Raw genomic sequence first — 52,721 nt, forward strand, 5'->3', positions numbered from 1 at the left:
CTTCAGGTGTTAGTGTTCTTACGGACGTGAGGGTTCAAGTCCCTCCCTTCGCACCACAATGATTTCAATCTTCTTCCGCTTCATATCTCCTCCAATCGCTATCTGCTTCTCTTATTATTTTTCTTTTATTCAAAAAAACAGCTCGCTGATGCCACCATGCATCAATACTGCGGCAATCCCCCCTAGCAATGCCAAACAAGATGGCAGTAACAGAAAATGCCGCAGCCGAGTGTGATACAGCATACTAATGGTTGCCAGCATCGCGAGTACTATCACTATTCGCAACTGACCGATGGTGATATCAGCCCACTCCAGCAGCGGTAGCAACACAAAAGGGAGCAATATTCCCCAACCACTGGACATTCCACGGCTCAATAACCCACGGATCCCCCACGAACGGTAAGCGGCTAATCTGGCTGAAATCATAATAACGGCCCACTCAAGTGATAATGATAACCAATATCATATATCACTCTTTGCCCGTCTGCATCATGAAGTTGTCATGGGCTAGCACGATGCTGGCATCAGCGAAGAAACATCATGATGACAGGTGGAAACAAAAATGGTAATTTTACTTAAGAAAATTCCCAAAACGATATTAAACGCTTCAAACAAAAATAATTACTTAGAAAAACTATTTATCGTGATGCCTGAATAATATGGCTTCATGAGGATATTGTTTATTTGTCTACTGACAGCACGACATTATGCAGAGTGAATTGAATATGAATAGCCACTCCTACGATCAGCTTCTGAAAAGTAAGCATCGGCTCTCTTTACTGCTTTTTCTATTTCTTAATGCGTCGTCAGCTATTTTTAGTATGATATTACCGTCACCAAAAACACCTGCGGTGACATTGCCGATTGTTATGATCACGGCTATCAGCCTAAGTTCCGCCGCTTATTTAATTTTTATTTCGAGGAAATATGCGGATAAACTGAATTTATTTTCAATCATCATGGGCGTGTTATGGGCCTGGCAAATCATCCTAAAATACGAATATCTAGGCACTAATGAAAATAACTACTTATTGCTTAGCCTGTTTACCATATTCTTTATCAGTACCATTGCGCTGTCTGATAACTTTATCGCTTTTTGCCTGCACACTGCACCGGCGGCGTTAACCGTTATTTTCCTGGATGATTTTCAAAATATCTTCCGCATAACATTCACTCTTATGCTGCCGTTGATTGGCTTCTCTTTGCATCATTTAATGTCGCGTCGCAGCGATGACTTTACCCGAAAACTGGTCGCACATCTTTATAATGAAAGAGAAAAATTCAGTGATTTAAGCATGATAGATCCCTTAACCAGTTTATATAATCGTCGTGGTCTGGAGAACAAACTCGAGACACTACTGGCACAGTCTCCAGGCAATCATTATGTATTACTGCTCGATATCGACCATTTTAAGGCCTATAACGACAACTATGGACACACTATGGGTGATCAAGCTCTGGTGCGGGTTGCTGCGGCGATCCGTGATGCCGTACGTTCACGGGATATCGTGGTGCGCTATGGTGGCGAAGAGTTTTTGGTATTACTGACACATGTGAGTGAAGAGTATGCCAGCCAATTGGCTGAGCGGGTGCGCCAGAGAGTATTAGGCCTTGATATTCCACATGTTTTCAATCATAAAGTATCAACAACCGTGACACTGAGCGCGGGTATATCCCCCCTGCAAGCCTACGATTTGGCATCTTCACTCAAAGCAGCAGATGAGGCGCTCTATCGGGCTAAAAAAGATGGTCGCAATAAGGTCGCTTTTGCTGGAGAGAAATTGTCAAATGTGGAGTCTTCACCCTGATAAAATGGTTGAACCAGCACTCGACTATTATTTTCTCAGCCAGTGGTTGAGCTTAATACTGCGGTATTATTTTTCACTCTCTTTATGTAATTAAGCCGTGCCATCACATATACAAAAATAAATTATTGGCTCATCCTTTAGTAGAAAACATCTATTTAAGCGAATCATTCCAATCCCCCAATGCACATAATGAGTTTTTGAATGATGGTAAATCTATTAATCTCATATCAATACCACCCTATCATCCAGATAATTCCCCCTACGCCCTCAGAGTCAGGGCTTGAATAAAATTCATCTTCGGAAATACAGTGCAATAATGATTATCATTTAAATGAAAGCGCGATAATTCAGGAAAAAGAGCATAGCGGGCAGGAAAAGCATAAGCCCGACAAATGGTTAACATGCCGGACTTAGCCAGACGGCTAAACTAACAGCCGGTTACTGTGCGGTCATTAGAAGGCGACAGATCCCTGTACAAAGAAGGTGCGTGGCTCGCCGACATACTTACCGGAGTTGTTATCATTGGAGCGTGTGAAATAGCGCTGATCAAACAGGTTTTTTACCCCAGCCCCCAGAGTCAGATTTGACCATGCTGGCCCAAAGTTATATTCAGCCCGCGTATTCCATACCATATAACCTGGGATATTCCCGAACTGACCATCGGCACTTTCCTGCGTAATATATCGCGGGCCAGCCCCTGGAGAGCGCTGCTGGGACTGAGCATAGCTGTCCAGATTCCAGACCCAGTTACCGGTTTCGTAGCGCGTCCCGACGGTATAAACCTGACGAGAGTAGAAAGGCAGATCCTTACCGGCAAAAGCACCACTTTTAGTGCTGGCTTTGGTGTAAGTATAACTGGAGTAAACACTTACCCCATTCAGCGCACGATTAAGTTCACTCAAGTCATAACTTAATGCCAGCTCTACCCCTTCGTGAGTGGTCGCACCCATATTGGTCCAGCCGATATCATTGCTGATATATTGCAGCTGGTTATCAAAATCGATGTAGAACATCGTCAGTTCGCCCGTCATGACGGTGTCATCAAAACGAGTGCCGACCTCATAGCTATGGGCTTTCTCTGCCGTCAGACCCGGTGCGGGCGCATTACCACTCCCGCCCTTGCTCAGCTGGAAATACTGCATACTGCCAAAAGAGGTGTTGGCATTGGCAAATAACTTCCACTCGTCAGATAGATGATACATCACGTTCAGTGATGGTAATGGCTCGCTGTAGTGCTTCTCGCGCTGAGTATTGGCAAAAGAGTCATCCACATTGGTACGAATATTCTCATAGCGAATACCGGGGGTGATGGTCCAGTCAGAAATATTAATGGCGTCATCGATATACACTGCATGAGCTTCAGTGCCACCCGAGGTGTGCTGATAGTATTGCGGTGTGGAGGGTGTTGAAGAGAGAGTCGCCGGATTATACCAAGCAGAGCGGTATGCCTTTTCATCCATGGTTTCATTCAGATAGCGGTAACCCAAAGTGACCTCATGGGCACTGCTACCCACTCTAAATAACTGTGAATAACTTGGCTCGATAGCATAAGTGGTGTAATTGCGTGGGTAAGCCACCATGCGCTTTTGGCCCAGACTCGCCCCGGTTCCTTCAGATTCGATATTGCTGCCACGGAAGCTTTTGGTGAAATAGGTCAGTAATTCAAACTGCTTATCATCTTCCTGATGGATATATTTGAATGACATATCACGGCGGCGGCCATCAAACTGATCGAAAGGTCGGGTTGATTGGAAGGGGTTGGCAGCATACTGCGCGCTGGTTAAGCCACCGGGCATACCGGCGTGCGCTTCGTAATAGTGGAAATTAGCCTGCAACTCATCATGTTCGGTCAGTTGATAGCGGGTTTTAAGCATAAAATCATCTATATCAGTATTGTCATTGCTATCGCGGTATCCCTGTCCATGCAAGCCGGAATAGAGCAATGCCGCGCCAAAACCATTATCTGCCGTACCACCCAAAGAGGCGCTACTCAGGGTTTTTAAGCCGCCATGGCTGGCGCCCTGAGTTTGTGCGCTGACTGCACCCCTGAAATCTTGCGGGATAGCTTTGCTATTAAAGTTGATAATCCCGCCCACGTTTTGCGGCCCGTACCGCACTGCGCCGCCGCCGCGGATCACATCAATCGATTGCAGGTTACCGATGGAGAGCGGAGCCATGGAGAGCTGCGGCTGACCATAAGGTGCAACGGCCAGCGGGATGCCATCCATCAAAATGGTTGAGCGTGGCGATAAGCGAGAGGTCAATCCGCGTACCCCCACATTCAGCGAGATGTCGCTACCGCCAGTACCATTACTCTCACGTACCTGTACGCCGGGGATACCGCGCAGTGAATCCCCCACTGTTTGAGCACCCTTCTCGTGAATACGTTGCTGGGTAACAATGGTGCGAGCGCCGGGATGATTTAGGACGACAGTGCTGTTATCGGTATTATCAAGCCAATTCCCCACTACCGAAAGCTGGTCATTTTTGTTGGTTTGGGTTTCAACTGACGATTCAGTCACTGACGGGGAGGATTTCTCTGCGGCAAAAGCAGGTAGCGCCACCGCGACAGAGGCGGCCAGCAGGGACAGTCTGGAAAACGTTAACATTTTGGGCCTATTGCGAAAGGAGTTGTGTCTGATGGTATTTTTGGAAACGCTAATCTTAATGATTACATTTCCCATGTAAATAAATATTGTCGCAAGTAGGTGGAAAACGAGCCAATAAAAACCATGTAAAATAAAAGGCTTAGGTGTTATATGAACATGGCAATAGGTTGCGCTGAGTCAAGATGCAAGCAGCGGCCCATAAATGGGCCGAGTAACGAGTGCCGCTAACAACGCTGCGGCGTCAAGGACGAAGGGGAGTCGCCCAAAACACCCCACTATAATCAATAGCAGTAAACCTCTGATGAATCATTTCCAAATCAGCTTGTGGGTCCAGATCTGCGAACAATTCTGGGTGGAGGAATTTGGCGATGGCTTCTACCGCGACCACATTCAGTGGGCTGTCATAGAACTGGTGATAAACCGCCATCACTTTTTTGTCCTGCACCGATTTCAGCACACTGACACCGGTTCGTGTCATCAGGTGCGCTAATCTTGCCTGCGTAGTGGCAGTATCTGCGCTGTAGCCCAAGGGCACGGCGACGGAACCTTTGTGGCCACGGCTCCAGTCAGCACCTGTCATCAGATAAAAATCAGGGTTGCTGGCAATCAACTGTTCGACGTTAATTTCGCCGCCCATTTCGGGGAACAGTTGGCTACCGATATTACTCCCGCCCGCTTCGGCAATAAATTGCCCGAAGCTGCCTTTGCCGAACGTAGAACAGCAATCCTCGCCAGTCATGCCGGCATGGCGCTCAATGAAAACCGTCGGGCGCTGCTCTGGTTTTAGTGTTGCGACTCGCTGGCGGATAAGATCCAGCCGCTGCTGATAGAACTGAACAAAATCTTCGGCATTTTTCTCTTCACCGAACACCTTACCCAGCAGCTGCATACTAGGCGCTGTATTGGTCAATGGTTGCTGGCGAAAATCAACAAATAGCACTGGAATAGCTGATTTATCTAACTGCGCTAATACACCGCTGGCTTTCAGTTTTGCCAGTAGCCCGGTATCAAAAATGATTAAATTTGGTTGCAGAGAGACTGCCCGTTCAACACTGAAATCAGTGACATAGGGGTTATCGAACAGAGGGATATTATTCACTTCAGGGAATTTTTTGGCATAGCTATCCACCAGATCGGCGGCCTTGACCTTAAGTGAGTTATCCCAGGCAATAATCCCTTTTAGCGGGGTTTGCGGATGGAGAATATTCAATGCTATCAATGCCCTGGCATCAGCCAATATCACTCGTGAAGCGGGCTGAGCTAATGTCACCTGCCGGCCGGCAATATCTGTCACCACTATCGGTGCGGCCAAAATAGAGCATGATGCCGTTAGCGTTAAAAATAGGACGACGGATGATAGGAACCTGCTGATAGTACGACCGAGCATGAAATGTCCTTGGGTAAAGTTGAACGCTAATGATAATCCATATCTTTTCATAAATTGAATCATTGTCTTCAGTGTCGCAATTAAATATTTTTTAATGCCGCTATCTGCTGTTTCCTGCCCTAAATGATTATTTAGTTGCTTTGCTAAACCGATTCTTCTACTTTTAGCAGCAAATAGGATTGAAGAGAATAGGGGTTTAGCATGGAAAACACCATTTGGGTTTTGGGTGATGCGGTAATTGATTTAGTCCCAGAAAATTCAAATAGTTATCTTAAGTGCCCTGGTGGTGCACCCGCCAATGTGGCCGTCGGCATTGCCAGATTAGGCGGCAAAAGCGCTTTTATTGGGCGAGTGGGGCAAGACAGTTTTGGTCGCTTTATGCAGCAAGTATTGCAGCAAGAGAGTGTCGATACCCATGCCATGATCCTGGACCCAGCGCACCATACTTCAACAGTGGTAGTGGATTTGGATCAACACGGCGAGCGCACCTTTACATTTATGGTGACGCCGAGTGCGGATTTATTTCTCCAAGTTGATGATTTACCTGAATTCAAGCCGAATCAGTGGCTACATCTTTGCTCTATTGCCTTGAGCCAGGAACCCAGTCGTAGCACAGCATTTGAAGCAATGCGGCGCATGAAAACTGATGGTGGATGGGTCAGTTTTGATCCCAATATTCGTGCCGATATTTGGCGCGCACCACAAGAACTACTCCCCTGCCTGCAACAGGCATTGCAGCTGGCCGATGTGGTCAAATTATCGTTGGAAGAGCTGAACTTTATCTGCCCACAGCCAGATATCGCCACAGCCATGGCGCAGGTGATGGCTGACTACGCCTGCAAATTGCTGCTGGTGACTCTGGGGGCTGAGGGCGTTTGGGTACATAACCGCCGTGGCCTGAAAAAATATCCAAGCCACAAAATTACCCCAATAGATACCACCGGCGCGGGGGATGCTTTTGTGGCCGGGCTGCTCGCCGCTTTGGCCCAATGTCCAGATTGGCACTTGAGCCAAGATCTCACGGCGGCGATAGAGAGGGCGCAGGCCTGTGGTGCGTTAGCCACCAGCGCCAAAGGGGCCATGACCGCCCTGCCTAATGCGCAACAACTGGCGCAATTTCTACAACGGAATAACTAACCACTTCGCGACATCCGGATACCCTCTTAGCTCCGGCATCCGGTCTTCTTACTCACGCGAGATGTCTTTTTGCTAAACACCCAGCACAGAAATCTCGCCAGACGCCTCTTTTTTGCTATCTCGATCCCCTCCCCCTTCGCCATATCACTCAATTTGTAGCGCAGATCACAATAGCTGAACCGGGTTAGCAAAATGTTTTGCTAATCCCGGAGGATCACCCTTATGTTAGCCATGAAAAACCGGTTTAGCTGTTTAGCATAAATACAATCAATCACATATCGAGTGATATAAAAATGATGATAAAACCAAGCTATCTTGCTGTATCAATAGGACTTATCCTTTCCTGTGCAGCCACCACCACCTCAGCCGCCCCAAAGAGTGATATCGAAGCCCGCCTCAATGCATTAGAGCAGCGATTACAGCAAGCAGAGCAACGCGCGAAAAATGCAGAAACTCGCGCCGTACTGGCAGAAAAACAAGCACAAAAGTTGGAAGTTCGCACGCTTCAGGCAGAAGAGAAAACCGTTCAGGTCGCGAAACGTACCGAAAAATTAGAAAACAAAACATCCAGTGACAATGGTTTTGAGTTCCACGGCTATGCCCGTTCCGGGCTGCTGATGAACTCATCCGGCACTGGCACCCAGGGTGGCCCTTATGTTTCACCGGCCGGTAGCACTGGCGGCGCGATTGGCCGCTTAGGCAATGAGCCAGATACCTATGTTGAGGTGAATCTGGAGAAAAAACAGAAACTTGATAACGGGGCGACCACCCGCTACAAAGTGATGCTGGCCGATGGTCAACGCAGCTATAACGACTGGACCGCCGACAGCAGTGACCTCAATGTGCGTCAGGCGTTTGTTGAGCTGGGCACCCTGCCGACCTTCAATGGTATTTTCAAAGAGAGTACCTTGTGGGCCGGTAAACGTTTCGACCGCGATAATTTCGATATCCACTGGCTGGATTCCGACGTGGTGTTCCTCGCCGGTACAGGTGGCGGTATTTATGACATCAAGTGGAGCGATAATCTGAAGAGTAATTTCTCGTTATATGGCCGCAATTATGGCGAGATTGAGAATGTTAACAGCGATATTCAGAGCTACATCTTCACCGCTAATAACTATTTTTCTATCAATGATGACAGCAACCGCTTCCAGTGGATGGTGAGCGGCTTGCGGGCCAAAGATAACGAGGCGCGCGAAAACCGTGGTGAAATCGTCAATACTCATGCGGCGGATAAAGGTATCCACAACATGTTGGCTTACCATGGCGACAGTTTCTATGGGCTGCGTGCTGGGACATCAAAAACCGCACTGTTATATGGGCATGGCTTAGGGGCTGAAGTTAAATCCATTGGTGCCGATGGTAATTTGACCCCTGGTGCAGAGACCTGGCGTTTAGCCACCTATGGGACTACCGCACTGAGCAAGAGTTGGAGTCTGGCGCCCGTCCTCATGGCGCAACAGAGTCAAGATCGTTATGTTGATGGTGATAAATATCAGTGGGTTACCTTTAACGCCCGCCTGATTCAGGAGATCACTGAGAACTTTGCGCTGGCCTATGAGGGCAGCTATCAGTACATGAATCTGGACCCGCAAGGCTACAAGAATTACCACAAAGTGAGCGGGGGCTTCTATAAGCTGACCTTTGCACCAACCTTTAAAGCGGGTGATATCAGTAACTTCTTCAGCCGCCCGGAAATACGCCTCTTCGCCACCTACATGGATTGGAGCCAAGATCTGGATAATTACGCCAAGGATGATGCTTTCGGTAAAAATGATTTTGCTGCCGGCGGTCAATGGAACTTTGGTATCCAAATGGAAACCTGGTTCTGATCATCCCCCGCTGTGACAGGAGATAGGCCGCCACAGCGGGAAACTTATTTGACAACAATCCGCCTACGACAGGTAGAAAGCGGAATGAATATGCGAGGGATATAATGAATATTAATGAGACCGTAGAGGCTCTGCTCCCGTTGCTTGGCGGTAAAGAGAATATTGTCAGTGCAGCGCACTGTGCTACTCGCCTGCGTTTGGTGCTGGCGGATGACTCGCTGGTGCAGAAATCGGCAGTGGAAAAGCTCGATGGGGTTAAAGGCTGCTTCAGTAACGCCGGGCAATTGCAGGTTATTTTCGGCACCGGGCTGGTCAATAAAGTCTATGCCGAGTTTATCCAGGTAGCGGGGATCAACGAATCCAGTAAATCAGAGGCCGCCGATGCAGCGGCCCGTAAACTGAATCCATTCCAGCGCATTGCTCGCCTGTTATCCAACATTTTTGTCCCGATCATCCCCGCGATTGTGGCTTCTGGTCTGCTGATGGGCCTACTCGGCATGGTGAAAACCTATGGCTGGGCTGATGCCAATAGCGCACTATTTATCATGCTGGATATGTTCAGCTCCGCCGCGTTTATTATTTTGCCGATTTTGATTGGTTTCACGGCGGCCAAAGAGTTTGGCGGTAATCCCTATTTGGGGGCGACGTTAGGCGGCATTCTGACACATCCGGCGCTGACCAATGCCTGGGGCGTTGCGGGCGGTTTCCATACCATGAATTTCTTTGGTATGGAGGTGGCAATGATTGGCTATCAGGGCACGGTGTTCCCGGTGCTGCTGGCCGTGTGGTTTATGAGCCTACTGGAAAAACGCCTGCGCAAAGTGATCCCAGATGCGCTGGACTTGATCCTCACGCCATTCCTGACGGTCATTATTACCGGTTTTGTCGCATTGCTATTTATCGGCCCTGCTGGACGCGTACTGGGTGATGGGATCTCGCTGGTGCTCAGCACCCTGATTACCCATGCTGGCTGGCTGGCCGGATTACTGTTTGGCGGGCTCTATTCAGTGATCGTGATAACCGGTATCCACCATAGTTTCCATGCTATCGAAGCGGGCTTGTTGGGTAATCCCAATATCGGCGTTAACTTCCTGCTGCCGATTTGGTCAATGGCGAACGTCGCACAAGGGGGAGCCTGCTTGGCGGTTTACTTTAAAACCCGTGATGCCAAAATTAAGGCCATTGCTATTCCATCCGCTTTTTCTGCCATGTTGGGGATTACCGAAGCGGCAATTTTCGGAATTAACCTGCGCTTTATCAAACCCTTCCTGGCGGCACTGGCAGGCGGTGCTTTAGGTGGTGCATGGGTGGTGGCCAACCATGTCAATATGAGTGCGGTGGGCTTAACCGGTATTCCCGGCCTCGCCATCGTGCAGGGCAACTCAATCATTAACTATCTGATTGGATTGGTGATTGCCTTTGGTGCGGCATTTATTATTTCTCTGCTACTTAAATACAAAACGGACAGCGAATAATGCAAGAAGCCAGTTTACTCAAACAGCTTACGCTGGCAGTGATGCGCGGTCAGTGTCGCGCATCGCAAGACCCGCACCGCCCCGGCTGGCATCTGGCCCCCAGTGTCGGATTGCTGAATGATCCCAATGGATTCATTTATCACGCTGGTTATTATCATCTGTTCTATCAGTGGAATCCATTAGATTGCCGCCACGGCAACAAGTTTTGGGGCCACTGGCGCAGCCCTGATCTGGTTCATTGGGAGCATCAACCGGTGGCGTTAGTTCCTAGTGAGGAGTACGAAAGTCACGGCTGCTACTCTGGCTCGGCAGTGATCGTTGATGACCTTATCACCCTAATTTACACCGGTAATGTGAAGTATCCCGATGGCTCCCGCACCGCTTTCCAATGTCTGGCGCAGGAGAATGCACAGGGCGAATTCGACAAACTGGGGCCAGTGCTCCCGCTACCTGCGGGCTATACCGGCCATGTGCGCGATCCAAAAGTGTGGCAGCACAACGGCCAGTGGTACATGGTTCTGGGCGCGCAGGATAAGCAACTGCAAGGTAAAGTCCTGCTGTGGTGCTCCGCTGATCTGCATGAATGGCAAAATTTGGGTGAGATCGCCGGTTCCGGGCTGGGTGGTTTGGGGCCATTCGGCTATATGTGGGAGTGCCCAGACCTGTTCACCTTGGGGGCGCAGGATGTATTGATGTTCTGCCCGCAAGGGATACCCGCCGAAGCTGAACGTTATCGTAATACCTTCCAGGCGGGCTATTTGCTAGGCAAATTGGATTATGCCAATGCTGTGCTCGGCCATCAGGATTTCCGTGAAATGGATGCTGGTTTTGAATTCTACGCGCCACAGACCACACTGGCCGCAGATGGTCGCCGCCTGCTTTTCGGCTGGATGGGGATGCCTGATGAAGATGAGCTGTTCCAGCCGACTACCGCTTATGGCTGGATTCATACCATGACCTGCCCGCGCGAGTTGAGTTTGAACGGCGATAAATTGATTCAGCAGCCCGCGCGCGAATTAACGGCCCTACGCGGCGAGCATCACCAGTGGCAAGGCCGCGCGCAGGATGCACCGGCACTGCCTATCAGTAGCGCTGAGATCATCGTCGACATCAGTGCGCCATTTGTCCTCGAATTGGGCAATGCCCTGATGCTGACCTGGGATGGCGAACGTATCACCCTGAGCCGCCATAATCTGCGCAGCGGATTGCCAGAGTTCCGCTACTGGCGCGGTCAGTTGCAGCAGTTACAGCTGCTTTGCGATCGTTGCAGCATCGAGATCTTTATCAATCGAGGGGAGGCGGTCATGACCTCGTGCTACTTCCCGACAGCAGAACCGATGGCTATCTTCAACGGAAATGCCGAACTGTGTCTGCGGCACTGGTTGTTGTCTTCGCCCATGTTAGAATGAGTCATCTTTCAAGGCGACAGATCCACCCAGTGAAAAACGATAACCTGTTAAAAAGTAAGAAACGCATCACCATCAATGATATTGCCAAGCTGGCGGGTGTGTCGAAATCGACCACCAGTCTGGTGCTCAATGGGCGCAGCAAGGAGTATCGTGTTTCGGATGAAACGCGGGATCGTATTATTGCCCTCGCCAGTGAGCATCACTACCAGCCGAGCTTCCATGCCCGTTCGCTGCGGTCAACCCGCAGCCACACCATCGGGCTGGTGGTGCCGGAGATGACCAACCACGGCTTTGCTCTGATCTCCCGGGAACTGGAGATGCTCTGTCGCGAGGCCGGTTTACAGCTGCTGATCGCCTGTACCGATGAAAATCCCGCTCAGGAGATGATGGCGGTGAACAGTCTGGTACAACGTCAAGTGGATGGCCTGATTGTCGCCTCCAGCCAGCTTAATGATAGCGAATACCAAAAGATCAATGCCCGCCTGCCAGTGGTGCAGATGGACCGATTGATTGGTGAGTCGGATTTGCCGCTGGTCATCACCGACTCAGTGGCCTCCACCACCGCATTGGTTGAAAATGTGGCTCGCCAACATCCTGATGAATTTTACTTTCTTGGCGGCCAGCCACGTATCTCGCCGACCCGCGATCGTTTAGCCGGTTTTCAGCAAGGGCTGCAACACGCTGGGGTCGAATGCCGAGCGGAATGGATACTCAGCGGCCATTATCTGCCCAGTTCTGGCTATGAGATGATAGCCCAGCTCTGCGCGCAATTAGGTCGCCCACCCAAAGCGGTATTTACTGCGGCTTGTGGCCTGTTGGAAGGGGTGCTGCGCTATCTCAATCAGCATCAACTCATGGATAGCGATATTCATCTTTGTAGCTTTGACGATCACTATCTGTTCGACTGCTTACCCTTGAAAATCGACACTATCGCGCAGGACTGCCAAGGGCTGGCGCGCCATAGCTTTGAAATGATCACCGCCTTAATTGCCGAAACACCACTGGTGCAAAATCAGCTGATTCTGCCGGGCCAGATCCATTGGCGGCATCCCGGTTCTAAGGCGCTGAATGAGCCACACTGAGCCGGTTGATACACCCGCACTGATTGGCTCCTGGCAGCGCTGCCAAAAACTGATGCAAGCCCAGCAATGGCGGGTGCCTCACCGTGCGGCGGGGGCTACGTTTCAGTCAATTTGTCAGCGCAAAAATGACTTATTAGTGTTAGGCCAGGCCGCACTGGAAGATGCTTATGAGTACATGGAATCACGCCACTGCGTACTATTAATTCTTGATGAAAGTGGCTGCACCCTGTGGCAATGCGGCCATCCGCAGACCCTCAGTCAGTTGCGGGCGCTGGGCATTGATTGTGGCAGCTATTGGGCCGAAGGATTAATCGGCACCAATGCCCCCGCACTGGCAATAGCTGAAGGGTATCCGATTCAAGTCAGTGGGCAGCAACATTTTAAGCAAGCACTGCACCCGTGGCGTTTTTGTGCCACTCCGGTGTATGACAACAGTGGCCGCCAACGCGCGGTCATTGTTTTGGGGAGCTTACTGGCCGATAACGCCGCCAGTGATTTGCCGCTTACATTGGCGATCGCCCGCGAAATTGGTAATTACCTCCATGCCGATACCTTACTGGCAGAAACCAACCGCCATCTAAATGAACTAAATGCCCTGCTGGATGGGGTTGAAGATGGGGTCATGGCATGGGATCAGCGCGGTTACCTGCTGTATCTCAACCACCGTGCTGCCGCGATTTTGCAGCTTGATGAAACCAGCAGTCTCGGCAAGCCGGTCACGGATCTGCTGACCCTCCCTGCTCTGCTGACCCAGGCTATTTTGCATCGTAACCCCCTCAGCCATGTGGAAGTCACCTTTGAAAATCAGCAGCAGTTTATTCCGGCGCTGTTGACCCTCAAACCCATTCCTGATGGTGATCGCTGCGGTTATATTGCCTTATTGCACCCACAAGAATTGCTGCGGCGTATGGTTTCCAGCCAATTAGGGCGGGCCAGCTATACATTTGACGACATGCCCATCGCATCGCTGGAAATGCGCCGTTTAGTGCGTTATGGCAAGCAGGCCGCCAAAGGACATCACCCGATTTTACTGCACGGAGAAGAGGGGGTCGGCAAGCAGCAGTTAGGACAGGCGATTCATAATGCCAGCAATCAAGCCGAAGGCCCTTATATCGTGCTGAATTGTCAGGCATTACCGCAAAACTTGATGGCGCGAGAGTTTCTCGGCAGTGACGCCAGCGAAGGTGAATCTGGCCAGCCCAGCAAGTTTGAACTGGCGAATGGCGGCACTCTGTATCTGGAGCAAGTCGAGTATCTGTCGCCCGAAATGCAGTCTGCACTGCTGCAAATCGTCAAAACCGGCATGGTGATGCGGATCAACTCCAATCGCGTTATCCCGGTTGATGTTCGAATAATTACCGCCACTGGCGCTGACCTGCCACTGCTGGTAAAGCAAGGCCGCTTTCGTCGCCAGCTATTTTATACACTGCAAGCTTTCGAGTTACATATTCCTCCCCTGCGCCAGCGCCAACAGGATATTCCACTGCTAGTCCAGCATACGTTGGCGAGCCTTGGGCAACATTTCCACTGCCAATATCAGCCTGACGACAGTGTTATCCGCCAGCTCTGCCAATACCCATGGCCGGGCAATGATCAAGAACTGAAAAGTGTGGTTGAGCGGGCAGCCATGGCCTGCCACAACAACCGAATTAATCTCAATGACTTACCGGAGCATTTACTGGGGGAAAAGTTGGTATTGGAACCCGATATGCCGCAACCTCAGCCAGTCTTATCACTGCAAGAATTAGAAAGGCAGGCCATTATTCGTGCCGCGCTGGTGTGCCAGGGTCAACTCAATGAAATGGCGAGCTTATTAGGTATAAGTCGCACCACATTATGGCGAAAAATCAAACTCCATCAGATAGATATCCAGCAATTTAAGGGGAGTGAGTCGCCCTCAGCTAAATAACCCCTCCTCCTCTGTCTGAGAAAAACATCGGCAAAATAGAGAGAGAACCTCACTTTCTCATCTTGCTTATTCTGATCATACACTTAATCTTAGTTATAAATAGAACCATTCATCATCAAATAAAATATCATCTGCTAAGCATAATTAGCTTAATATCATAAAAAAACATACAATTATAAATGCTTGCTGAAAAGAGATCTTTGAGATATAAAAATACAGAAATAAAAAAACAACCAAAACATACAACAAAATATATATTAATTAATGCATTCAATTCTCGTCGAAATATTTATTAATATAAATTATAAATAGCACCCTATTTAACTAGGATATGTACGCATGAGCTTAAAATATAAAATAATTAAATTTAATACAAATGAGTTTGGAATAGATATAGAATTAATTAAACGGGAAATATCATTCGAATTATTAATCTGGGATGTGAATGACATAAAAATATCTCAATTAAAACTCTTAATAGATATACACCCTGATGATAAGGGGACTATTTTACAGGAAGCACAACACTACCTAGATCATGAATTAGCACCAAAAAAAATTAAAAACTTGATATCAATGCTATCAGATGAAGCGAAAAAGGTTTTTTACACCTACAAGCCCTTTAGGAAAAGGAGTATAAGCCGATTCATTGTTGAATATATTAATAATCGATGGGTAGTGAATAATATTGAGTTACCCGAATTAATCGGCTTTACTCAGCGGGCCGATCATCCATTAGATTTAAGGAAATTAATCCGTAGATTTCCACCCATGGCGCTGGCAACCCGTCGCTCCCCCATATTGAAAACACTCATTAAAAATTTCGTGGAGATTTTGTGTGAATGTGAACCTCATAAAAAACCAACAAAAATTGAAGTTACATGTCATCAAATATCTTTACTGATTGATGACTTAACACCTTCAGTCTGCAACTCACCTGAAGGTTTACATCAGGATGGGAGCGACTATATCGTATCAGCATTAGTGATTGATAAATACAATATTGAGGGCGGCACGAGTCAACTCTACTGTGCTGAAAAAAAGGAATTTATTAAGTCACATACATTAGAACCGGGTGAAGGATTATTCCATATTGATAATAACTCAACGATTTGGCACAAAGTTACTCCAATAACACTAAAAGATCCATCAATGAAAATCGGTTACCGAAACATACTCGGTTTTGATTTCAACTATATATCTTGAATATAACATCATCCGAAATTAAATGAATGAATATTGAAAGTCAGAAAAAAAAGGAAAGTATAATATTATCACTCCTATTCTTTATTCATGGGGTGGTATACGCGAGTTTAGTACCTTGGATCCCTGAAATAAAGGAGCGTTTTGAGCTAAGTAACTCTATGGTTGGAATCATGATTTCAGCAATTCCAGCGGGTTCGATTATTTTTGGTTTGCTCTCTAACAGGTTTATAAGCCTCACTGGTTTATATTGGGCGACAAATATAACTTTTATATTTCTAATTATTTGCATATCAATAGTCCCATTTTCATCATCATGGTATGGAATAACGTTAACGCTTTTTTTGTTTGGTATTTTTGACTCTTGGGGAGATACCTGCATCAATGTGCAGGCCATTAATGTTCAAAAATCATCGGGTCAAAGTCTCATTAATCGGTTCCATGGTGCAGGCAGTGTTGGCACCATTTGGGGAGGAGTCATCGCTGTAGCCGCTATTGGTGTTGGTCTTTCAATGGCACAATTTAGCCTGACCGTATTTTGTATAAATTCAATCATACTAATGGCTTACATTATATTTTTTCGAGGCGAAAACACGCAAGGTGAAAATACTCCCCGAGGAAGTAATAAGCAAAAAATAAGTTATTCAGAGAACCAACTGTATGTTATTGCATTAGTCTTACTTGTATTCACATGTGGTATAGAGGAAACAGCCAGTATCTGGGGCGCAATCTACATGAAGGACTATTATGATGTCTCTTTGACTATTTCCGGCTTACCCTATTTAGGTTGTCAAATATGCATGGTTATTGGTCGTGTTTTTGGTGACTATTTCACGAATAAGTTTGGTAAGATGATTACATTAAAGTGCGGCGTTATCATCGCTGCATTAGGTGTAATAACCGTAGTAAGTATTTGTTCATCCACTTTCACAGTATTAGGCTTTTCATTAATAGGGTTGGGAATATCAGTTGTATTCCCATTAATTATTTCATTTATTGGTCAACTGCCTAATATCAATGCCACTAACGGGATCACCTTTGCCACCTGGACATCAAGGATTGGCCTACTAATCACCCCGCCACTACTTGGTAAGTTGGCGGACATAACATCATTAAGATTCGCACTGATTGCTATATTTATAGTCTGCTTATTTATTCTATTATTAATTAACATCCTATCAAGGAAGTTGATTAAGTTAGACAGTTAATCTCAGGAGGTAGATAATGAAGAAAATGAAGTGGGCGATTATATCAGGAGATGGACTTCCGACCAGTGGGTTGCTAACAATATTTAGAAATGTAGCAGAAATTGCAATAAGAAATAATATTATCATTAATGAAATACCCGCGGATTTGGGGTTTTCCTGGCGACCAGACAAAAAATGTTTTTTCCCTGCTGGCAGTGAAAAGTCGCATTATCCAACATGGATGAAAGTGAGTTCTATCCATCAACATTCAAGCTGCAATAATACTTATGGCGATAATTTCTCTCGTATCAGAAGTAAAATTGCAAAATATGAGTCATTAACAAACACAGAGATTAATGATGTTAAGGAGGAGATGGCTTCAATTTCTGAAGTCTATGAAGATTACTTTATTAATTGGTTTGAAAATAATACGGTTGATTGGGTATTTTGCTTAAATATAACGCTTTCTGATGCGGTCCCTGTTAGCCTTGCGCTCCATAACGCCGCGAAAAAATATTGGGATAAAAAAGATAACGGCGGCATTATTTTCTGGGATCATGACCTCTTTGGCAGTTATGCCATTTATGAAAATGAAGAGAGATTATATCCGAAAGAGCCAAATCCATTGACACCAATACCACAAGGTAATGCTTATACAAAATGGATAGTTGCTTCTGAAGCACTGGCAAATGAGAGTAGTCGCTACCCAACAAATATTAAGCCAGATGTCATCCCAAATATATTGCCAACGATTGAGCTATCTGGCCTCAAAGAATCACATGTCGCTTTTTTAAGCCAACATAATATATTGGCAGGTTCAACTATTGTTATAGTTCCTGTTCGGGTATTCAGAGTCAAAGGGATTGAAATATCAATAAGCGTATTTAGTGAGCTAATTAGTATTTATCAAGAAAAAACACTATGCACACCAAAGTTACTGATATTCGGTAATATGAATGAAGATCCTGAGTATGCATCAGAGTTAAAAGCACAGGTAGAGCACCTCAATCTCGAGGGTGATATTATTTTCTTAGATGAAGTTCCGTTGCAAACTTATAAAGACAGCAATAATAAGTGGTATTTAGATGAAATAGACTTACTGATAATTTGTCATGCTTTATCTGGAGCGGTTTTATTTACCCCTAATGTAAAAAATGTCGAAAGCGTCGGTTTAGGCCCGGCTCTTGCTGCCATTGCCAAACTCCCCTGCGCAGTGACCCACTATTCTGCTTTCACCGAGTTCTATGGTGTTGGATACCAACATATAAAAGTGATGCCAAATCACCCAAGGGACGCCGCAGAACAATTGTGTGAATGGATGCATCAGCATGCAACTGGAGAAGAGAAGATTAAAAAATTATTAGCCAATAATCAGCGGCTTGTTCAAGAAAAATTCCCTCAAAGCCCATGGGAAAATTTTATACATCAATTGCAGTAAGGTTATGTCGTTAAATTAACAAAGATATCTCCCGGAAACGCGGACTATTAAAGGACAGACAATGAATATTATAGATATCCATACTCTCAATAATGAAAATGACCTCTCCTCTGAGATAAATATTTTAATCCTGGGTGGCGGGATGTCAGGTTTAGAATTGGCCAAGCACTTAGACCTTCGAGCAATTAAAAATATTGTTGTCATTGACGTGGGGCCAATGGCCGATTGCAGCCATATAAATGCCGGTGACGAATATCAATATGCTGATGAATTTTGGAAAAATGAAGAGTCAGATAAGTATGCTTTCCGATCCTGGCGATCGTTAAGTGAACCCCATTTTTCAAAAGGGAGCTGTCTACGTCGAAGAGTCGGTGGCCGATCACTTTACTGGCATGGTGTGATCCTTCCCATTGAAGCCGATACCCTCAAATTCTGGCCTTCACAAATTGTCAGTGACCTCACTGAAGCCTGGTTAAATGGCCCACCACTTTACACCCAAGCACAGTCTGAAATATTGGCATGGGCAGAGAAGAGCTATGATGCTGATGACTCATTCAAATTTGCTAATTTTGAATTTAAAATCACGCCTCAGGCCATCCGTAATCTGGATTCATCAGGCCGCTGGGAAGCCTACTCACCATTATCCTATTGGACCGAAGTAGGATCATCAGATACTCTCCCGCCTATTATTTCTGGCTATGAAGCTATCGCGATTATAATTAAAAATGGGTACTGCGTTGGGGTAAAATTACGCAATATTGAATCAAATGAGATACATCATGTATTAGCCGATAAGTGTGTTCTCGCCTTAGGCACTATTGAGAATTCACGTTTAGCCGCGCAGGCACTTTATGATTCAGGACATTTGATAGAGAAGAAAATAACCGGCCTTGTTGACCATATCGTACAAGGGTTTAATGTGACACTCGAGCATCACGCCGTGCCTATTATGATCAAGGCGTTAATTGACAAGCATCCCGATACTATCTTTTTTAGTCGCAGTCGGTCGGGCGAACGATTCAATCTGTTCTTTACACTTAGCCAATCAAACTTTGGGGTTGAATTAGAAGTATGGGCTATGGGCGAACAGATTCCATCGATTGATGGGTATATCAAGGTTGAGAGTGATGATGACACTATTCCGTTGTCTATCTTATGTCATTTAAGCAATGAAGACTATATATTAATTCATAAAGAACAAGATGAATTAAATCTATTTTGGCATGAAATATGCCAACAAATAAAAATACCATTTACCCCCCTGGATTTTGACGGTGGTTTTAGTATCCATGCCAGAACCATGGGTGATGTCTATTATGAGTTTCATTCGCCATCAAGAACCGTTAATTATAATGTCCCTGCAACATGGATAAGCCCACTGGGAACAGAAAACCATGAAAGTAGCACCCTTCCTCTTGGGGGAATACTGAATGAGAAACATGAATTCAATAATATAAATAACTTATATGCTATCGGCCCGAGCACATTTCCACGCCCCGGCGCAGCTAATCCTTCGTTAACCACACTCGCCCTATCCCGTCGACTCGCCTATATATTAGACTAATACGATAATAAATAAGGATATTAATTATGCACAAACCCATTTATATTCTCGGCACTGCCTTATCTCATGATGGCTCAACCTGTTTAATGAAAGACGGAGAGATTATCGTTGCCATCGAGAAAGAGAGATTATCCAGAGTAAAACATGATGGCTTTAATGATAATAAAACTATCCAATACTGTTTAGAGGCTGCGGGTATTGAATATCATGACCTCTCACTGATAGTAGAGCAAAACTCTTATAATCCATTATTTAGTGAACAATTGGCGGAGCGAAAAAATAGAATTTTACCCCCAATGGTTCCTATTGTGACCATTTCTCATCATTTGGCACATGCTTATAGTGCCGTTGGCACATCGCCTTTTGATGATATGGGCGTGGTGGTTATTGATGGGCATGGTGGCAGTTTAGATAGTTGTAATGACATTGTTGGTAATATTGATGGCGTAAACAATATTCATATTAATAACCGCTACCGCTACTGGGAAATCTGTAGCTACTATGTTTATCAAGATGGAAAAATGATCCCCATATTCAAAGATTTTTCCCGCTGGGTTAATCGGAAAAACCGCAGAGACTACCCTGTTTCAACTTGGGAAATTGAGAACTCTATTGGTGAATTCTATGAAGGGATCGCGCTGTATATTTTTGGCGAGTTAGATTGTGCCGGTAAATTGATGGGACTGGCCCCTTATGGCAGAGCCCATGTTATTGATTGGGAACCCTTCTTTTTCGACACTGGAAAAGTTGTGCTGCGCAATGATTGGTGGACGAATATAGACCCACTACTCAATACCAGCCCAACTCATTTTAAGGATAATTTCCAATACTATTCAGACTTGGCTTATTGGGCGCAATCTAAGCTTGAGGAAGCGCTATTTTATCTATTTGATTATTATTATCATCTTCATCCGATGAAGCACTTTTCTTATGCCGGTGGTGTGGCCTTAAATGCCACAGCAAATGAGAAACTGATTAAAGAATGTGAGTTTGAAGATCTCTATATTCAACCGGCGGCGGGTGACAATGGGTTATCTATTGGTTGTTGCTATTATGGTTGGTTAGAGGTGCTGAAGAAACAGCGGGTAAAACATTCTGGTTCCACCTATTTTGGTAAAACCTATGATAATAAGAGTGTCACCGAAGAACTGGAGAAACATACAGCGAGTATTGAGTACAGTTACTATGACGACATTGAAACTATTGCAGCAAAATCCATTGCGGCAGGCAATGTTATTGCCTGGTTTCAGGACGCATCTGAATTTGGGCCACGTGCCTTAGGCAACAGAAGTATTTTGGCCGATCCCCGAAACTCAAATATGAGAGATCATATTAATGCTAATGTGAAGTACCGAGAAGATTTTCGACCTTTTGCACCGGCGGTTTTGCACGAAAAAATGCATGACTATTTCGAGCTGGATCATGATAGTGACTACATGTTATTTATTGCCTATGTGAAAGCACAGTACCAATTTGATTTACCCTCAATTGTCCATGTTGATGGTAGTGCCCGTGTACAGACAGTAAAAAAGGAAATAAATAGAAAATTCCATAAATTGATAACGTCATTTTTTGCAGAGACTCGAATACCTATCCTACTGAATACTTCATTGAATACGAAAGGAATGCCTATTGTTGAGACACCCAGCGACGCCATTAATTTATTTTTAAATTGTGGTTTAGATTTACTGTTTATCAATAATTACAAGATATCCAAGAAAAAATCGATTTAATAGCGCAAGGAATGTCGAGCTATTAATCATAATGACGTGATAAAAAATGAGGTTTTTATGTCGATAAATAGGTTATCGGAGAACGAAACCAAAAAACTAAAAATTGGCATTATTCATTTAGCCACTGAAGGTATTCAACTGTTCGTGGGTGGCGTGGGATCGTATATCCGAGGGCAGATTCAAGCATTACCTGATGTTATTGATCTGTTGGCTGATAATAATATTACTCTGGAACCTCACTTTATTGAGATTGCCTGTAGCAAATATCATATTTTCTTTGATAAAAATTGTCGCACCCACTATGTAAATAAGATCCACACGATGGGGGGTACTTTTTCTACTGTAGCCAATATGACTCAAGGGAGAGGCGCAGGGTGTTCATGGCCCTATGGTGATACTTTTCTTGGTAATTTACAAAACTGGCAAACATCCTCTGCCGCAGGGGCAGCAAAAATTATGGATATCAGTGCAAATTATGATATCACTTTGGCTTTCTGCCATGAGCTACCCTTCTCATTTACCCCTTTAATTGCGCGTCTACATGCGGCAATGGAAGAGATTAATTTAAAGATTATCTATATCTCTCATGGCACCGCATTTCATCATGAAATGCCATTACCGAATCCTGAACGTCTGATGGCAGAATCATTACCCATCCACTGGGCCAAGATCGATACTAATATCAAACTCGGTCATATCAGCCAGTTTATGGCGACCCACTTAATGACACAATTCGGCGCTGATCCACACTCATTTATACCAGTACCGGCTGGGATAAATATCAACGACCCCTGGTTTCGGTTACGCAGTGATCAGGAAATAAGCCACATTCTGTCACAACATGGGATCCCGCTAGAACGCCCATTGGCGATGACTCTCGGGAGAGGGGTGCATTATAAGCGCCATGATTTATTACTTAAAGCAAGTTGTTATCTGGATAATGACATTCATCCGGTGATTGTCAGTGATCCTGTTTTGCCCGAATTATTGGCATTAGCCAGCCAACTTAAGATGCAGCCCTCAATAATAAATTCGTTTGATCGAGAACTCATGGCGTGCCTTATTCAATGGCGCAACACCCGTGTTTGCGTGCTTTCGGCCGAAAATGAGCCGAATGGTTTGATCCCAATGGAGTCGCGCTGGTTAGCCAGAGAGCAGGGGGCACTATTAGTCGTTGCGGACTCCGGGGGGTTAAGTGAGCAAGTCGAACATGGCATTGATGGATTCCGACATATTGCCGGAGATGCAGAAAATCTGGCGGAAGTAATAAATCAGATTTGCCAATTAACTGAAGTTGAAATAGATAAAATTCGGCAAGCGGGCGCAGCACGAATAAAAACGCGACACCAATGGGAAAACCAAATTTTGGCACCACTGGCATGTCTAATTCCTCAAATAGCAGCCCTTGATTAATACCGGGCTGCCTATTGAACTGACTATTTCGACGTCACGGATTATTGGAGTTTCAATATCCCAACTGCGGTATCTAATAGAGCAGTTTGCCCATTATGACTCGCCTCAAGGCAACCCACAGCACCGACCAACATTGGAATATCCAGCTCTTTCGCCAAAATAGCGCTATGAGACATAATATGCCCTTTGCTTAAACAGATGCCTTTTACCTGCTCGTGATGCAGCCCAATCATCTGGGATGGCAGCAACTCCTCGGCTAATAATATAATTTCACCCTCAACTGAAAGTGGAACCGGTGGTAATCCCGTCAGGTGGCCCAATGTGCGATTAAGAATATCGCGGATATCCAGTTCGCGGACGCGTAAATATTCATCATCCAGTGCAAGATAATCTGCCACCATCGCCATCAATTCATCCTGCAACGCCGATTCCGCGCAGACAAGCTGATTTGCTATACGTGCATCCAGCGCTTGATGTAAATCATCATCGTCAATCAACATCCCGTGAGCATTGAAAATCGCCGCAGCCTCAGTGCCTATCTGCTGTTTTGCCTGCTGCATCAATTGCTGCAAATCTTCCGTTGTTTGCGCTAGCGCTTGATGCAGACGCTGCTGTTCATGAGCAATCAGCTCAGCATTAATAGTGCGCGGCATAAATACCGGGATCGCGGGCAACCACTGTAGTAGTGGTGCGCTAATTGCTCGGCGAGGAACCATTACGCCAGTGAATCCACTGGCGCTGGTTGTCGTTACCGACTCACCAAAGTGCTGTTGAGCCAGCTGCATAAAAGCATCCAGCGCCTCACCAGCCTGCTGACCACTGGCGAGCAGGCGGATGGTATCGCCCTTACGCACTTGCAAAATAGCCAGTTGATTCAGGCTGCGTGGATTGACACACTGCCCACTTTTCTCCAGCAGTAAATCAGCGGCGAAGGGGGCCAGAACTTCGACCAATTTAGCCGCAGGCCGCACATGCAAACCATTGGGATTGCGCACCACCCAACTGACACTCTGGGCATCGGGCGCTGATTTGGTCACCGCACTACTGACAGGTTCCGCGACATTTTCCCCTAATTGAGCGGCCTTAGCCGCCAGCGCCCCCATAGCTTCAGCGCGGACATCGGCCAATGAAGCACCGGATGATGCGGCCACCACCGCGGCTAGCGTCCCTTCTACCAGTGGCGCGGCGCAGAGTTGCACATGCTGCGCGATATCAGGGTCCAGCAGCTCAAGTGCGGTTTCTGCACTGAGTAAAGCGCTGCCTAAATCCATCAATACCAGCACACCCGATGGGGTATAAACTGATTCAATGGCTTCCATCACTTTAATGGCATCCGTGCCAATCGGATGATCCAGGTCGTCTACACCGGCAGCAACCGCTAGCTGGCAGCCCCCTTGTGTCATTTGCTGTGCCAGTTCGGCCACACCCTGAGCCAGCAGCGCGCTATGAGAAACTACAACGAGATTGACCATCTCTCCTCCTGATAAAAGTGTCGGTTGCGCCACATTAATGGCTGGCAACCTGCCATAACGCCTGCATCATCAGCATGGCTGATGTCGCCCCTGGGTCTTGATGGCCAATGCTGCGTTCGCCAAGATAGCTGGCGCGCCCCTTACGGGCCTGCATGGTGATAGTCCCAGCCAGTGCTTGTTGAGCGCGATCAACGGTTTGCTGCAAGGCATCCACCAGCGGTACCCCCTGCTGATTTGCCTGCTCAAGTTGCGCGACCACAGCCCACCAAACATCACACATAGTTTTATCGCTCGGCTCAGCTTTACCGCGCATCACCACCCCTTCAACACCATCTTTGAACATCTGACACACTGCCGCCAGATCCAGACTCTGCTTAGCATTGGTGCTCTGCGCTGCGCGGATAAAGAAGGTGCCAAACAGTGGGCCACTGGCCCCTCCGACACTTGAAAGCAGGGTCATGCCGGTATTTTTCAGGATAAAACCAATGTCTTTATCAGCAAAAGAGGGTAACTTTTCGACCACTTTATTAAACCCACGATTCATATTCAGGCCGTGGTCGCCGTCGCCAATTTCGGTATCCAACTGTGTCAGAAAATCGCGCTGTTCACTGAAAACCTCAGCACAAAGCTGTAACCAACTGACAATTTGTTGTTTGGTGAGTCCCATGGTTTTCTCCAGGCACATTATTGTTTTATAAATATTATTGTTGTTTTACAAATATTATTGCTGTTTTATCACTAGTAATGCAGTGCGGGCGTATTCACCGGCGCATCCCACAACGACAACAACTCATCATCCACTTTCAGTAGCGTGATCGATATCCCCTGCATATCCAGTGATGTGCAATACGAACCAATCAGCTTACGTTCAATGGTCAAACCAAAATCGGCGCAGCAGGCTGCTAACCGATGCCAAACACCATAAAGCTCTGATAGCGGAGTGGCACCCAGATTATTGACCAGCGCAATCACTCGATCGCCTTTTGCTAGTGGCTGCTTACTTTGACGCGTCTCACACCAGTCACCGGCTTGTCGATCCCAATGGCGTAAAGTGCGCTGATAGCTACCGTGCTCAATCAGGGTCTGGAACATGGCATCAACAGTGTCATTTAGAGAGGTAAATGACCGCCGTTCAATTCCTGGTTCACCATGAATACCCACACCAAATTCCATCTCGTTTTCAGCCAGAGTAAATGATGGCTTACCCGCTGCTGGCACGGTACAAGCGCCAAGTGCGATGCCAATAGAGTGGCCCTGATTATTAATTTTCTGGCCGAGCGCGGCACATTCATCCAGTGAATCACCACGAACCGCCGCTGCACCCAGTAACTTCTCAATAATAACGGTATTTGCCACTCCACGCCGCCCGGCGGTATAGAGGCTATCTTTAACCGCCACATCATCGTCAATCACTAATGTCGCGACCGCCGTACCATCGGCATGCAACAATTCTGCGGCCGTTTCAAAATTAAGAATGTCGCCAGTATAATTCTTAATCAACATCAGCACACCCTGCCCGCCATCAATGGCTTGGCCGCACTCATACATTTGATCCGGGGTTGGCGAGGTAAAAACTTCGCCGGGGCAGGCACCATCCAACATGCCTTCGCCGATAAAACCACAGTGCATCGGTTCGTGACCACTACCACCACCGGACATCAGGGCAACTTTGCCCATCACCGGAGCATCTATTCGAGTAATAAAAAGCGGCTCCTGATGCAATTTCAGCTCAGGATGGGCCTCAACGAGGCCCTGAATTTGTTCCTGTAACACACTCTCTACGCTGTTAATTAATTTTTTCATTTTATACCCCGCGAATGGGAATGGCTGGAGAACAGAGCTGCCGATGATGAGGAGCACCGGCAAACTCGGTCAGTTAGCTTGTCTATCTATCAACGGGTCTGCCGAACAGTTTAGTTAAGAAACGCCTGTCCCAAACTGTCAGCCACGATGATAGCGGCATAAACACTCTCTGGTGTCACGGCAAACGGCATGTTGTGGATAGTCTCACCTTCCGCACAACTTGCCTGTGCTACAGCTTGGATTTTGCGCTCAATATCTTGTGTGACGCCCATTTCCGCCAATGTAATTGGCAGACCCAATTGCTGGCAGAATGAGAGCACGGTTTCGATCTCTTCCATGCTGCTGTTTTGTAGCACGAGTTGTGTCAGCGTACCGAAGGCGACTTTCTCACCGTGGTAGAGGTGGTGGCACTCTTCCAACACCGTGAAGCCGTTGTGAATAGCGTGAGCCGCTGCCAGGCCACTACTTTCAAAACCGATACCACTCAGATAAGTATTGGCTTCAATGATGCGTTCTACCGCCTCAGTGACGACACCCGCCTCTACCGCCAGTTTGGCTTTGTAGCCTTCTGCCAGCAGCGTTTCGTAACATAAGCGAGCCAGAGTGACGGCCGCCAAAGTGGACGCGCCCCCCGCCATGCTGATGGCTTTGGCATCAAAACAAGCTTGCGCTTCAAAGTAAGTGGAGAGTGCATCGCCCATCCCTGAGATCAGCAAGCGCACCGGTGCTTTGGCAATAATGGCTGAATCCATCAGCACGATATCTGGGTTTTTCGGATATATCAGGTACTCGGCAAACTCGCCCTGTTCGGTATAAATCACTGACAACGCACTGGTCGGCGCATCGGTAGAGGCGATGGTCGGCACCACAATGACCGGGATGTGCTGATAGTGGGCAATCGCTTTAGCCGTATCGAGAGTTTTCCCGCCACCAATGCCAATCACCCCATTGCAGTGGTGTTTTTTCAGCTCAACAGTGAGACGTTCTATTTCCTGACGCGAGCATTCGCCGTTAAAGCGGCTAAAGTGATTTTCCAGCTCACTGCCATGCAGGCTAGAGCTGACCGTATCCGCCGTCAACTTCATGACAAAATCATCAGCGATAATAAAATAGTTATTAGCCAATAACTTAGCAAACTCACCAATGGAGTGTAGCGCATTGGCACCTTGGATATATTTAGACGGAGATTGAATGACTTTCAGCATATCTTGCTCCTGTAGCGTAAGAGTTAAGGCAATAATGAATGATTTTTAGACTAATTAATGAAACTGTCATTACTATAAGCGCAAAAAATAGGCTGAGAATCATTAGTAAAAACGTTCCATTATGGAACATGGTCACAGGTTTGACGTTTCATATTGGAACGTTTGGAGTACCGCGTAGGGGCAGGAAGAGAAGTGGCGCACAGAATTATAAATGTGCTCATTGCAGGATAGATCGTGGCTATCGACCATAAAAAAGCTGCCCGGTAAAAGGGCAGCTTTTTAAGGATCTAACGCGATGTTAGCGGTTATTCACTCACTGGCTCATCATGGGTTTTTTCTTTAGGCTCTGGGTTCATGGAGCTATAAATCACTGGCAGCACCAGCAATGTCAGCACCGTTGCGAAGCCCAGACCAAACATAATGACCACCGCCATACTTTGGAAGAAAGCATCACTAAGCAGCGGTGCCAACCCCAGTACTGTGGTAAAAGCGGTCAGCATGATAGGCCGCAGACGGGCGGTCGAAGCATCGATAATCGCCTCGCGTAGCGGTTTTTCCTGCCGCTGTAAGCCAATCTCTTCCACCAGCACAATGCCGTTACGTATCAACATTCCGCTCAGACTGAGTAGCCCCAGCAAGGCCATAAAGCCAAACGGGATGCCGGTGAGCAAGAAGCCAAAGGTCACGCCGATTAATGCCAGCGGGACAGTCAGCCAGATAGCCAGCGCGTTACGCACTGAGCTGAACATCAAGACTGTCACCACAAACATAATCAGGAATGCGATCGGTAAGCTGATAAAAATGCCTCGTTGTGCTTCTTTGGTGCTTTCGTAGTCACCGCCCCATTCGAGTTCATAGCCGCGTGGCAGTTGGATGGCGTCAACGCCCGGTTTGATACGCTGCAACAACTCGGAAGAGGTTTCGCCGCCTTGTTGAGTCGGGTCGGTCTGAACCGTCAGTGTGCGCTTACGATCCAGGCGCATAATTAGCGGATCTTCCCACTCAGTTTCAAAACTGGTGACCACGTTGTCGATCGGGATAAAGGCTTGTCGCGCCTGACTCCACACCATCACATCGTTGAGCCGTTCAGCATTGAGCCGCTCTGAGTCTGGTGTACGCAGGACAATCGGCATCAAGCGAGTACCATCACGGTATAACCCGACCGGTAGACCGCCAAAACTCATGCGCAACGTACCATCAACCTCACGTTTATCCACACCCAGCTCGCGGCCCAGATAATCGGAGAATTGTGGCCGGATCATTTTGCTACGATCTTGCCAGTCATGCCTTGCCCCATCGGCCATCGGATCAGCAATAATCGCTTTCTCCGCTTGGGATGCCAATGTCCGCAGCACATCTGGATCAGGGCCAATAAAGCGGGCTTCGATAGAGCTATTGTTTGACGGCCCGAACATGATGCGCTTGATCTGCGCGTCAACCTGCGGGTATTCGTCATGCATGTAGGACTCAATCTCACTCACCAGGCCCGGTATTTGGTCCAGTTGTTCGGCACGGACCATCACCTGCGCATAGTTCGGATAGTGGCGCTGGGCGTTATAGGTCAGCATAAAGCGCATCGCCCCCTGACCAATGGTCGCCATGGTGTCCTCGACGCCTTTTTGCTGCTTGATATATTGCTCAACTTTAGCTGCAACGTCTTCGGTATAGCCGATATCCGTGCCGTACGGCAGCCAGATATCCACGAAGAAGATTGGCGTGTTCGATGGCGGGAAGAAGCTTTGGCGAACATTACCAAAACCGACCACCGAGGCCACCAACAGTGCCGCCAGCAGGGCCAAGGTGATACTGCGATGTTGCAGTAATTTATTCAGGATGATGCGGTAGTAGCGGAATAACCAGCCATCATAAGGCTGCCTGGCAGGTTTGTCGGCTTCCTCTTGCGCCGGTTTTTGGCCCTGAAATGCCCATTTGGAGAAGACTGGCGTGAGTGTCAGTGCGGTTATCCAGCTCAACATTAGCGAGATCAGCAGCACCTGGAATAGCGATTTACAATATTCGCCGGTCGCATCATTGGACAGGCCAATAGGAGCAAAGGCCAGGATCGCGATGACTGTCGCCCCTAACAGCGGCATCATTGAGCGCTTCACCACATTGCCGATGGCCGTCGAGAGGCTTTCACCTCGCTGGCGACCAACTACCACGCCCTCCACCACCACAATGGCGTTATCCACCAACATACTGAGTGCGATAATCAGCGCCCCTAGTGACACCCGCTGTAGCTCGATATTGAACAGCCACATAATAAGCAAGGTGCCGAGCACGTTAAGCGCCAGCGAGATGGCGATCACCACGCCGCTGCGTACCCCCATGAAAATCAGTAGGGTGACAACAACAATCAGCAGCGCCAGCAGGAAGTTAAGGATAAAGCCGTTAACCGCCCCTTCCACTTCATGAGATTGGTCGTAGAACACGTTGATATGCATACCTGACGGGCGCTCACCTTCGAGCTGTGCCAGCCGGGCTTTGATGGCATTACCCACATTAACGACGTTGACGTTAGGGGCAAATGAGATCCCCAAGGCCAGCGCGGGCTTACCGTTAGCACGATAGATATTGGTCGGCGAATGACCGAAGCCCTGAGTTACTGTCGCAATATCACGCAGATAGACACTTTTCGGGCTGCCCGGCTGGCTGACCAATAGATTTCCCAGCTCTTGTACGCTTTGGAATTCACCAGTCGGATGCAAACGTATCGACTCACTGCCAACCTGTAGCTGGCCGGCATCGGACACCACGTTTTGGCGGGCGAGTAAATCGGATAATTGTTGTGGCGTGATACCGGCTGCCGTCATCTGAGCGCGAGAGATCTCCACCTGCACCTCTTCCGGCAGAATCCCTACGATGCCCACTTTTCCGACCCCCGGCACCAGTACCAGTTCACGGCGCAGTTGTTCGGCAAAATTGCGCAGATCCTGATTACTGTAGCCATCGCCGGTTAGCGAGAAGAAGAAGCCGTAGACATCGCCAAAGTCGTCGTTGACCATGGGCGCACTGGCACCCGGTGGTAAGCGCACACTGTTATCGTTGATTTTGCGCCGCAATTCATCCCAGATTTGCGGTAACTCATTCGCGCCGTATTGTGCGCGGATATTAATAGTGATTTGCGATAAGCCAGCACTGGAAATCGACGTCACATCATCGACATAGGATAGCTCCTGAATGGCATTCTCCAGCGGCAGCGTGACCTCTTCCTCAACTTGTTGCGCCGAGGCACCATCATAGCGGGTGACAACTACCGCCGTTTTGATGGTAAAAGCCGGATCTTCCAGCCTACCTATATTGAGATAGGCAATAACACCACCAATACCCAGCAACAGGATCGTTAGCCAGATACGGGTGTTATTACTGATAAAATTATCAAGCAGTTTCATCAGAGACCTCGCTCACGAACCCAGGCCCGGACCACTTGATTTGGCCGAAGCTCACCGGTGCCTGCGGCGACAATCTGTTCGCCGTCCGCCAGACCGGAGGTCACTTGAATGCCATTTTCGGTCAACTGGCCCACCTGCACTTTGCGCTCTTCAACGTGCATCTGACCATCATCACTCTTGATGACCCATACGCGCGCATCATTTAACTGGGCGCTGTCAGGGTTAAATACTGCCTCCACCGGCACCACAATGGTCGGATGGTCAGTGCCAGAGAGAGTACCGGAGTTGATTCTGACCCGACCACTGATACCAGAAAGCAGTGGCATATCCGCCGGGCGTTTCATGGTCAGAGTGACCTGGAAGGTCTGTGAAGCTGAGCTGGTCGTGGTGGTATGCTCTTTATATTCAGCAATAAATTCGCGCCCTGGCATATGGTTGAGCAATACCGTTGGCTTGTAGTTGCGATTACTTATGTCCAGAGTGGTAAACAGGCGCTCTGGCACACTGAACACCACATCTAAGGTATCCAGCGCACTCAATGTCGCCACCGCCTGACCAGGGGCCATGACCTGATGGTTACGCGCACTCACATTGGCGATAATGCCATCAAATGGTGCGGTGATGGTCGCATCACTCAGCTCTTTTTGCGCAATCTCCAGACCCGCGCGGGCAGACTCCATCTCAGCGCGACGAACATCTAATTCGGCACGAGAGACCGCACGCTGGCCTTGTAAGGTATTGAAACGGTTGAATTGATCACGCGCCAGATTAAAGGTCGATTGGCGGTCGCGAACACGCAAGTTGAGATCAGTGTCGTTCAGTTTGGCGATAACCTGGCCTTTCTTCACCTGCTCTCCTTCACGTACCAATAGCTGCTGCAGTTGCCCACTGCGCTTGAAGGAGAGCTGGGTTTCATCACCAGCTTGTAACCGCGCCGGGAAATAGCGAGTCCCATTTTGCCCGCTATCTTCGACGATAAAAATTTTTACCGGACGTACACTTTCTACGACTTCAGGGGGAGTTCTGTCGCAAGCTGCGAGTAGAAACGTTACCAGCAGTGTGACTATTGTTTTTATCTTCACTGTGAGATCTCATTGAGTCAGATTTTAAAAATTATTGCAGATTAATTACTCACACTTTTTTATCTGCTTTTTGCGCCACTTTTTCCTGTGACATACGGCGCACCAGCGCTCTTATCAGTGTGATTAATAATCCTCCGGTAAACATTCCTAAAAAGTAGATCAGCACAATTAGCACCGAAATGGGTAGTGTTATTTGCGCGGAAAGAAAAGATAAAATCACCGAACCGCTATTTTGGAAGGCAAATAGCGTCGTCAGCGTCACTATCAGCAAAAAACACCCGCCATAAACGTATTTCAATCAATAATCCTTTTCATCTCAGTGCACCACATTTCAACGTTAAAACGCCGATAGCAAAATAACGCTACGCGCTACTCACTATCGGCGATATTTTTAAGAGCAATCCGGTTAATCAACCAAATTGATGTCCAAAGCCATTGGCGTTGCAGGTAGGCCGCTAACAGCCCTGCAACGCCAAGGGCGAAGAGCATTAGTAGTCAACAGCATCCCGGATAATTGGGCAGGTCATGCAGTGACCGCCCCCACGCCCACGGCCCAATTCACTACCCACGATCTCAATCACTTCCACCCCCTCTTTACGTAGCTGAGTGTTGGTTTTAGTGTTGCGGTCATAAGCCAATACCACACCAGGAGAGAGTGCGACCATGTTATTACCGCTGTCCCACTGCTGACGTTCGGTGTCGTAATCGTTACCTTCCGTCTCAACCACACGCAGTTTTTTCAGGTTCAATGCACCGGCAACCGCTTCAACAAAAGTGCCTTTATCGCGGCTTAACTTAATGCCGGTCGGGCCATTGTCTGGGCGCAGTGAGAAGGTTTGAATCTGATTAACAATCGCCGGATACAAGGTCACTACATCGCGATCGCAGAAAGTGAACACGGTATCCAGGTGCATGGCGGCACGCAGTTTAGGCATGGCCGCAATCATGACGCGCTCTACCTGCCCTTCGCTATTTTTAAACAGCGATTGTGCCAATTGGGTGATCGCCTGATGAGAAGTGCGCTCACTCATGCCAATTAATACCGTTTTATTGCCGATCGGCATCACATCGCCGCCTTCCAATGTGGCGGAACCATGATGCTGTGTCGGGTCACCCCACCAAACTTTCACATTGGCGTCGCCAAAGTCAGGGTGGAATTTATAGATAGCGGTGGTCAGGATGGTCTCTTCATGACGTGCTGGCCAATACAGCGGGTTCAAGGTGACGCCGCCATAGATCCAGCAGGTAGTATCACGGGTGTAGAGTGTGTTTGGCAGCGGCGGCAACAGGTATTCAGTGATGCCAACTGCTTCGCGGATCAGCTTAAGTTCTTCTTTGTCACATTTGCCATCATTATGCAGTTCTGTGGTCGATAAACCACCAATTAGCACTTCAGCTAATACACGCGGTTCCAAACTTTCCAGATAGCTACGGGTTTCATGCAGAATGCCCAGTGAGACTTCATTGGGTACAATTTGCTGATCCAGAATCCACTTTTTCGCTGCCGGAATAGCCACCGTTTCGGCCAGTAGATTGTGCATCTCAACCACATCGACACCACGTTCGCGCATTTTGGTCATAAAATCGAAGTGGTCGCGCTTGGCTCTCTCTACCCACAGCACATCATCAAATAATAATTCATCACAATTACTGGGGGTCAGGCGGTTATGGGCGCGACCGGGGGCGCACACCATCACTTTATGCAACTGGCCGACTTCAGAGTGAACGCCAAACTTGGTCTTGGCGTGAGTTTTCTTAGCTTTATCTGACATAAGAACTCCAATAAATTATATGGTGATAATTCCGGTGGCAATGCTATATATCGCAGCGACCGCAGCAACAATCAGAACAATAAACAGTACTCTTTCGTAGCTATTAAAAGCTTTTTGCTGCTGTTCACGTTTGGCAATCAGATACAAAATGGTGCCTGGGCCGTAAATAATGGCCGACAGCAGCAAGTACTTCATGCCACCTGCGTAAATCATCAGTGCAGAGTAGAAAGTCGCAATGAGGGCAAAAATTAAATCTTTTCTGTGACCACGTTTGTTGGTTTCGTAAGTCTCACCCGTCCATGCCAGTTTTAACCCGTAAGCCCCGACCAACAAATATGGGATCAGGGTTAATGAGCTGGTTAACTCCAACGCCAGTTGGAAAGCATAATCCGTAAACAGTGTCAGAATTAAGAACACTTGAATAAAGATATTGGTCAGCCAAACCGCCGCAGAAGGCACCGCATTACTGTTTTCCGTCCCGAAGACTTTTGGCATACTTTTACTCTTAGCCGCCGAGAACAGCACTTCTGCTGCCAACAGTGACCAGGATAAATAAGCCCCCAACACCGAGATAATCAGACCAATACTGATGAAAATTGCGCCCCAACGGCCGACAATAGCTTCCAGTACCCCCGCCATTGATGGCTGGCGTAACGCCGCCAGATCTGGGCGCAGCAGTACACCGTAAGAGAGCATGGTGATCAGGACCAACAGACACAGCACACCAATGAAACCTAAAACGGTTGCGATACCCACATGGCTGCGTTCTTTGGCATAACGTGAATAGACACTCGCCCCTTCAATCCCTAAGAAGACAAAGACGGTAACTAACATGGTGCTACGCACTTGGGAGAATAGAGACTCAGGTTCAACCGCCGGAGCCATGACAGCAGCAGCATGACCAACATAGCCATAATCATTCAGGTGGGATAAATCCACACTTTTGACCACGTCAGGTGTGCCCCAGAAGTTCAGTGCAAACACATCGCCTTTAAAGGCAAAAATCAACACGATGACGAAAATGAAGATAGGAATTATTTTTGCGAAGGTAGCAATGGTATTAATGGCAGCCGCTTCTTTAACGCCCCGCAATATCAGGATATGGAATCCCCATAAAATAACGGAGGCGACTAATACAGCCGGTATAGTATTGCCATCACCAAATATCGGGAAGAATGCCCCTAGCGTTGATTTGATAAGAACGAAATATGAGACGTTACCAATACAGGTCCCCGCCCAAAAACCTAATGCCGAGGCAAAACCAAGATAATCGCCGAAGCCCTCTTTGGCGTAAATGAATACACCGGAATCAAGATTAGGTTTACGCTGCGCCAATGTTTGAAAAACAAAAGCCAGCATTAACATACCACCGCCGGCTATACACCAAGCAATAAGTGCGCCAAACCCACCCGTAGCTCGTCCAAATGTCGCCGGTAATGAAAATATACCCGCCCCGATCATTGACCCAACCACTAATGAGGTTAGGGCCGGTAAAGATAATTTATTCGCAGATGAATTAGCCATGATGATCTCAGTGACGTTGGATAAATTAAGTTAAATCTAAGTTCTGTTTATCCCACAAACAGATTAGCCCGGACCCACTTATCAATATAAATACATAGTAATCATAGCTTCCTTTAAAACTATTGCATCAATGTCGGAAAAGTAGACCAAGACTTTCAATATGTAAATATTTGCAAAAATTATTACATATATCAAAATTTCTTAATAGTGATCGAAATCATCTTTTTGCCTATTCAAAAAACCACTCATCAGCTTAATTCACTGTATTAGCGCCACTCCATTAGCATAGATATCTGTTTTCCCTATCCGTTATTTAAGATATTTCTTGCATGTAAGTTCATTCAATAGCGCAAGAGGAGAAATAAGTGTGCATGTTATCTTGCTCTCTATAGATTACTGGTCTAGGCTTAATGCTCAACTATTGATTGAAAAATAAAAAATGCATTTACTTTCAATTAATTAACAAAAACTCAGTCATATTGAAAATATAAAATCACCTCTTATAAAAACTCTCTACTCGCTCACATTTCGCCCTTCTATTAGCTCCTTTTCCGCGCACTACAATCAGGTCATGACAGTACACTTATCTACCGAATTTTATAATTGTGGCATTGGAGAGACTGATATTCCATGTTGAAATGTCTGGCAATTTTGTAGGAATTTAACGCTTAACTAATGTGTGAATTATCCTGGCCGCCTCAACGCTATTTACGTTTCAAATGGTACAACGAAAAACGGCTCCCATTGGGAGCCGCAACTTAGCATATTATATTCGCGAGAGGTGTGCGCTATTCGGTCAGCCGCTTATCCGATGCCTGTTGAGTGCCCGCAACGGAATAACCCGCCAGAATCGCCACGAAGATCATAAACAGGTGACCCTCTGATGAATCTAGCAGGAATGAGTTGAAGAAGTTGCACGCCATATAACTGGTTAATACCGCAAGTAACACATTGCGTAGCAGTGGTGTTTGTTGCCAAATCACGCGATAACAACAGACAATCCACGCCAGGAAGATCAGTAAGCCAACCACACCTGAATGAATCGTTTCGATCAAATATTCATTGTGCGGGTTATTAATTGAATAACCGGTTTCTGGATTACCATAATAAAATCCACCGGCACCGTGACCTAAAATAGGGGCTTCCTTAATCAAACGGCTGGCTTCAATCACAAACGCAGAGCGCAGCCCCATTGAGGAGCTACATGCCTCATAGGCATCACCTGATGAAGCGGCGACACACACTTTTATTTCATTGACGCCCTGTACGATACGGTCAGTGGCTTTATTGGGGATGAATACCAAAGCCGCGAAAGCGACGATACCGAGCACCACTAAGGTTAACCGCTGACGGTTGCCCAGTGAGAAGAATAGCCATATACCCAAGCCCACCACCAGCGCCACATAACCAGTCCTACCCAGAATCAAGAACAGGATGCTGTAACTGGCAGCCACTACTAGCAGGCCATAACCCCAGCGTTTCCAACCCTGGCTCTTAAATGCCAGAGCTAACCAGAACAACGCCGCCAGTGCCATAAAGAAGTTTTGGGTAATTTGCAGCTTAAAGATGGTTGGATTGGTTGGATCTACGCCGCCCAACGGAATATGTAACACCCCGACCATCAGAGATCCGGCCAATATCACCGCATTAGCGACCAAAAACCCGGTACAAAACAGTTTGATCAACCGAGGTTGGTGCACAAAGAACAGCGCCAGTGGCAGTACATAAAGGAGTTTTTTATATTTACCCACCATATCAGGGCCATAGCTGTTGTGTTGATACAGCAATGATAGCGCCAGTAGTGCAAACATCACGGCTGGCAGATAGACCAGTGGGCTGGTTAGGAATGATTTAATTTCAAGTGATTTTCTATTGATAATCAGAGAGATAATAATCAGCACTAATGAAATATTCATCAGTTGATTATTAGTTGCTATACCAATACCCAACAGTAATGCAGCGACACTACACAGTATCTCACTGCGACGATTGACCGGATTTGCCGGCGATAAAGTTGTCATAATTCTCTCAGCTCAGGCTGGTTGGGGGAAACAAAGCGGCTTATACATTAATTTCCTTTGGCAATTCGCCAGGAATCCACTGCATCTATCACCTCATTAACCGGAATGGCGTTCAAATAACGGTCGGTGGTGTCGGTATCTATCTCATTAGGGTGTGGCAAAGTGCGATAATGTCCGGCCCATAATAGCGTGTGCGGAGCCTGCCACGGATGCCATTGGTTAAGGTTGCTGGGGCCAAATAGCACCACTGCGGGCGTTTGTAAGGCTGCGGCCATATGCATTGCCACTGAATCGACCCCAATGAATAGTTTCGCGTTATCAATCAATACTGCCAGTTCTGGCAGCGCCAAGAGGCCAGATAGATTGATCACGTTGTCTGGTTGCGCACATCCTGCAATGATTTCGGCGATATAGTCCAGTTCAGCCTGATCTTTACCGCCAGTCAACAATACCGTTTCACCTTGCTCAGTGAGATGGTTTATCAGTTGACTGAATGATTCACTGGCCCAAGTTTTGAATTTCCAGCGGGCAGAAGGCTGAATCAAGATGTAATCATTGATATTGCGCTGTTGGCACAGCTGTTTTACCCGCTCAATATCCTGTGGGCCATATGACATAGTGACATCAGTAATGATATCAGTCAGTTGCAGTGGCGCGAGGATATCGAGATTATTGAGCACCGTATGCCGTTCTGCGGCATGGGGGATCTCAACCAGGGTGGAGTGGCAGTAGCGCCATAGCCAGGTGTCCCGTTTCGGGTAATGAAAACCAATACTGAAACCCGGTTTGAGTAAGCGGCAATAGGCGGCGGCACGCCATTGATCAGATAAGTTGAGGATCAGATCATAATGGTCTGCTTTCAATGCGCTAAATAGGGCTTTTTCGCCGCTAATTTGTGCGGTGAAGCCCGCATGTTTGAGGCCACGATCGACAATAAACGCATGATTGACGGTGCTGTTCTCCCGTAGCATCTCTTGTGTGCCGCCATACAGCAGCACATCAATTTTTGCCTGTGGGTAGTTGGCTTTTAGTGTGCTTAGGAGTGGCGTCGTTAAGAGAACATCGCCGAAATGGCGTAATTTTATGACCAAAATGCGCTGAATATTGTCTTTCTCCCGCAATAGTTCCGGCAAGTGATATGGCCCTTGCTGAAAAATAGGCGCGGGTTGCCCGGCAGTTGATTCTGTCTTGTTTGATGTATTCATCATCGGATGCGCCATCATCGGCAACGAAAGGGGGTAATAATGCTATATCAGCCGTTTACTGCATGGCAATCGTTTATTTAATTCCCGGCGCTTTCCAAAGCGATGTCGTCAACCCGCTGTCCACCAGTGTCAACTGATCGGTATACACCGCTTGCCAATTGGTTTTTGCCGCCTGATAGAGCGCTTGATGCTCAGTGTTTGGCGTATACTCCCGCTCCCAGCGCACCAGCCGCTCACCGGTAGTATCCAGCGCCTCATAAAGCCCGACCCCCACGCCCGCTGCGATGGCGCAGCCCAAGGCGGTGGCCTCTTTAACCACTGGCACGCGAACAGGAATTCCCGTCACATCAGCCAAAATCTGGCTCCACAATTTGCCTTTGGAACCGCCACCCGCAAAGACCAGCGAGGAGGCTTTGACCCCAGAGAATTCGGCGATTTGCGCTAAATTGCAGGCCGAGACTATGGCGGCATTCTCTTCCAATGCACGGAATAAGGTGGCTTTGTTACACTTTTCAGGGTCGAGGGAGAGGTTAATAAAGGAGGGCGCGGCGTGATACCAGGATTTAAAGCGCATCACATCAGAGAAAATAGGCATCACGCCATAAGCGCCTGCCGGCACCCGTGCCGCCATATCCTCCAGCAAGCTATAGGTATCAATACCCAGCCGCTGCGCCAGTAATTTCTCTTCCGCACAAAATGCATCGCGGAACCAACGCATGGTCAGGCCGGTAAAGAAGCTGATCGACTCCGCTTGCACCATGCCGGGAATGACATGCGGGTTAATCCGCGTATTCATATTGGGATCGGTAATCGGCTGCGGCAAGTTGACCACCTGCTGCCAGAAAGTACCGCCCAATACCGCCGTCTGCCCCGGTTTCACCACCCCCAGCCCTAAGCAGCCGAGCTGCACGTCGCCGCCCCCCATCACCACCGGCGTGCCGACCAACAAACCACACTCTGCGGCGGCTTGCGCCGTGACATGGCCGAGCAAGGTGCCCGTCTCTTTGACCGGCGAGAGAATATCGGCACGTAACCCCGCCATCTCCAGCAGGTTGGGTTGCCAGTTGCGGGTGACTAAATCCAACATGCCGGTCGTGCCGGCATTGGAGGGGTCGACCGCCAGTTCGCCACTGAGCATATTGGCCAGCCAGTCGCTAATCATGGTCAGTGTCCCCGCCTGACGATAGATATCCGGGCGGTAGTGCGCCAACCACAATAGCCTCGGCATGGCGCTCAGTGTCAGCGTTTGGCCAGAGCACTGATACACCTCGAACTCAAAGCCGTTATCGTGCAGCTCTTTCAGCTCGCTAACTTCACGGCTGGCACGCGCATCCACATTGGCACAGGCCCAGATAGGTTTGCCGCTGCGGTCATAGAGCACAATGCCCTCGCGCATTGAGCAAGCCGCCACGGCGCGAATAGCACTGGTGGGCAACCCAGCCAGATGCAGTGCCTGACGGATACACTGACAAGTCAGCTTCCAGTTAGTGGTTAAATCAAACTCCATCGACCCTGGGACATCGGGCACCGGCAGATGCCGCCACTCAGCCTGTCCGGCGGCAATCTGATTACCGTTAAGATCAAATATCACCGCCCGCACACTGCCGGTGCCAGCATCCAGAGCCATCAGGTAGTCAGTCGATGAGAGTTGATTCATTATTCGGTCCTCTGCTTCGATTAGTTTTTATATAAATTCGTGAATAAATCTGTCCTCTACTGCCATAAAGAAAACCGGGTGAAAATAGGTAATCAAATAAGCTTAATGATTGATCTTGCCGTTTGCTCATCAGTCACCAGGGCATTCACATACCCCCCTTTCAACGCCGCCACTATCGCTTCTGACTTCTCAACCCCACCTGCGACGCCAATGACCGTCGGAATGTTGGTCAGATCCGCCAGTGAAATACCAATCAACTCTTGGTGAATCTGCATATCGGCGGCCAGCGCACCATCCGCCTGCATAAAATAGCCGAGGATATCGCCGACCGCGCCTTTGCGGCTGAACATGAGCTGCTCGCCTTCACTGATATAACCGGAGCGCAAAATGGTGGCTTCCCGTTGCTGATTAACCGAGCCAATACCGACCACCGCGACATCTGCGGCACAGGCCGCCAGCAGCACATCACGGACACTGTTTTCCTGGCGGAATGTTTCAGCGACTTTAGCACTGGAAGCCCGCAACGGCGCAGGGATAATACTGACCTGACAAGCCGCATCCAACTGACCAATCCCGGTCATATAAGAGCCAACACCGCCAGAAAGTGTCACCAGCCGAACCTGTTGCGAGGCAATAAAACCACTCAAATGCTGCAACGCGCACATGGTGGTTTCACCAAAACCCACCGCCAAAAGTTGCTGCGGTTGAATCAGCGCCATCAATAAATGTGCAGCACCAATCCCCAATCGGCTACTGATACTAAGATCAGCCAGCGAAGGCAGGATGCGGATATGCTTGAGGCCAAAATGCTGTTGCAGCTGGTTTTCCAGTTCCAGACACCCTTCATAGCGCGAATTAATCTGTACCCGGATGACCCCTGACTGACGGCCTTTCTCCAGCAATCTGGAGACCTTCAATCGGGTCAGCCCCAGCAGTTCGCCAATATCCCCTTGCGTTAAGCCATCGTGATAATAAAACCACGCAATGCGAGCGAGCAGTTCCTCTTCACTCATGCTATTACCCGGATATTTGTATTCATCATTGGACAACATGGGTTTTTCTTTTACGGCGACTAACGGTTTCTCTTTCATCATTGCTCTTTGGCTATCTCGACGCAAAAACGGCGTCATCAATGTTAAATATTCATTGATAACTACGCTAACAGCTTAGCCAATATATTTGAACACATTCTAATTTAAATTTTTTTATTCACGAAAATGTGATCTTGATTACGCCACAAATGGGAATATGCAGCTATCTTTTTTGAACATTTTTAATTTTAAATTATTTTTGTTCACATCGGGAGCTACTGATGCCGCACACCGTCACCACCCCGCCACCCCTGCTCCAGGTACGTGGCATCAGCAAGCAGTTTTCCGGCGTCGTGGTATTGAAAAGTATCGACTTTACCCTGCAACCGGGCCAGGTTCATGCCCTGCTGGGGGGGAATGGGGCAGGTAAATCAACGCTGATGAAGATCATCGCCGGGGTGCTGCCGCCCGATAGCGGCACCATTGAGATCAATGGGCAGCCCTGCCTGAATCTTACCCCCGCTAAAGCCCATCAATTGGGTATTTATCTGGTGCCGCAGGAACCCATGCTGTTTGCCAATCTGTCGGTGCAGGAGAACATTCTGTTCCGCTTGCCTAAGCATCAGGCCGACAAAAAGAAAATGGCGCAGTTACTCAAAGATTTGGGTTGCCATTTGGATCTGTCTGTTCGTGCCGGTTCGCTGGATGTGGCCGATCAGCAGTTAGTTGAGATCATGCGCGGCTTGATGCGTGACTCACGAATTTTGATTCTTGATGAACCCACCGCCTCGCTAACACCTGCGGAAACTCACCGTTTATTTAGCCAAATCAAAATGTTATTGCAGCAAGGTGTCGGGGTGGTATTTATCTCCCATAAACTGCCGGAAATTCGCCAACTGGCGGATTGGGTCAGTGTGATGCGCGATGGCGGCATTGCCCTGAGCGGCGCAACCGCGGATTTCTCAACCGACACCATTATTCAGGCGATTACACCGCAAGCCAAAAATAGCGAATTATCCGCTACCCAGAAACTCTGGCTGGAGCTGCCCGGCAACCGCCGCTCTCAAGCCCGCGCGCAATCCAATCAACCGGTGATTCAGGTGACCGACCTGAGCGGCGAAGGTTTTGCCCACCTCTCTTTTGAGGTCCATGCCGGTGAAATTCTTGGGCTGGCGGGGGTGGTTGGCGCAGGCAGAACCGAGCTGGCCGAAACCCTGTATGGCCTGCGCCCTGCCAGCGGCGGCACTGTCCGGCTGGAGGATATCGATATCACCACAATGAAAACCGTCAACCGCTTAGCGGCAGGTCTGGTCTATCTGCCGGAAGACCGCCAGGCCTCCGGCCTCTATCTGGATGCGCCACTCAGCTGGAATGTCTGCTCGCTGACCCAAGGCAGTCAAGGAGTGTGGACTCATCCGGCACAGGAGGCGGCTATTTTGGAGCGCTATCGCCGTGCACTGAACATTAAATTTAGTCATCTGGAACAGCCGGTGCGCACTCTATCCGGCGGTAACCAGCAAAAGCTGCTGATTGCCAAATGTCTGGAGGCCAACCCATTGCTGCTGATTATTGATGAGCCAACCCGTGGCGTCGATGTCGCCGCCCGCAGTGATATCTATCAATTGATCCGCAGTATTGCTGCGCAGCATGTGGCGATCATTTTTATCTCTTCTGATCTGGAAGAGGTGGTGCAGATGGTAGATCGTGTTTTGGTCATGCATCAGGGGGAAGTCAGTGGCGAGCTGAATGGTCAGGCAATGAATGTCGATACCATTATGCATCTGGCCTTTGGTGAACAGACGGCCTTAGGTGAACCTCATGCCAGCGCCCATCCATCGACCCAAAATGAGGGCGCATCATGTTGAAATTTATTCAAAATAATCGTGAAGGCACCGCGCTGCTGGCGATACTGGCCCTGTTTGCCCTGCTCGGCGTGATCGACCGCAATTACTTCAGTATGCAAACCTTCACCATGATCTTCAGCAGTGCGCAGATCCTGATCCTACTGGCGATCGGCGCAACACTGGTAATGCTGACCCGCAATATTGATGTCTCCGTCGGCTCCATTACTGGGCTATGTGCGGTGACAGTCGGCATGGCGCTCAATGCCGGATTCGGACTGGCGCTCTCCTGCCTGTTCGCCCTACTGGTCGGCATGGCGGCGGGCTGCTTCAACGGCATTCTGGTCACCTGGCTACGCATTCCGGCGATTGTCGCCACACTAGGGACACTGGGGTTATATCGCGGCCTGATGCTGTTGCTGACAGGGGGCAAATGGATCGAAGGATTACCGGCGGATCTGAAAAGTATATCAACGCCAATTCTGTTTTCCATCTCACCCATTGGCTGGCTGATTATGTTGCTGATCCTTGCCATGGCAGGGTTACTGGGTAAAACCGCCTTTGGTCGCAGCCTCTACGCCACGGGCGATAACTTGCAGGGCGCGCGCCAACTGGGTATCCGCACTGACAGCATTCGCATTTTTGCCTTCTCAATGAATGGCGTGATGGCGGCACTGGCGGGGATCGTTTTTGCCTCACAAATTGGTTTTATCCCCAATCAGACTGGCAGCGGTCTGGAGATGAAAGCCATTGCGGCCTGCGTGCTCGGCGGGATCAGCCTGCTCGGCGGCACCGGCACTATCATTGGTGCCATTCTTGGGGCTTATCTGTTGACTCAAATCGATAGCGTGCTCGTGCTGCTGCGCCTACCCGCGTGGTGGAATGATTTTATTGCCGGTTTGGTGCTGCTGGGGGTGCTGGTGTTCGATGGCCGCCTGCGCTGCGCGGTTGAACGCAATATCCGCCAGCAGAAATATGCCCGATTTACAGCTCGTCCGGCAGTTTCTGGTAAGTCGACAACTTCGGATAAGAAGAAAAACGTTATACCCAATAGATTTCATGATGCAGGAAGGCGGCAAACGAGAGAGTCCCGATGAGCTTACAGTGGTAAGTGATTCGGGTAAACGAGAGCAGGTAACACACCTGCAACTTGAAAGATGAAGGGTATAAAAAGGGGTGGTGCGATGAATCTTTATCGACGTTACGGATGGGAACTGGCGCTGGCGGCCTTGTTGGTGCTGGAGATCCTGCTGTTTGGCTTATCGAATTCGCGCATGTTGGATATCAATGTGCTGCTGTTCAGCACCAGTGATTTTATCTGCATCGGCATCGTGGCCCTGCCGTTGACCATGGTGATCGTCAGTGGCGGCATCGATATCTCATTTGGCTCCACTATCGGACTGTGCGCCATATTCCTTGGTGTGATGTTTCAAGCCGGCCTGCCAATGAGTGTGGCGATCCCACTGACCCTGATCGTCGGCGCATTGTGCGGCTTGATTAATGCCGGATTAATCCTCTATACCGGCGTCAATCCGCTGGTCATCACCCTGGGTACCATGTACCTGTTCGGCGGCAGCGCCCTGTTACTGTCGGGTATCTCCGGTGCCACCGGCTACGAAGGTATTGGCGGCTTCCCAACGGCTTTTACGGATTTCCCCAACCAAACCCTGTTCGGCCTGCCCATCCCGCTGGTGATCTTTATGTTGTGCGTGCTGCTGTTCTGGCTATTGATGCACCGCACCCACAGTGGCCGTAATGTTTTTCTGATTGGGCAAAACAGTCGCGTCGCCCGCTACAGCGCCCTGCCCGTCGCCCGCACCTTATGCCTGCTCTATGCCCTGACTGGCATGGCCTCCGCCATTGCTGCCGTTTTGCTGGTCTCTTACTTCGGCTCTGCGCGCTCTGATTTGGGGGCATCATTCCTGATGCCCGCCATCACTGCGGTAGTGCTGGGCGGGGCCAATATCTACGGCGGTTCCGGTTCGATTCTCGGCACGGCACTGGCGGTATTATTGGTGGGTTACTTGCAGCAGGGGCTGCAAATGATCGGCACCCCCAACCAGATATCCAGTGCACTATCCGGCGCGCTGCTGATTTTAGTGGTGGTCGGGCGCTCCATCAGCTTGCACCGACATTTGATTCAAGAGTGGTTACAACGCCGTCGCAGTAGAAATACCCTGAGTTAATGCCTGTTTTTCTTTTATAGCGAAATGCCAACACCTCAGTACCTCGATACCTGGATGCGGAGATAACAAAGCCTATGGCGATCTGGACGCAATTATCGCGCCGGATGCCAATGCCCTGCCAGCCGCAGCACAAGCCGCAGAAAACCTGAAGCGCGACAATGTGGCGATCGTCGGTTTCAGCACCCCGAACGTGATGCGCCCCTATGTTGAACGCGGCACAGTGAAGGAGTTTGGTCTGTGGGATGTGGTTAACCAAGGCAAAATCTCGGTTTATGTCGCCAATGAAATGCTGAAAAAAGGCGATTTGAACGTCGGCGATAAGCTGAACATCCCAAATATTGGCGTGGTTGAAGTGGCACCGAACAGTGTGCAGGGCTATGACCATGAAGCGAAAGGCAGCGGCATCGTGTTGCTGCCACAGCGGGTCATTTTCACCAAAGAGAACATCGATAAATACGATTTCTAGTCTCAGCGGCCCGCCCCTGCGGCGGGCTAATACCCATACTAATTGGAGTGATGACAGATGGCTGATTTAGACGATATCAAAGATGGTAAAGATTTCGGTATTGGCGTCCCGCAGCACAATCCTGCGTTTACGCTGAAAGGCTCCGGCTCACTGGATTGGGGGATGCAATCTCGTCTGGCGCGGATTTTCAATCCAAAAACCAATCGCACAGTGATGCTGGCATTTGACCACGGCTATTTTCAGGGGCCGACCACCGGTCTGGAGCGCATTGATATCAATATCTCCCCCCTATTTGAGTACGCCGATGTCTTAATGTGTACCCGTGGCATTTTGCGCAGTGTGGTTCCCGCTGCCGCCAATCGCCCGGTAGTGCTGCGTGCGTCCGGTGCTAACTCAATCCTGACGGATTTATCCAACGAGGCCGTGGCCGTGGCGATGGAAGATGCTTTGCGGCTCAACGCCTGTGCCGTGGCCGCGCAGGTTTATATCGGCACCGAGCATGAACATCAATCGATTAAAAATATCATTCAATTGGTCGACCAAGGGATGCGCTACGGTATGCCAACCATGGCGGTGACCGGGGTCGGCAAAGATATGGTTCGCGATCAGCGCTACTTCTCACTGGCGACGCGGATCGCCGCCGAAATGGGCGCGCAGGTGATCAAAACCTACTATGTCGACAGTGGTTTTGAACGCGTTGCCGCCGGTTGCCCGGTGCCTATCGTGATTGCTGGCGGTAAAAAGCTGCCGGAACATGAGGCGCTGGAGATGTGCTATCAAGCCATTGATCAGGGCGCATCTGGCGTGGACATGGGCCGCAATATCTTCCAGTCCGAAGCACCAATTGCCATGCTGAAGGCGGTTCATGCCGTGGTGCATAAAAATGAGAATGCAGCAGCGGCTTATCAGCTGTTCCTACACGAAAAAGGTTGAGTGGTGACAAGGAGGAAAGTATGCACGTGACTCTCGTCGAAATTAATGTGAAAGATGACAAAGTTGACCAATTTATTGAGGTTTTTCGCGCCAATCACCTCGGTTCTATCCGTGAAGCGGGCAATTTACGTTTTGATGTGTTGAGGGATGAGACCCTGCCGACCCGCTTTTACATCTATGAAGCCTACACTGACGAAGAGGCGGTAGCAGCCCATAAAAAGACCCCCCATTACCTCGCGTGTGTCGAGCAACTGGAGGGGTTGATGACCGGCCCACGTAAAAAAACCGTCTTTATCGGCCTGATGCCTTAGCCGACATGGGCAGCCGATACACTATCGCTGCCCATTCTGTTCTCTCCCAATATCTTTCTCGCGATATTCCCTCTGCCCCGGGATTCAGGCACATTACCTGCGATCTGTTTTTTTTATCACCCAGCCGGAAATGAAGCAGAGAGTCGTCACTCCAATGAGAGCCGCAAGATAAATTGATAGGCGCGATATCAGACAACACCTATCAGAAAAATGTATACAGTGCGGTATTCTTGGCGCTGAAGATAATGATTGGCAGCCTTTCTGGCCGTATCGCGCCTCATCTGCTGTGATCCACACTGCAAAACAGGAGTTTCTATGAACACCACTCATCGCTTGATCTTGGCCTTGGCTTGCTCCAGCACACTGCTGACCGGTGCGGCGAGCGCCAACAGCTTATTAGATTCAGTTAAAAGTGCCGCCGACCAGTACAGTAAATCAGGCGATAGCTCATCTTCACTATCGTCGCTGACTGGCTTACTCAATGGTGGCGATAAAGGTCTGAGCGCCAGCACCATGACCAATGCAGCGGGTATCTTGCAATATTGCGTCCAAAATAATGTGCTGTCAGCCAATGGCACCACCGCAGTTAAAGACCAATTGATGAGTAAATTGGGGATCACCAGCACCGAAAATGCCAAGAGCCAAGATTACCAAGAGGGTTTGGGTGGTTTACTGAAAACCGGCGAAGGTAAAAGCCTGAACCTGAATGACCTGGGCAGCGAACAAATCACCGAAAAAATTAAAACTAAAGCCTGTGATCTGGTGCTAAAACAGGGCCAGTCATTCTTGTTGAAATAGTGACAGTACGCAGCTTGGAGCTGCGTTCTTTATTCAAATATTTAATCTAAGAAAATATTCTGGCGGTGATAAGCCATCTGCCCTTCATCAGGGAAAAATTGAACAGGTAGCCGCAGTTTCCGCCCTTCATATTTAGCAAAATTTTCTTCACTAATAGTGCTTCTCAGCTTCTTGATTTGTGTGGAGAGCACCATTTCAAAATGTTCGTTAAAAGTAATTAATCCCTGATCAAAAGCTCGGTCATGCAAGCTGGAAAGGCATAAGCCATTGCTGGGATTAAGACGATGCTCCGCGCCATGACTCCAGGGGCGAATATGGCTAGCAACTAATAACGCAGGCTCTTCCAACTCTGTAATACAACAGCGGTTTTGATAGACATGCAAAACATTTTTACGGAACAGTTGCTGACCGACCCGAGCTTTAATAATGGTGGTTTTTTCTTTCCCACTAAAATCTTTAACACCGCTATCAAATAATTGGGTGACAGGTTTCTCAAGTTGACTCATTGCCTGCTGACATTGCTGCTCAAATACCCCAGCATTTTCATTCATTTCCAGCCATAAAGCGCGATCAGCATTTGAGGCCCCGCTTAATCCCTTACGCCCAGAGTCGAGAATAAAAGGATCCAAACTGGCGAAATTACCCAGTTTCATAGCTAAAGCCGAAGGTGTTCGACCAATTAATCTGGCGTAATGAATAATGTCGGGATTTCGGGAATCTAATTTGCCGAAGGGAATTTGGCTATATAGTGTAAATGCAACTAACAGTTGATCCCGCGTCCAGTGGTTTACAGCCATGGCATTAACATCCAAAATTAATGAACCATTTTATTGAATGCGTTAACTATGCCAGGTACAAAGAGAAATGGGTATGGTTGTAAATTGATTTACTCGATTTTCCCTAACACATCCTCGACCCTAAGCCCCAATAATCTCGCTATATGCACAAATTCGACGACATCTAAGCGCCTTTCGCCATTTTCTACTTTAGCAACAAAAGACTGAGGGCGGCCAAGAATGTTAGCGAGACTCTCTTGAGTGATACCTTTAGCAATGCGCTGGTCACGTAACGCCTTGATAACCGATTGATATTCATCTGAATAAATAGAGACCATCAGTCCAATTCCTTTTATAACGTTGGAATTGAATATCTGTCACCATCCTAATTATCCCAAAATAGGATAATAATACAGTGCCTACTTTATCGATACCATTGAACTGATAATCTTGCTAATTAATAGCATTTCATCGATAGAGCAAGCGGGCAATCTGGATAAGCTCCACAAAGTCGAATCTCCTCTCATCATTCTCAACTTTAGTCATAAATGACTGCTATTGATTTAGTGCCAAAATGATACACAACTTACTGATTTTTTAGTAATTATAGCCTGGTGGAGTGTTTCTATCGCCTGCTGGTATTCTTCGGAATAAATGGAAGTCATCGATGCAACCTTGATTAATATCTTAAATCCAAATATCAGGTGTTTATTTTTATCCCAAAACAGGATAATTAGACCAATACATCACAGGGAAGGGTAAAAGTTATGGATAAACCAGACTGGCATCCGGCAGATATTGTGGCGGGTTTGAAAAAACGGGGTAGGACGCTGGCGGCGGTTTCTAGAGAGGCAGGACTGGCCTCTTCAACGTTAGCCAATGCCCTACAAGTTCACTGGCCAAAGGGTGAAAGATTGATTGCGGAGGCGCTGGATCTTGATCCTGCGGAGATCTGGCCTTCCCGCTATTTGAAACCTAAAAAACGACAAAAAAATCATCCACAAAGTGAGCTAAATTAGATTGACTCCGCATTCTACAGGAAAAAGATAGCGAGATTATTAGGTTGCTGGGTTGCTGGGTTGCTGAAACATGAAGATCAATATTGACTGTAAAAAACGTTACCAACCTGCTGTACTTCAACACAAAGATTCCCTGTGATTCAAGAATATTTGGGGATCACAAATTTTCCGAACCGAGCAGCCCTCTTTCTGACCTCCAGTGATGATGGCAGCTAATGGACGTAAAAATACCAGAATGGAGATATAGCAAAAATCACCAGAATGTTATCTGCTGTTTTATAAAGACTTTTACGGAGGAAAATGGACTTTACTGAACGACAGGCAAAAAAAAAGCCACCCTGCGGTGACTTGATTTACATACTAATGGTGCGAAGGCCGGACTCGCTAATATCATACAACCTACTGATATCAATATTATTTATTTTTAACACTAAGAGCTTGTACCCGCACTTGTACCCACAAACACCATTTCGTACAAAAATTGAGCTATTTCAAACTATTGTTGATAAGAGCCCAAGACTCAAGATTATACTATTTTTTACCGACAAGTCATCGTCTGAAGGATTAACTCCTCTCTGCTAACATCCCCGGATAGTGTTTGGCGATAATGCCATTCATCTTGTCAATCAACTCAGGCTTCCTAAACGTCAGATGTGCAGAGCCTTTCATGAAGTACTTTATCAAAAAGTAATCATCTTGATAGTCCTTTGCCATGTGCGAATTGGCGTGAATATGCTCAGACAACCGGCTTGTCACATCGCCCCGGTTGTCTGGGATCGCTTTACCGTCCAGCAAGTGCAACATGCGCTCTAGGTCTGCCAACTGGTCTCGCCGGTAACCCTGGTTCAGGGTAAAGCCCCATTGGTTGCAACTGACCAGATTGCTGATGATCAGCTTTTTACCAAATCGGCATGGGCTATTGGTTTTATAGTGCCAGGATAATCCTTTGAATAAATTGATGACCCCGCGTTCAAATACCTCGTCTTTCTGCTGGTGAAGTTGCTCAAAGGTACTGAGTATGTTGGCTTCGCTGATGGCAGGAATATTATCTCCCTCAAGGTTTCTGTACCACTGGTCACGGGCTTGGGCATCCATCAGGCTCAGCATCCCTGATTTTTTCATCAGGTCTCGCCATATACCGCGATCGAGATTGCAGGTAATCACTTTCATGGCCGTTTCTGCTTTCTCCATGAACCAACAGCCAGTACGGAAGTCTTGTCGCATGGCCCAGTCTTTTGCTATTCCACCGCCGATGCTGCTGGTGATGGCTGAAATATCCTCAAGCTGGTGGATAAGCGCGTCAATCTGCACCAGTGCGGTATTACGCACGGTGATGATACGTTCAATGCTGGTGGAGCAAATCACATCGGTGTGGCCGGTTAGAACCTGCGGCTCGTTGATAACTGCGCTGAGTGAAGTAGACATCGTAGGAACTCCATAAAAGCAAAACGCCAACGATTGTTGTTGGCGTCGAGGAAGAGGGATGTTTCAGGTGCCAGTGTCTGCCGTTCAAGACAGTTCCTGATACACCGCGATATAGACATAACCGTGACTGCCCAGCGTATCCGCTTCACAGACAAATTCTCCATGCCGAACCGTAATGCCTTGCTGACGGCGTTGATCCAGCGCCCCGGACAGCAGTTGCGATTCCAGTTTGGTTATCAGCATGGGAAACGCTGCATCAAGAGCCTGAGTGGCTTCAAGGGAAAAGGTGCCGACAATATTGGCTCTGTCACTCAGAAAGTGCAGGTGTGTTCCATTCTGTACCAGCCTGGCTCCCAAACGTGGCGTAATATCACGTTTCAGGCCCCATGTTGGGGAAGTCGTCATGTGGTTATTCATGTTAACTATCTCTGTGTGGAATAGGATTGAGGGATTCGGTTGGGTACAGCAATGTGGGCGGGAAATGAGCCCGCCACAGGCCAACAGCCTGGCGAGCCCGCACGATATCGCCCTTGCTCAACATCGGGTCTTGCGCCAGTGCGCTGAACCCGTTACGACCAATTCGCACTAATGCATATTTCTCAACCAGTGTGTTTATGGTGTCGCCGACTGAAATCCCTTGTTCAACCTGTTGTGCAATCGCCTGTTCATCGTGATAGGGCGTATCGTTGAGGCTCAGGCCATAGTGGTGCTCTAGTAGGAAAGTGAGCAGTCGCTGATAAATAGCAGGCACGGGTAATGCACCCTGCGCTGTGACGAGTGGTTTCATGGGGATGTTCTCAATGTGAATAATGCGGGGTTAAGTCAGGAAGATGTTAGGGGTTACCAAATCGTTTGGTTGAATGGAACATCACCTTATATCAATCGATTAATGCAAAAATGGCATGACTTTCTGGATGATGCAGAGCGTAAGCACGCAACCGATAGAAGTGTTCGGTCATAAACTCATTTTCAGTACGGCAGGCATGGTGACTGTAAGCCATCAGGCAGGCGATGATTCCGGCTGCTTCACGACTGACGGTAGCCCCGTTGCCATTGAGTCCGTTAAACAACGTGTAGTCTTGCTCCGTACCCGGCACAATAAATGCGCCGCCGCCGCTGAGCGTATAGTAATCCCAGAAGTCGCCGCGATAGTCATCACACAATCGATCCAGCCAACCAAACACCTGTGGTTCAATCAAAATCCATTGCGGTATCTCACCAAAATGGTCTGGCCAGAAGTGAATGCGCTGAGAGTCGGTAACCGGCGTGGCGGTTAGTGTATCCATCTGAGTTGTCGTTGGGATATTCATGAGTAATGTCCTTCTTTAATAAAGATAAATAGCAAAACAGGTCCTCCGGGAAAACCGGGGAGCCTGTTTATTTAATGGGTTAAGAATTTGATTCAATATTTAAAGTCGTGAGTGAAGATAGAACGCGGGGAGAGGCAGGACCTCTTAGATTAAAAACCCGTTATCGTCGGGATAACGGGCGGTGTTTTTCCCTGAATATTGGCATAAAGTCTGTGCCTGACTGCTGTTTTGAATACATTTTGCTGACAGGTTGTCAATTATGGTCTAAAAGTGAGCCACAGTTATGCTTTAAAAGTGCGCCACTTT

Annotated in this window: 42 protein-coding genes and 1 pseudogene; 21 read left to right on the forward strand and 22 right to left on the reverse strand. The window is 48.1% G+C overall.

Features of this window, described 5'->3' with window-relative positions; genetic code table 11:
- Positions 1–129: 129 nt before the first annotated feature.
- A complete protein-coding gene (locus AACW11_RS17900) occupies positions 130–426 on the reverse strand; it encodes a DUF1435 family protein (RefSeq protein ID WP_212585014.1) in 297 nt (98 codons plus the stop codon).
- A gap of 281 nt (positions 427–707) precedes the next feature.
- Between AACW11_RS17900 and AACW11_RS17905 the strand changes: the two genes are divergently transcribed.
- Complete coding sequence (locus AACW11_RS17905) at positions 708–1,808, forward strand: GGDEF domain-containing protein (protein WP_212585015.1); 1,101 nt, start codon at positions 708–710, stop codon at positions 1,806–1,808.
- Between the two features lie 452 nt (positions 1,809–2,260).
- On the opposite strand, the gene AACW11_RS17910 is transcribed toward AACW11_RS17905, so the two are convergent.
- Positions 2,261–4,417, reverse strand: a complete 2,157-nt coding sequence (locus AACW11_RS17910) for a TonB-dependent receptor family protein (protein WP_212585016.1) — start codon at positions 4,415–4,417, stop codon at positions 2,261–2,263.
- A 241-nt stretch (positions 4,418–4,658) separates the two neighbouring features.
- Positions 4,659–5,804: an ABC transporter substrate-binding protein gene (locus tag AACW11_RS17915; RefSeq protein WP_212585017.1), complete on the reverse strand. Its 1,146-nt coding sequence runs from the start codon at positions 5,802–5,804 to the stop codon at positions 4,659–4,661.
- A gap of 201 nt (positions 5,805–6,005) precedes the next feature.
- Here AACW11_RS17915 and AACW11_RS17920 point away from each other — a divergent pair, with 201 nt between their 5' ends.
- The 12 genes from AACW11_RS17920 (at position 6,006) to AACW11_RS17975 (ending at position 23,186) form a co-directional block, all read left to right on the forward strand.
- The gene (locus AACW11_RS17920; RefSeq protein WP_212585018.1) at positions 6,006–6,941 is read left to right on the forward strand and encodes an aminoimidazole riboside kinase; all 936 of its coding nucleotides are present in this window, start codon (positions 6,006–6,008) and stop codon (positions 6,939–6,941) included.
- Between the two features lie 293 nt (positions 6,942–7,234).
- Positions 7,235–8,773, forward strand: coding sequence for a carbohydrate porin (locus AACW11_RS17925; RefSeq protein WP_212585019.1), 1,539 nt, complete (start codon positions 7,235–7,237; stop codon positions 8,771–8,773).
- Between the two features lie 104 nt (positions 8,774–8,877).
- Positions 8,878–10,248, forward strand: a complete 1,371-nt coding sequence (locus AACW11_RS17930; protein ID WP_212585020.1) for a sucrose-specific PTS transporter subunit IIBC — start codon at positions 8,878–8,880, stop codon at positions 10,246–10,248.
- Complete coding sequence (locus AACW11_RS17935; protein WP_212585021.1) at positions 10,248–11,657, forward strand: glycoside hydrolase family 32 protein; 1,410 nt, start codon at positions 10,248–10,250, stop codon at positions 11,655–11,657. The genes AACW11_RS17930 and AACW11_RS17935 overlap by 1 nt, the downstream gene beginning before the upstream one ends.
- The gene (locus AACW11_RS17940; protein WP_212585055.1) at positions 11,654–12,739 is read left to right on the forward strand and encodes a substrate-binding domain-containing protein; all 1,086 of its coding nucleotides are present in this window, start codon (positions 11,654–11,656) and stop codon (positions 12,737–12,739) included. Before AACW11_RS17935 ends, AACW11_RS17940 begins: the two co-directional genes overlap by 4 nt.
- The gene (gene dhaR / locus AACW11_RS17945) at positions 12,726–14,648 is read left to right on the forward strand and encodes a dihydroxyacetone kinase operon transcriptional regulator DhaR (protein WP_212585022.1); all 1,923 of its coding nucleotides are present in this window, start codon (positions 12,726–12,728) and stop codon (positions 14,646–14,648) included. Before AACW11_RS17940 ends, dhaR begins: the two co-directional genes overlap by 14 nt.
- Positions 14,649–14,987: 339 nt before the next feature.
- Positions 14,988–15,854, forward strand: a complete 867-nt coding sequence (locus tag AACW11_RS17950; protein WP_212585023.1) for a 2OG-Fe dioxygenase family protein — start codon at positions 14,988–14,990, stop codon at positions 15,852–15,854.
- Between the two features lie 26 nt (positions 15,855–15,880).
- Positions 15,881–17,059, forward strand: coding sequence for an MFS transporter (locus AACW11_RS17955; RefSeq protein ID WP_212585024.1), 1,179 nt, complete (start codon positions 15,881–15,883; stop codon positions 17,057–17,059).
- A 16-nt stretch (positions 17,060–17,075) separates the two neighbouring features.
- Entirely contained in the window at positions 17,076–18,476 is a 1,401-nt protein-coding gene (locus AACW11_RS17960; protein WP_212585025.1) for a glycosyltransferase family 4 protein, read from the forward strand.
- Positions 18,477–18,537: 61 nt separating this feature from the next.
- Complete coding sequence (locus tag AACW11_RS17965) at positions 18,538–20,040, forward strand: GMC oxidoreductase (RefSeq protein ID WP_212585026.1); 1,503 nt, start codon at positions 18,538–18,540, stop codon at positions 20,038–20,040.
- Between the two features lie 26 nt (positions 20,041–20,066).
- Positions 20,067–21,773, forward strand: coding sequence for a carbamoyltransferase family protein (locus tag AACW11_RS17970; RefSeq protein WP_212585027.1), 1,707 nt, complete (start codon positions 20,067–20,069; stop codon positions 21,771–21,773).
- Positions 21,774–21,830: 57 nt separating this feature from the next.
- The gene (locus tag AACW11_RS17975; protein WP_212585028.1) at positions 21,831–23,186 is read left to right on the forward strand and encodes a glycosyltransferase family 4 protein; all 1,356 of its coding nucleotides are present in this window, start codon (positions 21,831–21,833) and stop codon (positions 23,184–23,186) included.
- Between the two features lie 41 nt (positions 23,187–23,227).
- Here AACW11_RS17975 and dhaM read toward each other — a convergent pair whose 3' ends face one another.
- From dhaM to lsrR, 13 genes are all read right to left on the reverse strand, one after another.
- On the reverse strand, positions 23,228–24,658 hold the full coding sequence (gene dhaM, locus AACW11_RS17980; protein ID WP_212585029.1) for a dihydroxyacetone kinase phosphoryl donor subunit DhaM: 1,431 nt from the start codon (positions 24,656–24,658) through the stop codon (positions 23,228–23,230).
- A 34-nt stretch (positions 24,659–24,692) separates the two neighbouring features.
- Entirely contained in the window at positions 24,693–25,325 is a 633-nt protein-coding gene (dhaL, locus tag AACW11_RS17985; protein WP_212585030.1) for a dihydroxyacetone kinase subunit DhaL, read from the reverse strand.
- A gap of 71 nt (positions 25,326–25,396) precedes the next feature.
- Positions 25,397–26,461, reverse strand: a complete 1,065-nt coding sequence (dhaK, locus tag AACW11_RS17990; RefSeq protein WP_212585031.1) for a dihydroxyacetone kinase subunit DhaK — start codon at positions 26,459–26,461, stop codon at positions 25,397–25,399.
- 110 nt (positions 26,462–26,571) lie between these two features.
- Positions 26,572–27,666, reverse strand: coding sequence for a glycerol dehydrogenase (locus AACW11_RS17995; RefSeq protein ID WP_212585032.1), 1,095 nt, complete (start codon positions 27,664–27,666; stop codon positions 26,572–26,574).
- A 305-nt stretch (positions 27,667–27,971) separates the two neighbouring features.
- Positions 27,972–31,058, reverse strand: coding sequence for an efflux RND transporter permease subunit (locus AACW11_RS18000; protein ID WP_212585033.1), 3,087 nt, complete (start codon positions 31,056–31,058; stop codon positions 27,972–27,974).
- On the reverse strand, positions 31,058–32,140 hold the full coding sequence (locus tag AACW11_RS18005; RefSeq protein ID WP_212585034.1) for an efflux RND transporter periplasmic adaptor subunit: 1,083 nt from the start codon (positions 32,138–32,140) through the stop codon (positions 31,058–31,060). The genes AACW11_RS18000 and AACW11_RS18005 overlap by 1 nt, the downstream gene beginning before the upstream one ends.
- Positions 32,141–32,189: 49 nt before the next feature.
- Positions 32,190–32,438 (reverse strand): lipopolysaccharide assembly protein LapA domain-containing protein, encoded by a 249-nt coding sequence (locus tag AACW11_RS18010; RefSeq protein ID WP_212585035.1) that lies wholly within the window; start codon positions 32,436–32,438, stop codon positions 32,190–32,192.
- A gap of 190 nt (positions 32,439–32,628) precedes the next feature.
- The gene (arcA, locus tag AACW11_RS18015) at positions 32,629–33,912 is read right to left on the reverse strand and encodes an arginine deiminase (RefSeq protein WP_005270853.1); all 1,284 of its coding nucleotides are present in this window, start codon (positions 33,910–33,912) and stop codon (positions 32,629–32,631) included.
- Positions 33,913–33,927: 15 nt separating this feature from the next.
- Positions 33,928–35,436, reverse strand: coding sequence for an amino acid permease (locus tag AACW11_RS18020; RefSeq protein ID WP_212585036.1), 1,509 nt, complete (start codon positions 35,434–35,436; stop codon positions 33,928–33,930).
- Between the two features lie 788 nt (positions 35,437–36,224).
- Entirely contained in the window at positions 36,225–37,457 is a 1,233-nt protein-coding gene (locus tag AACW11_RS18025) for an O-antigen ligase family protein (RefSeq protein WP_212585037.1), read from the reverse strand.
- 47 nt (positions 37,458–37,504) lie between these two features.
- Positions 37,505–38,665 carry a putative lipopolysaccharide heptosyltransferase III gene (rfaQ, locus tag AACW11_RS18030; RefSeq protein ID WP_212585038.1) on the reverse strand — a complete coding sequence of 387 codons (1,161 nt, stop codon included), beginning with the start codon at positions 38,663–38,665 and terminating at the stop codon, positions 37,505–37,507.
- A 70-nt stretch (positions 38,666–38,735) separates the two neighbouring features.
- Positions 38,736–40,319, reverse strand: coding sequence for an autoinducer-2 kinase (gene lsrK / locus AACW11_RS18035; protein WP_212585039.1), 1,584 nt, complete (start codon positions 40,317–40,319; stop codon positions 38,736–38,738).
- Positions 40,320–40,411: 92 nt separating this feature from the next.
- Positions 40,412–41,410, reverse strand: a complete 999-nt coding sequence (lsrR, locus tag AACW11_RS18040) for a transcriptional regulator LsrR (RefSeq protein WP_445285831.1) — start codon at positions 41,408–41,410, stop codon at positions 40,412–40,414.
- Between the two features lie 221 nt (positions 41,411–41,631).
- Between lsrR and lsrA the strand changes: the two genes are divergently transcribed.
- From lsrA to AACW11_RS18075, 7 genes and pseudogenes are all read left to right on the forward strand, one after another.
- Positions 41,632–43,215, forward strand: a complete 1,584-nt coding sequence (gene lsrA / locus AACW11_RS18045) for an autoinducer 2 ABC transporter ATP-binding protein LsrA (protein ID WP_212585041.1) — start codon at positions 41,632–41,634, stop codon at positions 43,213–43,215.
- Positions 43,209–44,288: an autoinducer 2 ABC transporter permease LsrC gene (lsrC, locus tag AACW11_RS18050; protein WP_212585042.1), complete on the forward strand. Its 1,080-nt coding sequence runs from the start codon at positions 43,209–43,211 to the stop codon at positions 44,286–44,288. The genes lsrA and lsrC overlap by 7 nt, the downstream gene beginning before the upstream one ends.
- 87 nt (positions 44,289–44,375) lie before the next feature.
- On the forward strand, positions 44,376–45,377 hold the full coding sequence (lsrD, locus tag AACW11_RS18055) for an autoinducer 2 ABC transporter permease LsrD (protein ID WP_212585043.1): 1,002 nt from the start codon (positions 44,376–44,378) through the stop codon (positions 45,375–45,377).
- Between the two features lie 67 nt (positions 45,378–45,444).
- A pseudogene (locus AACW11_RS18060) lies at positions 45,445–45,843 on the forward strand (substrate-binding domain-containing protein); the annotation flags it as partial.
- 57 nt (positions 45,844–45,900) lie between these two features.
- A complete protein-coding gene (gene lsrF / locus AACW11_RS18065; RefSeq protein ID WP_212585044.1) occupies positions 45,901–46,776 on the forward strand; it encodes a 3-hydroxy-5-phosphonooxypentane-2,4-dione thiolase in 876 nt (291 codons plus the stop codon).
- A 20-nt stretch (positions 46,777–46,796) separates the two neighbouring features.
- Entirely contained in the window at positions 46,797–47,087 is a 291-nt protein-coding gene (gene lsrG, locus AACW11_RS18070; protein WP_212585045.1) for a (4S)-4-hydroxy-5-phosphonooxypentane-2,3-dione isomerase, read from the forward strand.
- Positions 47,088–47,402: 315 nt separating this feature from the next.
- A complete protein-coding gene (locus tag AACW11_RS18075; RefSeq protein WP_212585046.1) occupies positions 47,403–47,885 on the forward strand; it encodes a DUF2501 domain-containing protein in 483 nt (160 codons plus the stop codon).
- A 41-nt stretch (positions 47,886–47,926) separates the two neighbouring features.
- Here the strand turns inward: AACW11_RS18075 and AACW11_RS18080 are convergent, their stop codons facing one another.
- Both AACW11_RS18080 and AACW11_RS18085 read right to left on the reverse strand, forming a co-directional pair.
- Positions 47,927–48,682: an HNH endonuclease gene (locus tag AACW11_RS18080; protein WP_212585047.1), complete on the reverse strand. Its 756-nt coding sequence runs from the start codon at positions 48,680–48,682 to the stop codon at positions 47,927–47,929.
- An 89-nt stretch (positions 48,683–48,771) separates the two neighbouring features.
- Entirely contained in the window at positions 48,772–48,999 is a 228-nt protein-coding gene (locus tag AACW11_RS18085; RefSeq protein WP_212585048.1) for a helix-turn-helix domain-containing protein, read from the reverse strand.
- 429 nt (positions 49,000–49,428) lie between these two features.
- Here AACW11_RS18085 and AACW11_RS18090 point away from each other — a divergent pair, with 429 nt between their 5' ends.
- A complete protein-coding gene (locus AACW11_RS18090) occupies positions 49,429–49,680 on the forward strand; it encodes a helix-turn-helix domain-containing protein (RefSeq protein WP_212585049.1) in 252 nt (83 codons plus the stop codon).
- Between the two features lie 564 nt (positions 49,681–50,244).
- Here AACW11_RS18090 and AACW11_RS18095 read toward each other — a convergent pair.
- The 4 genes from AACW11_RS18095 to AACW11_RS18110 form a co-directional block, all read right to left on the reverse strand.
- Positions 50,245–51,105 carry a DUF4942 domain-containing protein gene (locus AACW11_RS18095; protein ID WP_151430989.1) on the reverse strand — a complete coding sequence of 287 codons (861 nt, stop codon included), beginning with the start codon at positions 51,103–51,105 and terminating at the stop codon, positions 50,245–50,247.
- Between the two features lie 84 nt (positions 51,106–51,189).
- Positions 51,190–51,522, reverse strand: a complete 333-nt coding sequence (locus tag AACW11_RS18100) for a type IV toxin-antitoxin system YeeU family antitoxin (RefSeq protein WP_151430987.1) — start codon at positions 51,520–51,522, stop codon at positions 51,190–51,192.
- 1 nt (position 51,523) lies between these two features.
- Positions 51,524–51,892 carry a TA system toxin CbtA family protein gene (locus tag AACW11_RS18105; RefSeq protein ID WP_145587944.1) on the reverse strand — a complete coding sequence of 123 codons (369 nt, stop codon included), beginning with the start codon at positions 51,890–51,892 and terminating at the stop codon, positions 51,524–51,526.
- A gap of 91 nt (positions 51,893–51,983) precedes the next feature.
- Positions 51,984–52,415, reverse strand: a complete 432-nt coding sequence (locus AACW11_RS18110) for an antirestriction protein (protein WP_212585050.1) — start codon at positions 52,413–52,415, stop codon at positions 51,984–51,986.
- Positions 52,416–52,721 lie beyond the last annotated feature (306 nt).

The sequence above is a fragment of the Yersinia sp. Marseille-Q3913 genome (assembly GCF_963892745.1).
Taxonomy (GTDB): Bacteria; Pseudomonadota; Gammaproteobacteria; order Enterobacterales; family Enterobacteriaceae; genus Yersinia; species Yersinia bercovieri.

Bases quoted from the DNA above. Each gene is read 5' to 3' on its own strand.
- AACW11_RS18095 (WP_151430989.1), bottom strand. From the start codon at position 51,105: ATGTCTACTTCACTCAGCGCAGTTATCAACGAGCCGCAGGTTCTAACC.
- AACW11_RS17950 (WP_212585023.1), top strand. From the start codon at position 14,988: ATGAGCTTAAAATATAAAATAATTAAATTTAATACAAATGAGTTTGGA.
- AACW11_RS18075 (WP_212585046.1), top strand. From the start codon at position 47,403: ATGAACACCACTCATCGCTTGATCTTGGCCTTGGCTTGCTCCAGCACA.
- AACW11_RS17905 (WP_212585015.1), top strand. From the start codon at position 708: ATGCAGAGTGAATTGAATATGAATAGCCACTCCTACGATCAGCTTCTG.
- AACW11_RS17970 (WP_212585027.1), top strand. From the start codon at position 20,067: ATGCACAAACCCATTTATATTCTCGGCACTGCCTTATCTCATGATGGC.
- AACW11_RS17960 (WP_212585025.1), top strand. From the start codon at position 17,076: ATGAAGAAAATGAAGTGGGCGATTATATCAGGAGATGGACTTCCGACC.
- AACW11_RS18110 (WP_212585050.1), bottom strand. From the start codon at position 52,415: ATGAATATCCCAACGACAACTCAGATGGATACACTAACCGCCACGCCG.
- lsrA (WP_212585041.1), top strand. From the start codon at position 41,632: ATGCCGCACACCGTCACCACCCCGCCACCCCTGCTCCAGGTACGTGGC.
- lsrK (WP_212585039.1), bottom strand. From the start codon at position 40,319: ATGAATCAACTCTCATCGACTGACTACCTGATGGCTCTGGATGCTGGC.
- AACW11_RS18100 (WP_151430987.1), bottom strand. From the start codon at position 51,522: ATGAATAACCACATGACGACTTCCCCAACATGGGGCCTGAAACGTGAT.
- AACW11_RS18105 (WP_145587944.1), bottom strand. From the start codon at position 51,892: ATGAAACCACTCGTCACAGCGCAGGGTGCATTACCCGTGCCTGCTATT.
- AACW11_RS18080 (WP_212585047.1), bottom strand. From the start codon at position 48,682: ATGGCTGTAAACCACTGGACGCGGGATCAACTGTTAGTTGCATTTACA.
- AACW11_RS17930 (WP_212585020.1), top strand. From the start codon at position 8,878: ATGAATATTAATGAGACCGTAGAGGCTCTGCTCCCGTTGCTTGGCGGT.
- dhaR (WP_212585022.1), top strand. From the start codon at position 12,726: ATGAGCCACACTGAGCCGGTTGATACACCCGCACTGATTGGCTCCTGG.
- AACW11_RS17995 (WP_212585032.1), bottom strand. From the start codon at position 27,666: ATGCTGAAAGTCATTCAATCTCCGTCTAAATATATCCAAGGTGCCAAT.
- AACW11_RS17915 (WP_212585017.1), bottom strand. From the start codon at position 5,804: ATGCTCGGTCGTACTATCAGCAGGTTCCTATCATCCGTCGTCCTATTT.
- AACW11_RS17920 (WP_212585018.1), top strand. From the start codon at position 6,006: ATGGAAAACACCATTTGGGTTTTGGGTGATGCGGTAATTGATTTAGTC.
- lsrC (WP_212585042.1), top strand. From the start codon at position 43,209: ATGTTGAAATTTATTCAAAATAATCGTGAAGGCACCGCGCTGCTGGCG.
- AACW11_RS18090 (WP_212585049.1), top strand. From the start codon at position 49,429: ATGGATAAACCAGACTGGCATCCGGCAGATATTGTGGCGGGTTTGAAA.
- AACW11_RS17925 (WP_212585019.1), top strand. From the start codon at position 7,235: ATGATGATAAAACCAAGCTATCTTGCTGTATCAATAGGACTTATCCTT.
- AACW11_RS17955 (WP_212585024.1), top strand. From the start codon at position 15,881: ATGAATATTGAAAGTCAGAAAAAAAAGGAAAGTATAATATTATCACTC.
- dhaM (WP_212585029.1), bottom strand. From the start codon at position 24,658: ATGGTCAATCTCGTTGTAGTTTCTCATAGCGCGCTGCTGGCTCAGGGT.
- AACW11_RS17940 (WP_212585055.1), top strand. From the start codon at position 11,654: ATGAGTCATCTTTCAAGGCGACAGATCCACCCAGTGAAAAACGATAAC.
- AACW11_RS17900 (WP_212585014.1), bottom strand. From the start codon at position 426: ATGATTTCAGCCAGATTAGCCGCTTACCGTTCGTGGGGGATCCGTGGG.
- AACW11_RS18085 (WP_212585048.1), bottom strand. From the start codon at position 48,999: ATGGTCTCTATTTATTCAGATGAATATCAATCGGTTATCAAGGCGTTA.
- AACW11_RS17910 (WP_212585016.1), bottom strand. From the start codon at position 4,417: ATGTTAACGTTTTCCAGACTGTCCCTGCTGGCCGCCTCTGTCGCGGTG.
- rfaQ (WP_212585038.1), bottom strand. From the start codon at position 38,665: ATGATGAATACATCAAACAAGACAGAATCAACTGCCGGGCAACCCGCG.
- dhaK (WP_212585031.1), bottom strand. From the start codon at position 26,461: ATGAAAAAATTAATTAACAGCGTAGAGAGTGTGTTACAGGAACAAATT.
- AACW11_RS18025 (WP_212585037.1), bottom strand. From the start codon at position 37,457: ATGACAACTTTATCGCCGGCAAATCCGGTCAATCGTCGCAGTGAGATA.
- lsrD (WP_212585043.1), top strand. From the start codon at position 44,376: ATGAATCTTTATCGACGTTACGGATGGGAACTGGCGCTGGCGGCCTTG.
- arcA (WP_005270853.1), bottom strand. From the start codon at position 33,912: ATGTCAGATAAAGCTAAGAAAACTCACGCCAAGACCAAGTTTGGCGTT.
- lsrR (WP_445285831.1), bottom strand. From the start codon at position 41,410: ATGAAAGAGAAACCGTTAGTCGCCGTAAAAGAAAAACCCATGTTGTCC.
- AACW11_RS17965 (WP_212585026.1), top strand. From the start codon at position 18,538: ATGAATATTATAGATATCCATACTCTCAATAATGAAAATGACCTCTCC.
- AACW11_RS18020 (WP_212585036.1), bottom strand. From the start codon at position 35,436: ATGGCTAATTCATCTGCGAATAAATTATCTTTACCGGCCCTAACCTCA.
- AACW11_RS18000 (WP_212585033.1), bottom strand. From the start codon at position 31,058: ATGAAACTGCTTGATAATTTTATCAGTAATAACACCCGTATCTGGCTA.
- AACW11_RS17935 (WP_212585021.1), top strand. From the start codon at position 10,248: ATGCAAGAAGCCAGTTTACTCAAACAGCTTACGCTGGCAGTGATGCGC.
- dhaL (WP_212585030.1), bottom strand. From the start codon at position 25,325: ATGGGACTCACCAAACAACAAATTGTCAGTTGGTTACAGCTTTGTGCT.
- lsrF (WP_212585044.1), top strand. From the start codon at position 45,901: ATGGCTGATTTAGACGATATCAAAGATGGTAAAGATTTCGGTATTGGC.
- lsrG (WP_212585045.1), top strand. From the start codon at position 46,797: ATGCACGTGACTCTCGTCGAAATTAATGTGAAAGATGACAAAGTTGAC.
- AACW11_RS17975 (WP_212585028.1), top strand. From the start codon at position 21,831: ATGTCGATAAATAGGTTATCGGAGAACGAAACCAAAAAACTAAAAATT.